Source organism: Phycicoccus sp. Root563 (assembly GCF_001427915.1).
GTDB lineage: Bacteria > Actinomycetota > Actinomycetes > Actinomycetales > Dermatophilaceae > Pedococcus.
This window is the reverse complement of the sequence record NZ_LMGM01000001.1, coordinates 2,821,728-2,878,862: the sequence shown is the minus strand read 5'-3', so window position 1 is coordinate 2,878,862 and position 57,135 is coordinate 2,821,728. Positions and strand designations below refer to the sequence as shown.

Sequence of the window (57,135 nt, the reverse complement as noted above, 5' to 3'; positions counted from 1 at the left end):
GAACCCGTACGCCTCCCCGGACCCTGCTGCGCAGAACCCGTATGCCGCGCCGCCGGCCGCCCCGAGCTACCCCACCCAGGGTGAGGTGGCCTCCCAGCACGGCGCCCCCGGCACGCCCCCGCCGCCTCCCGGCTACGGCCAGGCCGGCTACGGCGCGCCCGCCCCGGCCTACGGACAGGCTCCGTACGGAGGCGGACCCGCGTCCGGCTCCCTGAGCGGCAGCACGATCGCGCTCCTCGTCGTGTCCGGGTTGCTGACCATCGGTGGCTGCGGCATCGGCATCCCCGCCCTGGTCTTCGCGATCATCGCGGTGACCAAGAAGGACCAGCCCTCCGAGATGGGCAAGTGGACCAGGTGGGGCTGGATCGCCCTGGCCGTCACGGTCGTCCTCGTCGTGCTCGCCATCGCCGGCCTCGTCGGTATCGCTGCCGTGGGTGGGTCGACCAGTCCGTGACCGACGGACCGCTGATCGTCCAGAGCGACAAGACGCTCCTGCTCGAGGTCGACCACCCGCGCGCCGAGGAGGCGCGTCGGGCGATCGCCCCGTTCGCCGAGCTCGAGCGCGCCCCTGAGCACATCCACACCTACCGGGTCACGCCGCTGGGCCTGTGGAACGCCCGGGCCGCGGGGCACGACGCCGAGCAGGTCGTCAACGCGCTCATCACGTTCAGCCGGTATGCCGTGCCGCACGCCCTGCTCGTGGACGTCGCCGACACGATGGACCGGTACGGCCGCCTCACCCTCGAGAAGGACCCCGAGCACGGCCTGCTGCTGCGGACCACGGACCGCCCGGTGCTCGAGGAGGTGTTGCGGCACAAGAAGATCAAGCCGCTCATGGGTGAGCGCATCGACGCCGACCGCGTCCTGGTCCACCCGTCCGAGCGGGGCCACCTCAAGCAGGAGCTGCTCAAGGTCGGCTGGCCCGCCGAGGACGAGGCGGGGTACGTCGACGGCGAGGCCCACCGGATCGACCTGGACAACGCCGACTGGTCGATGCGGCCGTACCAGCAGCAGGCGGTCGACGGGTTCTGGCACGGCGGCTCCGGCGTGGTCGTCCTCCCGTGTGGCGCCGGCAAGACCCTCGTCGGCGCCGGGGCGATGGCCCAGGCCAAGGCCACCACGCTGATCCTCGTGACCAACACCGTCTCGGCCCGGCAGTGGCGCGACGAGCTGATCAAGCGCACCAGCCTCACCGAGGAGGAGATCGGCGAGTACTCCGGTGCCCGCAAGGAGATCCGCCCGGTCACCATCGCGACCTACCAGGTGCTCACGACCCGGCGGAAGGGCGTCTACACGCACCTCGACCTGCTCGACGCCCGCGACTGGGGCCTCATCGTCTACGACGAGGTGCACCTGCTCCCGGCCCCGATCTTCCGGATGACGGCCGACCTCCAGGCCCGCCGTCGCCTCGGCCTCACCGCCACGCTCGTGCGCGAGGACGGCCGCGAGGCCGACGTCTTCTCGCTCATCGGCCCGAAGCGCTACGACGCCCCGTGGAAGGACATCGAGGCGCAGGGCTACATCGCGCCGGCCGACTGCGTGGAGGTGCGGGTCACGCTCCCCGACAGCGAGCGCCTCGCGTATGCCGTTGCGGAGCCCGAGGACCGCTACCGCCTCGCCTCGTGCAGCCCGGTCAAGATCCCCGTGGTGGAGAAGATCGTCGCCCAGCACCGGGGCGAGCCCACGCTCGTCATCGGCCAGTACCTCGACCAGCTGGACGAGCTCTCCCAGCGCCTCGGGGCCGAGGTCATCACCGGCGCCACCTCGGTGGCCGAGCGCCAGAAGCTGTTCCAGGCCTTCCGCGTCGGTGAGATCGACCTGCTGGTCGTCTCCAAGGTCGCGAACTTCTCGATCGACCTGCCCGAGGCCAGCGTCGCCATCCAGGTGAGCGGCACCTTCGGGTCCCGGCAGGAGGAGGCCCAGCGCCTCGGCCGGGTGCTGCGTCCCAAGGGCGACGGCCGCACGGCGCACTTCTACTCGGTGGTCGCCCGCGACACCGTGGACGCCGAGTTCGCCGCGCACCGGCAGCGGTTCCTCGCCGAGCAGGGCTATGCCTACCGCATCGTCGACGCCGACGACCTGGGCGACGTCCCCGCCTGACCACGCCGTCCCGCCGAGGGGCGGGAATCGGCCGACTCACCAGCTGGTGAAGCGGCAGATCCCCACCCCTCAGCGCGGAAGGGGAGCTCTCCCCTCGAGGTGACCACACGTTCAGCGTCCGCTGGGTTCCGTTGTGCTGCAACAGAACTCGGCTCGACGCCATACCCACGTGGACGTGAGGCGGGGACCTCTCCCCATCGCCGGGGGCCATCCCCCGCTCCTACCTTCGGTTCTGCAGCCGGGCCGAGGTGGCCGGGCACCACTACCGAGGGGATCACCGCAATGCTCAGCACCGTCATGACCCGCAAGCCCGTCCGCTTCGCCGTCGCCTCCGTCGCCGGCCTGGGCCTCGCCGGGGGCATCGCCCTCGCCGCCGACGCCGCGACCGGCACCGTGAAGACGTCCGGCGCCAGCCTGTCCGTCCGCAAGGGCCCCGGCACCGGCTACGCCAAGGTCGGGACCGTGAAGAAGGGCGCCAAGGTCAACATCATCTGCCAGACCACGGGCAGCACGGTCAAGGGCACCTACGGCACCTCGAACATCTGGGACAAGATCGGCACCGGCCGGTTCGTCTCCGACGCCTACATCTACACCGGCTCCGACGGCCGCGTCGCCCCGAAGTGCGGCGGCTCCGCCCCGGCCCCGAGCACCCCGAGCGGGGTCATCGGCAACAACTACCCGTACAGCGGCCAGACGTCGGGCGTCGACCCCTGGAACTTCTACAAGGGCCAGTGCACGTCGTTCGCCGCGTTCCGCGCCCGCTCGGTCAAGCACGTCGGCTTCACCAACTCCTACAAGGGCCAGCACTGGGGCAACGCCAACCACTGGGACGACGCGGCCCGCGCCGCCGGTGTGACCGTGAGCAGCCGCCCGCACGTGGGTGACATCGCCCAGAGCGACGCCGGCAGCTTCGGCCACGTCGCCTACGTCGCGAAGGTCAACGCCAACGGCACGTTCGTCGTGGAGGAGTACAACTGGTCGCACCCGGAGCACTACGGCACCCGCACGGTCAGCCGCGGTTCGGCGCACGGCCAGTTCGACTCCTTCATCCGCTTCTGAGCCGACCCCTCCGGGGTGGTCACACCCCTGACCCGCACGAGCGCGGCGCCCTCCCTGCGACGGGAGGGCGCCGCCGCGTCGGCCACCCGCCGGGCTCAGAGCGCGTCGAGGACCTCGTGCGCGATCCGCGCCAGGGTGACGGCCCCCACCGGGCGGAAGGGGTGCAGCGGGTCGGGAGCCACCGACCCCGTCGGGCCGCCGAGCTCGGTGTGGGCCAGCGCGCTCATCACGACGTAGGCGTCCTCACGACTCACCCCGCGCTCGTCCACGAGCACCGAGAAGAGCGACTCGTAGGCCATGTCGATCGAGTCCTGGACGGGGTCGCCGAGACCGACGCAGACCAGCTCACGACCGGTGTCGACCCGCGGTGCGCGCAGCCGGGCGCCCAGCCCCTTGACGACGTCCACGGTCACCGTGACGCGGCCGGCCGCCTCGATGGCCACGAACGACGACTCCCCCCTGCTCATCACGGCGTGCAGGTCGCCGAGCGACAGCAGCGCCCCCGGCACCTGGACGGGCAGGTAGACCGTCGACCCCGGGGCGGCGTCGGTGAGATCCATGTTGCCGCCGGTGGGGTAGCTGGGCATGACCGTCGAGAGGTCGCCGTCGGCGGGGGCAACCATGACGCAGCCGACCATGGGAGCAGCGGGGCAGTCGAGGCCGTCGGTGAGCTGGACCCGCCCGTCGCGCAACGGGATCCGACGCACGAACCACTCCTCGCCCATCGGTCCCGCGAGCGCGCCCGCGCCCGGGATGTACACCGACCAGCCGAAGTCGCCGAAGGTGATGTCCTCGATGGTGACGGCGAGCGCGTCGCCGGGCTCCGCACCCTCGACGAACACCGGTCCGGTGACCGGGTTCAGGGGCGCCGTCACCTTGGCGAGGTCGCGCCACTGCTCCATCTGGGCGTATGCCGTGTCGTCGGTCTCGAAGGTGATGCGGTCACCGCCCCCGGCCGCGACCCGAAGCACCGACTCATCGGCGGCCGACAGCCCCGGCCGCCCCTGGTCTCTGGTCAGCAGGTGCTCGCTCATGCCCGTCCTCCCCTCGGGGCCTCGACGGACTGGTCCCGCGCCGCAGGCCCGTCCGCGGCGTGCTCGGGCAGGATGCCCCGGTCGTGCGTGGTGTACCACGCGAGGACGAGGCAGCCGATCGCCAGCCAGACGAGCCCGCCGATCTTGGCGGCCGCCTCGGCGTTCCACAGGACGTAGCCGATCACCGCGAAGCCCAGCACCGGGGAGACCCAGTGCAGGAACACGTTGCGCGAATGCTTCCGCACGCCGTACCAGGACACGACGGACACGTGCAGGAGCAGGAAGCTCGTGAGCGCGCCGAAGTTGACCAGCGACGAGATCAGGCCGACCTGTCCGACGAAGAACAGCCCGGTGACGAGGGTGAGGCCACCGACGAGCAGGATCGCGCGCTCGGGCACCCTGGTGCGGCTGTTGACGTGGGCAAGGAAGCCGGGCAGCCGCCCGTCACGGCTCATCGAGAACAGGAGCCGTGAGGTGGCGCTCTGGGCGGCGACGGCGTTGGCGATGCCGACGGCCAGGGCGTTCATGGCGAGGAAGGCGACCTGCCACCCGTGGCTGCTCACCTGTTCGACGATGCCGAAGAAGGCGTTGTTGACCTCGTCGTCGCCGAACTGCTGCGTGTCCGGCACGAGCATCGCCGCGAGCCAGGTCTGGGAGACGAAGAAGAACGCGACGAGGACGAGCCCGACCACCATGGCCAGGCCCGCCGCCTTGCGTCCGCCCTTGGCCTCCTCCGAGAGGGTCGCGATGCCGTCGAACCCGAGGAAGCTCAGCACCGCGATGGACAGCGCGGTCGCGACCAGGCCCGGGGTGAAGTCGCCGGAGTCGAAGAGCGGCGCCGTGGTGAACCGGGCACCGCTCGTCCCGCGGGCGATGGCGACCACGGCCATGACGACGAAGATCACGACGAAGAGCAGCTCGGCCGCGAGGAAGAGCCGGTTGACGATGGCCGTGAACGAGATGCCGATGTAGTTCACGCCGGTGTTGACGACGAGGAAGAGCACGATCCACAGCGCCTTCGGGATGTCGGGGAAGATCCCGGCCATCGACTCGGCGGCGAACACGTAGAGCAGGGTCGGGACGAGAAGGTAGTCGAGCAGGATCGTCCAGCCCGCGAGGAAGCCCAGCTTGGGGTTGAGCCCCCGACCGACGTACGAGTACACGGACCCGGCGATCGGGAAGGCGCGCGACATCTGCGCGTACGACATGGCGGTGAAGATCATCGCCACCAGGCCGATGAGGTAGACGAGGGGCACCATGCCCTTCGACTCGTTGTAGACCACGCCGAAGATCGCCCACGGCGCGATGGGCACCATGAAGACGAGCCCGTAGATGATCAGGTCCGTGGTGGACAGGGTGCGGTTCAGCTCTTGGCGGTAACCGAACTCGGCGAGCTCGGTGTCATGGGTGCTGCTCACGACGCTCCTCGGGGGAAGGGGTGGGACGTGGACGGGGGACGTGGACGGGGGACGGTGGGACGGGGGCCGGTGGTCGTGCTGTCTCAGTCGTGCTCGCGCAGGAAGGCGCCGACCACGGCGGTGAACCACTCGGGCTCCTCGACGTGCGGCATGTGGCTGGACTGCGCGAACACGTGCGAGCGGGCACCCGGGATGCGGTCGACGAAGGGCTGCCACACGATCGGCATCGCCTCGTCGTGCGCACCGCTGACCACGAGCGTCGGCGCGGTGATGCCCGGGAGGCGGTCGACCACGGTCCAGTCCTTGAGCGTGCCCACGACGTGGAACTCCGACGGCCCGTTCATGGTGTGGTAGACCGTCGGGTCGGCCTCGAGCTGGGCGAAGGACGCGAGCACCTCCGGCGGGTTGGGCACCACGCGGCAGACGTGGCGGTCGTAGAAGACCTTCATCGCGGCGGCATACTCCGGGCTGTCCGTGGTGCCGGCCTCCTCGTGCCGCAGCAGCGCCGCCTGGACCTCCTCGGGGAGCTCGGCGCGCAAGGTGGCCGCCGCCTCGAGCCAGAGGGCCATCGACGCGGGGCTGTCGCAGATGCTCAGGCTCGCGACACCGTGCGGGTCGGCGAGCAGCACCTCGCTGGCGAGCATGCCTCCCCACGACTGGCCGAGCAGGTGGAACCGGTCGCCGATGCCGAGGTGGTCCACGACGGCGCGCAGCTCCTCGATGAAGAGCTCCACGGTCCAGGAGGCGGGGTCTGCGTCGGGCAGGTGGGTGCTCAGGCCGCAGCCGAGCTGGTCGTAGTGGACGACCGCACGCCCGTCGCCGGCGAGCGCCGTCATCGCGAGGGTGTAGTCGTGCGCGACCCCGGGCCCCCCGTGCAGCACCACGAGGGGCGCCCGCGGCGCGTCGGGGCGCAGCGCGTCGAGGTCGCCCGTGACGCGGAACCACGTCTCGTGACCCCGGAAGGGCACCGTCCCGGTCCGGCTCGGCTCGGGTATGGCGCGGACGGCTGTCTGGTTCACAGGTCTCCTCGGCTGGTCCTGGGACGCCCCTGCGGGCGACCGCGACACTCAACCGCAGAAATGGTCTGGTGACAATACCTTTGATCGGGTGACGAGACGGGCGGCCGGACCCCGACCCGTAGACTCCCCGCGTGGACGAGGGCGCAGAGCTTCTGGGGGCCGCGGGCGGAGGGGGCGCGGCAGGGGGTCTCGACCCGCTCCGCGTGAGCATGACCGCCTCGCTCGCCGACCGGCTCGTCACCGCCATCGCCGTCGGCGCCTACTCCCCCGGGGAGCGCCTGCCCCCGGAGCGAGAGCTCGCCTCCTCGCTCGGAGTCTCCCGCGTGACCCTGCGCGAGGCGCTGCGCCAGGTCTCCGAGCTCGGCCTGGTCGAGGCCCGCCGGGGACGCGGCGGTGGCACGTTCGTGTCCACCGTCGACTGGAGCGAGGTGGCGCCGCAGGTGGCCCGTCGCACCCTCGAGGTCGAGCTGCCGCGGCTGCGCGACCTGTTCGACTTCCGTTGCCTCGTCGAGGGGATGATCGCGCGGACCGCCGCTGAGCGACGCACCGCCGAGGACGTCGCCGAGCTGAACGCGGCGCTGGCGGAGTTCGACCGGGTCGAGGGGATGATCGAGGCCAGGGCCGTCGACCACCGGATCCACGGGCTCATCACCGCGGCGGCCCGCAACCCGCACCTGAGCCTGCTGAGCGCTCGGCTGACCGCCGCGGCCACCCTCGGGTTCGGCGCCGAGCCCTACGCCCCGGAGTTCCTCGCCCAGGCCCGCTCCGAGCACGCCGAGCTGGTCCGCCACGTCGTCCTCGGCGACGCCGACGGGGCGGGGCGCTGCGCCCAGGCCCACTTCTCCCTGACCCTCGAGTCCATGCAAGCGGGGCTGCGCAAGGCCGTGGCCCGGTCCAGCTGAACCGGCCACGGCGGCAGGGCGACCGGGCGGACGACGCGCCCAGTCGGCATACAGGCAACTCCCAGACTCCACCCGGACACTGGGACCGTGACCAGCGTCGAACCCGAAGCCCGCCTGCTCGTCGTCGAGGACGAACCCAACATCCGCGAGCTGCTTGCGACCTCCCTGAGGTTCGCGGGCTTCGAGGTGCACGTGGCCGCCGACGGGGCGACCGCCCTCAACCTCGCCACCGCCCACGAGCCGGACCTGGTCGTCCTGGACGTGATGCTCCCGGACATGGACGGGTTCACCGTGACGCGCAAGCTGCGTGACACGGGCCGCCAGCTGCCGATCGTCTTCGTCACGGCGCGCGACTCCCTCGACGACAAGGTCAAGGGCCTCACGGTCGGGGGCGACGACTACGTCACCAAGCCGTTCAGCCTCGAGGAGGTCGTGGCCCGGATCCGCGCCGTGCTGCGGCGGACCCGTGGCGAGGTGGACGAGTCGTCGGCGCTGCGGTTCGAGGACCTCGAGCTCGACGAGGACTCGCACGAGGTCCGCCGCGGCACCCGCTCGATCGACGTGTCGCCCACCGAGTTCAAGCTCCTGCGCTACCTCATGCTCAACCCCAACCGCGTGCTGTCGAAGGCCCAGATCCTCGACCACGTGTGGGACTACGACTTCCGCGGTGAGAGCGGCATCGTGGAGTCCTACATCTCCTACCTGCGTCGCAAGATCGACACCGAGGGCCTGCCGCCGCTGATCCACACCAAGCGCGGGGTCGGGTACGTCCTGCGCAAGCCACCGGAGGCGTAGGTGGACCCGGCAGTCCAGCCCAGGCACCAGCGCGCGCTGGCCCGGGCGTCCCGCCGGCTGGAGGCGCTGCCGCTGCGGCTGCGCCTCATCGCCGTCATGCTCGTGCTGCTGCTCCTCGCCCTGACGCTCACGGCCTCCGCGACCGCTGTCCTCATGCGGCGCGACCTCGTGAGCCGGGTCGACCAGCAGCTGCGGCTCGCCGCCGACCCCGTCGCGAAACAGGCCTTCAACGACCTCGGCAGCGCGATCAGCGAGGGCATACCGAACGGCTACGCCTTCGTCGTGCTGCCCAACGACGGCCGCGCCCCCATCGCCGCCAACCCCATCGGCGAACCGATGCACCCCGCCGTCCCGTCGCTCACCGTCGACAGCCCCCAGGTCCGCACCGGCGACCCCTTCACCATCGCCTCGAAGGAGGGCGAGCTGAAGTGGCGGGCCATCGCGGGCACGCTGCGCGGCAGCGAGGCCGTGGTCGTCGTCGCCGTACCGCTGCGCACCGTCGACCGGACCGTGCACAAGCTCGTGCTGGTCGAGCTGCTCATCGGCATGGGCGTGCTCCTCGCCTGCGCCGCCGGCGGTTGGTATGCCGTGCACCGCGCCTTCCGCCCGCTGCGCCAGATCGAGGACACGGCGTCCGCCATCGCCGCGGGCGACCTGACGAGGCGCATCCCGACGCGGACGGCCAAGGACGAGGTGACCTCGCTCTCCCGCTCGCTCAACGTCATGCTCGCCCAGATCGAGCAGTCCTTCTCCCAGCGGGAGCAGTCCGAGGAGCGGATGCGGCAGTTCGTCGCGGACGCCTCGCACGAGCTGCGCACCCCTCTCGCCGCGGTCCGCGGCTACGCCGAGCTGTACCGGCAGGGTGCGGTCCGTGAACCGACCGACGTCGCGAGCGCCATGTCGCGCATCGAGGGCGAGGCCAGCCGGATGGGTGGGCTGGTCGAGGACCTGCTGATGCTGGCGCGCCTCGACGACCAGCGCCCCCTGAAGATGGACGACGTCGACCTCACGGTGCTGGCTGCCGACGCGGCCCAGGACGCGCGGGCCATCGACACGCACCGTCCCGTGACGGTCACCGGCCTCGACGGACCGATGGGCCCGACGGTGGTGCGCGGCGACGACTCGAAGCTGCGCCAGCTCCTGGCCAACCTGCTGTCCAACGCCCTGGGCCACACCCCGGCCGGCACCCCGATCGAGGTGGCGGTGGGTGTACGGCGCTCCGACGGCCTCGCCGTCGTCGAGGTCCGCGACCACGGCCCCGGTGTCGATCCCGACCAGGCCAAGAAGGTGTTCGAGCGGTTCTTCCGCGCGGACCCCTCGCGCGGGCGAGGCAGCGGTGGCGGCAACGGCCTCGGCCTGGCCATCGCCGCCGCGATCGTCGCCGGTCACGACGGCCGCATCGGTGTCGCCCAGACGCCCGGTGGCGGTGCCACGTTCGTGGTGCAGATGCCCACAGCAAACTCCCAGCCGGCGCCCAGTACTCCTTGACTTCGGGTGTGTTGACTGAGGTCACCAAGCCACACCAAGGAGTGCGAGAGCCATGACCCAGATCCACCAGGACACCCAGCCGGGCACGACCGGTGAGGGCGGCCAGCCTCCCCAGCAGCACGCTGGCTCGACCGGCCCCGTCTTCCAGGACTCCGGCACCCAGCCCGGCGAGCAGCTGCCGCTCGCCCCGATGCAGCAGCCGCCGATCGCCCCGGCCCAGGAGTCCCCCGCGCAGGCATCGACCCCGCAGCCGCCCACCGAGCCGTTCGCCCGGCCCGACGACACCGCCCCCGTCTGGTTCGGCCAGACGCAGTCGTTCTCCCGCGACAGCGCGACGCCCGGCGCCCCCGGTGGTTCCGGCGCCTTCGGGCCGTACGGCACCGGCGACCACACCGCATACCCCCCGACCGCACAGCCACCGGCTGGGCCGCCCCCTCCCGCGCACACACGGGATGGAGCAGAGCCTGCCCAGCCGGGCAATCGGCGCCGATGGACGGAACTCACCGCCGTCGCGGCGCTCGCCGCCCTCCTCGCGAGCGGCGGCACCTACGCCGCGGCCCAGCTCACCGACGGGACGCAGTCCTCCTCCACTGCGTCCTCGTCGACCCTGGGCCGCGGCGCAGACGCTGCGCCGGTGGTGCAGGCGGATGCGACGAACCCCAACTGGACGGCCACCGCGGCCGCGGTCTCCCCGAGCGTCGTCTCGATCACCGTGGCGTCGGGCTCGAGCGAGGGCCAGGGCTCGGGCGTGGTCATCGACGGCAAGGGCCACATCCTCACGAACAACCACGTCGTCGCCGGCGCCGGGCAGAACGCCAAGCTCACGGTGACCCTCAACGACGGCCGGACGTACTCCGCCACGGTCGCCGGGACCGACCCGACCACGGACCTGGCCGTCATCACCCTGACGAACCCGCCGAGCAACCTCACCCCCATCGCCATCGGCAACTCGGACGCCATCAAGGTCGGCGATCCGGTCATGGCGATCGGCAACCCGCTCGGGCTCGCCGGCACCGTGACCACCGGCATCGTCAGCGCCCTCAACCGCCCCGTGACCACCGCGGCAGAGGACGACAACAGCCAGCAGCAGAACCCGTTCGGCCAGGGCCAGGCGCCGCAGACGCAGACCGGCGGGAACGACGTCGTGACCAACGCCATCCAGACGTCCGCCGCCATCAACCCCGGCAACTCCGGCGGCGCCCTCGTCAACGCCTCCGGGCAGCTGGTGGGCATCAACTCGGCCATCGCCAGCCTCGGGTCGTCGAGCGGTTCCTCCCAGAGCGGCAGCATCGGCATCGGCTTCGCCATCCCGGCCAACGAGGCCAAGTCGATCGCCACCCAGCTCATCGACAAGGGCACCGCGGAGCACGCGTTCCTCGGCGTGAGCCTGGCCGACGGGACGGCCTCCGACGGCACCAGCCAGCGAGCCGGCGCCGAGGTGTCGGCGCTGACGGCGAACACGCCCGCCGCCCAGGCCGGCCTGCAGAAGGGTGACGTCGTCGTCGCGGTCGACGGTGAGCGGGTCGACTCGGCCCTCGCCCTGGTCGCCACCATCCGCGAGCGGGCCGTCGGCGACAAGGTCGCCCTCACGGTCCTGCGCGGTGGCAAGCAGCTCGACCTGACCGCCACCCTCGTGGCCAAGTCCGGCACGACGCAGTAACCGGGATCGCGTCCCGGCTTCGGGGGCGGGAGGGTGAGCGAGAGCTCCCCTACCGCCCCCGACCGCGTCAGGGGACGCAATTCGTTCGCCCGACGGACGCTGCGGTGGCATTGTGGACCCTTGTGTCTGCCTCCCCCGAGCTGAAGCGAGAGCAGGACCACCTCAGCACCGCTCGAGCGGCCCTGGCCCGGATGCGGGAGCAGACCCTCTCGCTCAAGGTGCAGGCCCACGACCCGATCTCGGCCGAGCACCTGGCGCGGACCCTGCACCTGCGCGCGGCGTCCCTGCAGGACGACCCGTCGACCACGTTGTTCTTCGGGCGGATCGACACGGACAGCGACGAACGCTGGTACGTCGGCCGTCGCCACGTCGCCGACGACCACGGCGACCCGCTCGTCATCGACTGGCGCGCCGGGATGTCGACCGCCTTCTACCGTGCCTCGCGCACCGAGCCGATGGGTGTGGTGCTGCGGCGACGGTTCGGCTTGGACCGTGGCGCGATCACCGCCTACGAGGACGAGCACCTGCAGGACCGCGCCGAGCACGAGGTGCGCAGCCAGATCCTCGCCGAGGAGATCGAGCGCCCCCGCGTCGGCCCGATGCGCGACATCGTCGCGACCATCCAGCCCGAGCAGGACGAGATCGTCCGCGCGGGAGCGGAGCAGACCATCTGCGTCCAGGGCGCCCCCGGCACGGGCAAGACCGCAGTCGGCCTGCACCGGGCGGCCTGGCTCCTCTACGCGTTCCGCGACAAGCTGGCCCGTTCCGGCGTCCTGGTCATCGGCCCCAACCGCGCGTTCCTCGAGCACATCGGCGCGGTGCTGCCCGCCCTCGGCGAGGTGGCGGTCGGCCACACGACGATCGAGGAGCTCGTCGCCTCCGTCCCGGTGCGCGGCACCGACTCCACGGCGACCGCGGTCCTCAAGGGCGACGCCCGGCTGGCGGAGGTGCTGCGGGCAGCGGTCTGGTCGCAGGTACAGCCTGCGACCGAGGCCCTCGTCGTCCCGCGCGGCGTCCGCAAGTGGCGCGTCCCGGCATACGAGGTCAACGAGATCCTCGCGGAGCTCCGCACCCGCGGGGTCCGTTACGACACAGCCCGCCAGATGCTGCCGCAGCGCCTGGCCCACGCCGTCCTGCTGCAGATGGAGCAGGCCGGCGACTCCCCCGACGACCGGGTGCAGGACACGGTGGCCCGCAGCCCGATCGTCAAGAAGTACGTCGCCTCCGTCTGGCCCGCGCTCGATGCCAAGGCGGTGCTGTTCTCGCTGCTCTCCGACCCGGGCGAGCTCGCGCGGCACGCGGCGGACCACCTCACCGAGGAGGAGCAGGCGTTGCTGGTGTGGGAGAAACCCCCACGCAGCAAGGGATCTGCCCGGTGGTCGCGACCCGACACCGTCCTGCTCGACGAGCTCACCGACCACATCTCCAGGACCCCGTCCCTCGGGCACGTCGTCCTCGACGAGGCGCAGGACCTGTCGCCGATGCAGCTGCGAGCGGTGGGGCGTCGCTGCTCGACGGGCGCCGCGACCGTGCTCGGCGACATCGCCCAGGGCACCACCCCGTGGGCCACGGACTCGTGGGAGTCCTCGCTCGCCCACCTCGGCAAGCCGGGGAGCCACATCGAGGTGCTCGACCGGGGTTTCCGTGTGCCCGCCAGCGTGATCGAGTATGCCGCGCAGCTCCTCCCGCACATGGCCGCCGGTCTCGGGGCGCCGGTGTCGGTGCGTGCAACCCGGGGCGTCTCGACGTCCTCGCGGTCGAGGCCGACGACCTCCTCGCCTCGGTCGCCCGGGTCGTCGGGAGCGAGGTCGAGGAGCCCGGCTCCATCGGCGTCATCGTGCCGGATGCCTGGGCCGACCGCGTGTCGAAGTCACTGCAGGACAAGGGAATCGAGCACGGAGTCCTCGGTCAGGACCACGGCGACATCGAGCACCAGGTCGACGTGGTGCCGGCCACGGTCGCCAAGGGGCTCGAGTTCGACCGGGTCGTCGTCCTCGAGCCGGCGGCGATCGCTGCGGCCGAGCCGGACGAGCGCACCGGCCTGCGGCGTCTCTACGTCGTCCTCACCAGAGCCGTGTCGGCCCTGACCGTCGTGCACGCCGAACCCCTCCCCTCTGCGCTGGACGGGACCTGACCCACCGCCGCGTCCGCCGCTCGTGCGGACCCGGCTCTGGGACACTCGACATCGTGCCTGCCCTCATCACCTGGTGGAAGCTCGACCTCGCCGAGATCGCCCCCGGCGCGCACGACGACGCGGTGATGGCCATCGGCACCGACCTCATGCGGCGCTGGACCGAACCGCACCGCGGCTACCACGACACCCGCCACCTGGTCGAGGTCATCTGGGCGCTGGAGGACCTCGAGGAGGGCGGGGAGACCACCTCGCGCGAGGGGGTGCTGGGCCGCCTCGCAGGCTGGTTCCACGACGCCGTCTACGACCCGTCGGCACCGGCCGGCGCGAACGAGGCCGACAGCGCCGACCTCGCCGTGCGCGACCTGCGTGCCCTCGGGCTGCCGTCCGACGACGTGGACACGGTCCGCGACCTCGTCCTCGCGACCGTCGGCCACGACCTGAGGGACGGTGGCCTCCCGGCGGCCTTCCACGACGCGGACCTGTGGATCCTCGGGTCCGGCGACGAACGCTACGACGACTACACGGCCCAGGTGCGGGCCGAGTATGCGGCCGTGCCCGACGACGCCTTCCGTGCGGGCCGCGCGGCGATCCTGCGCCCGTTCCTCGAGCGGGAGTCGATCTACGCGACGCAGACCGCCCGGCACCTGTGGGAGGAACGGGCGAGGAGCAACCTGGTGCGCGAGCTGGCCGTCCTCACCGGCAGCTGAGGCGCCCGTCAGTCGCGCAGGACGCCCTGAACGACCGGCCACCAGAACTGCGCCCCCGCACGGGCCCGGAACTCGGCCGCCTCCACCCACTCCGGATCGAGCGAGTCCGCCTCCCGCGCCACGAGGGCGGGCCCCGCGGCAGGCCAGTCGGCGGCATACAGCTGCAGGTAGCCGCCCTCCCTCGGCCAGCGTCCGGGGGTGACCGGTTCGAAGGCCTCGTGCCCCACCGGGACCAGCGTCGACGGGTCGAGATCGAGGCCGATCTCCTCGGCCACCTCACGGACCACGCACTCGACGACTGACTCGCCGTCCTCACGCGCCCCGCCGGGCGGTCCCCACTCACGTCGGCGGGGGCTCCACGTCACGGCGTAGCGGCCGTGGGCGTCGCGGAGCACGACCATGGCGGCGAAGACGGCCTCCTCGGGCGCCGGGTCCGGAGTGGTCGTCAGCACCACGTGCGACACCGACCCGTCCGTGAACACGACGTCGTCGAGGCGCACCGAACGGCTGGTCGCCCCACGGCTCATCGCGGCACCTCGTCCAGGTGCGCCACGAGCGGCCACCAGTGCCGGTCCGTCAGCGACTCCGCCGCCCGGTCGCGCCGGATCCACTGCCCCACGCCGGTGTCCAGCTCGACCCGGCCCAGCTCCGCGTGCCAGACGGCGAAGCAGGCCTTCGGCACCGGCCACGGGTAGTCGGCGTCTGGGTCGGGGACGGTGTTGCGCACGTAGCCGAGCAGCTGCGGTGCCACAGCGGTCTGCTCACCGACGACCACGTTGAGCAGCCGCCCCAGCGCATCGCGCGGGTCCAGGCTCCCGACGGGGGCCGACGGCAGGTCGAGCCCACCGGTGAGGCGTTCGAGGACGAGCAGGTCCGGACCGCGCAGGAGTGCGAGACGCACCACGACCGTGTTCGCCGGTGGCTCGGGCTGGCGTGACGTGATGATGTCGGCACGCGACCCGGGTGGCAGGCACAACGCCTCCGGAATCGAGCGAATCACCTTCTCGTACTTGCGTTTCTGGATCCGCAGACCGCTGCGCTGGAGGATGCGGACGATCTCCTTGCCGGGCACCTCCTGCGCACCCGCCGCCACGAGCGCGGCATACCGCTCCTCGGGCACGTCGTAGTGGTCACCCTCGAAGCCACGGCGCGGGATCCCTTGCGCGACAGCGAAGTCGTGCAGCTCGTCGTATGACGCGTCGCTGACCAGGTGGGACCAGAGCCGTCCGTGGGCCGGCCACGCGGGCGGGTCGATCCAGATGGTCACGACCCGACGCTACCCCGCGACGGGCAGGCCTGTGGAAAAGCCCGCGGGCGGTACGCGCGTTGCGCCTAGCCTCGCCGGACAGTGGTGCCACGGAGGCACCGACGACCCGTGAGGAGGACGGTCATGAGCGCACAGTTCCAGGTGGACACCGGCCAGATCCAGGCAGCGTCGGGCGACATCGCCCGCATCTCGAGCGAGATCGACGGCCAGGTGACCGCGATGATGGCCCGGCTCAACGGCCTGCAGGGCGCGTGGACCGGCACCGCGTCGGCACGGTTCCAGGCCCTCGTCACCGAGTGGCAGGGCACCCAGCGCCAGGTGCGTGCCTCGCTCGACTCGATCGGCGGCGTGCTGGCCGCCGCGGGCGTGCAGTACGCGGAGACGGAGGCGCAGACCCTGCGGATGTTCAGCTGACGCCGGCCGAGGTGTCCGGAGGGGGTGGATTGCGGTAATGGTCCACGCAGATCGGCCGATGCCTCCCTCCGGAGCCGGTCCTAGGGTGCGACCATGACGACGACTTCCGGCGGCGTGGTCTTCCGCAAGAGCCTGATCGCGTACCTCTACACGATCGTGGGGACGGTGCTGCTGGCCGGTTTCCTCGGCCTGGTCGCTGCGGGCCTGTCCGGAGGCGCCAAGACGTTCGTCACGCTGCTGGTCGTCGCCGTCCTGGTTCGTGGCGCGTACCGCGTCGCCTACCTGCACAGCGTCACCTGGACGGTGCTCCCCGAGGGGTTGCGGATCAGGGGCGGCATCCTCCCGTGGAAGGCCCTCGACTGGCACAACCCCTGGCCGGCGCTCTTCGAGTCCTCCTACCGACACGGGTTCTTCGGCTTCGTGCTCAACTACGGCACCTGCGTCGTCAGGCGCAGCGAGGGCGTGACGACGAACCAGACCGAGAACCGGATGCACGACGCCAAGCGGTTGAGCGGGATGATCAACACGGGCATCGCCAACCACAGAGCCCGGATGGTCCCCGTGGCGGCGCCGCCTCCACCGACGCCCACCGCGGCCGTGCGGCCGGACCCCGTGGCCGGACTCACCGACCTGGCACGGCTGCTCGCCAACGGGGACATCAGTCGGGCGGAGTACGACACCCTCAAGGCGCGCCTGATCAATCCCTGACCTGACCAGGCCGAGCTGCCCTGACCTGACGCGCGCGAGCGCTACTCCGTGGTGATGGCACGCAGCACGTCCAGGCGAGCGGCGCGACGTCCCGGCCACAGCGCCGCGAGCACGCCGACGACACCGGCCAGCACCACGAAGACCGCGAGCTGCAGCCCCGGGATGGCGAGCACGTCGATCCCGTCGTCGGCGAGGCTGCGCTGGAGGGCCCAGCCGGCGACGAGCCCGAGCACGACGCCGAGGACGGCCCCGAGCAGGGCGATCGCCACGGACTCCAGCCGCAGCATCGTCCGCAGCTGCCGCCGGCTCAGGCCGACGGCGCGCAGCAGCCCGATCTCCCTGGTGCGCTCGATCACCGACAGCGCCAGGGTGTTGATGATCCCGAGGATGGCGATGATCACGGCCAGGCCGAGCAACGCGTAGATGATGTAGAGGAGCTGGTCGATCGGCTTGCGCTGCTCGGCGGCGAACGCGTCCTGGTCCTTGAGCGTCACCGTCGGCACATCGGCGATGACCTTCTCGATCGCCGCCTCCACGGCCGCCGGGTTCGCGTGCTTGTCCCGCACCACGAACGCCACGCTGTCCTGGTTCGGGACGCCTGCCGCGTTGGCTGTGTCCAGGGTGATGAGGATGGAGTTGGGCACCGACGCTGACGTGACGAAGATGCCGCCGACCGTGTAGTCCGCCTGCTGGCCGGCGACCTCGCCCTTGACCGTGCTGCCGACCGAGAGCTTCTGCTGCTTGGCGCGGTTCTCGGAGACCAGGACCGACCGGTTCGTGAGCTTGTCGAGCGAGCCGGCGGCGAACTCGAGGGGAACCGCCTTGCCGAACGACCCCGGGTCGATCGCGGCCGCGAAGCCGCGGTCCCCGTCGAGCGACACCGGCAGGTAGCGCAGCGGGCTCACGGTGGCGACACCCGGGACCGCTGCGACGTCCTTGGTCACGGCCGGCGAGAACGGCTGGCCGACCGCGTTCGACACCACGTAGTCGGCGGCGAACGTCGAGCTGATCGACTTGTCGACACTGGCCTTGGCCGACGCACCGAACACGGACATCATCGCCACGAGGGTCAGGCCGATCATCAGCGCCGAGGCCGTGGCTGCGGTGCGGCGGGGGTTCCGGGTGGCGTTCTGCTCGGCCATCAGGCCGACCGACCCGAACAGCCGCCGGTAGACCCAGCCGAGCCCGGCGATGACCGGTCGCCCGATCACCGGCGAGGTGAGGATGGCGGCGAGGACGAGACCGAGCACACCGCCGCCCACCCAGTAGGCGCCGTTGTCGATCGTGGTGAACGACCCGAGCCAGGTGCAGACGAGACCGGCCACGAAGAACGCTGCGCCGACCCAGACGCGGCGGTGCAGGGTCGACTCGGGCATGGCCACGTCGTCGCGCATCGCGGCCACCGGCGGCATCGCACCGGCGCGGCGAGCGGGCAGGTAGGCGGCCAGCATCGTCACGACCATCCCGACGCCATACGCGATGAGGGCGGTGCTCGGCTGGAAGACGAGGGGGGACCCGCTGAGGTCGAGGCCGAACTGGGCGAACAGGGTCTGGATGCCGATCGCGAGCAGGAAGCCGCAGCCGAGCCCGACGGTCGACCCGAACAGGCCCACGACGAACGCCTCGAACAGCACCGACCGCGTCACCTGCCGACGACCCGCGCCGAGGGCCCGCAGCATGGCGAGCTCGCGACTGCGCTGCGCGACGAGGATCGAGAAGGTGTTGATGATGAGGAACGAGCCGACGAACAGGGCGATCCCGGCGAAGACCAGCAGGAAGATGTTGATGAAGCTCAGCGCCTTGTTGATGCCGGTCGCGGACTCCTTCGCGACCGCCTTGCCGGTGACCGCCTCGAACCCCGCAGGGAGCTTGGCCTGCACGGTCTTGGCGAGGTCCTCCGCGCTGGTGCCGTCGGTGGCCGTGACCCACGCATCGGTGAACTGGGCCTTGCCGCCGTAGTAGAGCTGCTGCGCCGTCGCGGTGTCGAAGAACGCCAGCGTCGCCCCGACGGTGCCGCCCTTGAACTCGGCGATGCCGACGAGCTTCGCGGTGACGATGGGCTGGGCGCCGCTGGTGACGAGCCGCACCGTGTCGCCCATGACGTACCCGGCGCGCTTGGCGGTGCCGGAGTCGAGCACGACCTCGCCGCTCCCCTTCGGCCAACGGCCCTGGGACAACGTGGCCGGCGGGTCACCGGCGGACGTCGGGGCGTCGTTGTAGCTCAGGCCGAGTCCGGGCGGGCCCCCGCCGCCGATGATCTTGCCCTTGCTGGAGATGACGAAGGTCGTCGGGTCGCTGACGTTCCCGTCGGCACGGGCCACCCCCGGCAGCCCCTTCAGCGAGTCGACGAGGGACGCCGGGACGGTCTTCGCCGTGGGACCGGAGTCGAAGTCGGAGCTCGCGCTCTCGGGCCTGACGACCACGTCGCCCACGGTGTTGACGATGCCGTCGAACGCCTTGCCCAGGGTGTCCGTGAAGATGAACGAGCCCGAGACGAACGAGACGCCGAGGATGATCGCGAAGGCACTCATGAACAGCCGCAGCTTGCGGCCGAGCAGGCTCTTCCAGCTGGCGCGCAGCACGGTCAGGCTCCCGAGGACACGGCCGGGGACTGCAGCCGGGTGTCGAGCTTCTTCATCCGCTCGAGGATCTTCTCGGCGGTGGGCTCGCGCATCTCGTCGACCACGACGCCGTCGGCGAGGAAGACGACGCGGTCGGTGTGGGCCGCGGCCACCGGGTCGTGGGTCACCATGACGATCGTCTGGCCGAACTCGTCGACACTGCGCCGCAGGAACCCCAGTACCTCGGCGCCCGACGTCGAGTCGAGGTTGCCGGTCGGTTCGTCGGCGAACACGATCTCGGGCTTGCTCACCAGCGCGCGGGCACAGGCGACGCGCTGCTGCTGACCGCCGGACAGCTCGTTGGGCCGGTGGGTGAGGCGGTCGCGCAGCCCCACCGTCTCGATGACCAGGTCGAACCACTGCGGGTCGGCCTTGCGCCCCGCGATCGCCAGCGGCAGGAGGATGTTCTCCTCGGCGTTGAGGGTCGGGATGAGGTTGAAGGACTGGAAGACGAACCCGACCCGGTCGCGCCGCAGGGTCGTCAGGGCCTTGTCCTTGAGCTGGGTGATGTCGACGTCCCCGATGTAGACCTCACCGGCCGTGGCCGCGTCGAGCCCCGCCGCGCAGTGCATCAGCGTCGACTTGCCCGACCCCGACGGCCCCATGATCGCCGTGAACTCCCCTGCGGCGATGTCGAGGCTCACGCCGTCGAGGGCGCGGACCTGGGCCTCGCCCTTGCCGTAGACCTTGCTCAGGTCGCGGACCCGGGCCGCCGGTGCGCGGGTCGACCCGTCGCTGGCCACACGGGTGGTGTCGGACGAGGGCGTGGCGGTCATCGGGGCTCCCGGGCTCATGGTGGTGGTTCTCACGGATGACAACGCTAGGGACACCCACAATGCTCCACCCTCGGGTGAGACCCCGAGCCGCCCCTGACCCGACCCTGAGCCGGACCGTCAGCAGCCCGGAGACAAACCACCCGCATCCCGTCCGCACCGGGACGAACCGTCAGCTGATGACGACGCGAGCCACCTGCTCGAGGTCCGGCGCGTCATACCGCTCGCCCCGCACGACCCCCATGTCCCAGCGCATGACGAGGCCGCGCCCCCGGACCTCGAGGGTCGCGAGGTTGTTGTCGAACCACGGTCCTTCGGTCATCGGCCAGTCGTAGGGCGCGTTGGGCACCTTCGGCGTGCGGCGCACCAGCAGCTTGAGCGGGCGGGCCAGGCCCTTACCCAGCATGGCCTGGGCGATGCGGGCCTGGCGCGGCAGGGGGTTGCGGATCGGGGAGCAGACCGCCTGGATGATCCGGCTCGAGCCGGCGGGGAGCTGACCCGGCTCGATCTCGGTGACGTAGGAGTTGTGCACGTCGCCCGAGAGGAAGGTGATCGTTCCCGGGGCCCGACCCCGCTTGCCCTCCGCGACCTCCACCACCATGGCGAGCACCTTGGCGAAGCCGTCCTGGAACGCCGCCCAGTGCTCGAGGTCGAGCGCGCGGCGCATCTTCTCGCCCCACGTCGCGACCCGCGGACCCCAGGCACCGGTGGCCATCGCCTCGTTGATCGCCTCGAGGTCGTGGATCCCCTGGGCCATGAGGAACGGCAGCGAGGTGCCGATGAACAGGTGGTCGACGTCGCCGCGCAGCTCACCGTCGAGCCAGGCCATCTCGTCGTCGTCGAGGATCGAGCGGCGGTCCGGCTCGAGCAGCCGGGCGGCGCGGCTGTCCACCACGACGAGCCTGGAGTCGCCGAGGTCGCGGGAGTAGCTCCAGCGGTAGGTCTCGGGATGCTTGTCGACGCGTTCGGCGAAGGTGTCGAGCACCTCGGTGAGGTCGAGCTCGCCCTCGGCTCCCGACTCCGCGTGCCGGGCGATGAGCTGCCACACCTCGTCGTCCGCGAGGCCCTCGGGACTGAGGTTGCCGACGTGCTGGTAGACCCAGTACGACGCGAGGCCGCCGACGATGCGGTCGTGCCACCACGGCTTGCGGTTCATCTCCCGGTGCCAGTCCTGCGAGGTGTTCCAGTCGTCGCGGATGTCGTGGTCGTCGAAGATCATCGCGCTCGGCAGCGTCGACAGCAGCCAGCGGTTGAGGGGGTCGGACCACGCGAGCCGGTAGAGGTGCGCGTACTCCACGTAGTCCTTGAGCTCCTCGCCCGGCGGCTCGTCGAGGCTGCGCCGGGCGGCGATGAACTCGCGCATCTCCTCCGAGGTCTCGTCGGCGTAGACCTGGTCGCCCAGGAAGACCACGAGGTGCGGCCAGTGAGCCGGGTCCGCGCCCCGGAGGTGGTGGGCGTAGGCACGCAGCGCGTCGACCCCGTTGCTCTTGTTGCCCTCGGCGTCGTGGGGCACGCTCGTGCGGCACGAGCCGAACGCCATCCGCGTCGGCTCGCTGCGGAGCAGCGTCGTGATCCGGCTGGCTGGGAGCGTGGCGGCGAGCGACCCCTCCGGCTCGGCCGTGGACGGCCAGACCTGGGACCCGTCGACGTCGACGGTGTACTCGCTCGTGGCCCCCGGCTCGAGGCCGTCGAGGACGACCAGGGCGTAGTGGTGGCCGTGCGCGGCGAACGTCGGCGCATCCCACGACCGGTCGAACGCCCGCACCGTCACTGTCGCCGCGTCCCGCGTCTGCACCCACACGGTCGCGCTCGTCTCCGCCACGTGGCGCAGCAGGGGGCCAAGCGTGAGCGGGGTCGCGTCGAGTTCGGGCACGCACCGTTTCTACACGCACCGACTGTGCCGTGGGTGGCAAACCCCTGGGCGGACGACCAGCCCCGCACGGTATGGCGCGGTATGGCGCCATACCGTGCCGTCGGGGCACCCGCGGCGCCCACGCCGCTGCGACATGTCGGCTCACGCCGAAGCGACATGTCGGCTCACGCCGAAGGGCGGCTCCCTCTCGGGGAACCGCCCTCCGTGTCGTGCTGGTGACTCGGTGAGGAGCTGGGCTCAGAAGCCCATGCCGCCCATCTCGTCGCCACCGGGAGCCGCAGCGGCAGCCTTCTCGGGCTTGTCCGCGATGACGGCCTCGGTGGTGAGGAACAGCGCAGCGATCGACGCGGCGTTCTGCAGCGCGGAACGCGTCACCTTCGCCGGGTCGATGATGCCCGCGGCGATGAGGTCGACGTACTCGCCGCTCGCAGCGTTGAGGCCCCAGCCCGCAGGCAGGTTGGAGACCTTCTCGGAGACGACGCCGCCCTCGAGGCCGGCGTTGATCGCGATCTGCTTGAGCGGAGCGGACGCGGCGACGCGGACGATGTTCGCGCCGGTGGCCTCGTCACCCTCGAGCTCGAGCTTCTCGAACGCGGCCTTGGTCGCCTGGAGCAGGGCCACGCCACCACCGGCGACGATCCCCTCCTCGACAGCAGCCTTGGCGTTGCGCACGGCGTCCTCGATGCGGTGCTTGCGCTCCTTGAGCTCGACCTCGGTCGCGGCACCGGCCTTGATGACTGCAACGCCGCCGGCCAGCTTGGCCAGGCGCTCCTGCAGCTTCTCGCGGTCGTAGTCGCTGTCCGACTTGTCGATCTCGGCGCGGATCTGGTTGACGCGACCCTGGATCTGGTCGGCGTCGCCCGAACCCTCGACGATCGTGGTCTCGTCCTTGGTGACGACGACCTTGCGCGCGCGGCCGAGCAGGTCGAGCTCCGCGGTGTCGAGCTTGAGGCCGACCTCCTCGGAGATGACCTGGCCACCGGTGAGGATCGCGATGTCGGCCAGCATGGCCTTGCGACGGTCGCCGAAGCCTGGGGCCTTGACGGCGACGGACTTGAAGGTGCCACGGATCTTGTTGACCACCAGGGTCGACAGCGCTTCGCCGTCGACGTCCTCGGCGATGATGAGCAGCGGCTTGCCGGACTGCATGACCTTCTCGAGGAGGGGCAGCAGGTCCTTGATGCCGGAGATCTTGGAGTTCACGACGAGGACGTAGGGGTCCTCGAGCACGGCCTCCATGCGCTCGGTGTCAGTCACGAAGTAGTGGCTGATGTAGCCCTTGTCGAAGCGCATGCCCTCGGTGAGCTCGAGCTCGAGGCCGAAGGTGTTGCTCTCCTCGACGGTGATGACGCCTTCCTTGCCGACCTTGTCCATGGCCTCGGCGATCATCTCGCCGATCAGGGGGTCAGCAGCGGAGATCGAGGCCGTCGAAGCGATCTGCTCCTTGGTCTCGACGTCCTTGGCCATCTCGAGCAGCTGGGCGGAGACGGCCTCGACGGCCTTCTCGATCCCGCGCTTGAGGGCCATCGGGTTGGCGCCTGCCGCGACGTTGCGCAGACCCTCCTTGACGAGGGCCTGGGCGAGGACGGTGGCGGTGGTGGTGCCGTCGCCAGCGACGTCGTCGGTCTTCTTGGCGACCTCCTTGACGAGCTCGGCACCGATCTTCTCGTACGGGTCGTCGAGCTCGATCTCCTTGGCGATGGACACGCCATCGTTGGTGATCGTGGGGGCGCCCCACTTCTTCTCGAGGACGACGTTGCGGCCCTTCGGGCCGAGGGTGACGCGGACGGCGTCGGCGAGGATGTTCATGCCCCGCTCGAGACCGCGACGTGCCTCTTCATCGAATGCGATGATCTTGGCCATTCGGGTGGTTCCTCCCACGCGAATCGTGTGTGGCGGCCTCGCCGTGCCCGCGACGGACGGCCCGGTTCCGGCGGCTCACGTCGCACACGTTCCCCGGACCTCACTTTGAGGCCATGATTGTCACTCTCATGGTGAGAGTGCTAACGCCATTATTGGCACTCTCCCCCCGAGAGTGCAAACGCCTCGACCCAGTCCCGGGACACCTCGACCACACCGGCCCCGCGAACCGCTCACAGTGACGGCGTGCGGTGGTCCGGACCCCGGGTCGGGAGCCGGATGGCGTCACTGCGATCACCGGCCGTCGCGCCCTCGATTCGCGTGGACGACGCAGCCGTCACCGTGAGCACGCACCGTCGGCGGACGGTGGCGGGAGGGGTATGGCGCGGGGCCGGGTCCTGGTGGGAGCCTGAGCCATGGCAGCGCCACCCGAGCCGTTCGAGGGCTCGAACTTCCAGGTCGAGATCGACGGACTCGTGAGCTCCTCGTTCTCCCGCGTCGAGCTGCCCCAGGCGGTGGTCGACGAGGTCGCCCATCGCTCCGGCACCGACAGGACGTCAGCCTCCCGCAAGGCCCCGGGGCTCTCGCACTACTCCCACCTCGTGCTCACGCGGGGCCTGACGAACGACCTGGAGCTCTGGCACTGGTGGACGTCCGCCCGTGACGGCGACCCGTCGGTCGACCGCGACGTCGCCGTGCGGCTGGTCGACGCGACGGGTTCGCTGGCGCTGACCTGGCGGTTCCGCAACGCGTTCCCCGTCGTCCACCGGCTCACCCCGCTCGACGCGTCGTCCAGCGACGTGGTGCTGGAGACGGTCGAGCTGGCCTTCGACGCGATGGACGCCGACGCCTGACCTCGAGGCACCTGCTCGACCCAGCAGAGGCTGCTGCCGTGGGCACAGGTTGCTCCCTGCCCGTACTGCAGCAACCTCTGCTAGCAGAGGTTGCTGCAGTCGAGGCGTGGGGCGTTGGGCGTGGGGACAGCGAGCGGACCGGAGTCAGCGGGTGAAGCGCAGGGTGACCACCTGGAACGGGCGCAGGGCGAGCCCCACGCCACCGTCGACGGCCTCGACGCCCGGAGTCGGCAGCGGGCGCTCGAGCAGGTCGACCGCCTCCACCCCACCGAACTCGAACCCTGCCAGCACGGTGGCCGAGCTCCGGGACCCCAGCGACTCGTAGAGCCGGACCACGACGTCACCCGACCCGTCGTCGGCCAGCTTGACCGCCTCGACGACGGCGGAGCCCTCCGACACGGTGACCAGCGGCTCGACCACGGCTCCCGAGCCGGGGACCGTCCGCAGGGGGAGGTTGATCCGGTACCCCTCGCGGATGGCGTCGGCGATCCCGGCGCCGGGGACGACGGCATACCGGAGGCGGTGGACCCCGAGGTCGGCGACCGGGTCGGGGCTCTGCGGGGCGCGGAGCAGGGAGAGCCGGACCTGCGTCGTGGTGCCGCCGCCGTCACGGTCGCGGCGGGTGACGTCGTGGCCGTAGGTCGAGTCGTTGACGACGGCCGCGCCGTACCCGGGCTCGCCCACGTGGACCCAGCGGTGCGCGCAGATCTCGAACTTGGCCGCGTCCCACGACGTGTTGGTGTGGGTCGGGCGCTGGACGTGGCCGAACTGCACCTCGGCGGTCGAGCGCTCCGTCGTCACGTCGAGGTCGAACCCGGCCTTGAGGATCTTCTCGCGCTCGCGCCAGTCCACCTCGGTGTCGACGTCGACCCGGGCCTCGCCCGGCGTCAGGGTCACGAGCTGGGTGACGGTGGACTCCCCGAAGTGCCGCACGACACGGACCCCACCGTCCACGGCCGAGAGCGACGAGGCGTCCGTGAGGTCGGTCCAGGTCCGCCGGTAGTAGGCGTCGACGTCCCAGGCGTCGAAGTCGACAGGGGTGTCGGGGTGCAGCTGGAGCAGGTTGCCGGCGGCACCGGGGGCCAGCGCCTCCCGGCCGGTGGTCGTGTCGACCACGGAGGTGAGCAGCCCCCGCGCGTCGACGACCGCGCGGACGAGCCCGTTGGACAGCACCCACCCGTCACCCTCGGCGGCGACCTCCACCTCAGCCAGGTCAGCGGCGCGTGGGCCGCCACCGAGCGCGGCGACTCCCCCGCGCGGGTGCGGGCTCGCGTTGAACGCCACGTCGACATCGCCGTCCCCGGCCAGGGCCGCCTGGGCCCCTTCGATGATCGCGGTGAGCTCCCCAGCCACGGCCTCGTAGTTGGCGACCGCCTCGCGGTGCACCCACCCGATCGAGGAGCCGGGGAGGATGTCGTGGAACTGCTGCAGCAGCACCACCTTCCAGATCCGGTCCAGCTCCTCCAACGGGTATGCCGCGCCGGTGCGGACGGTGGCGGTGCTCGCCCAGAGCTCGGCCTCGCGCAGCAGGTGCTCGCTGCGACGGTTGCCCTGCTTGGTCTTCGCCTGCGACGTGTACGTGCCGCGGTGCATCTCGAGGTAGAGCTCACCGACCCAGACCGGCGCGTGGGGGTACTCCGCTTGGGCCTGCTCGAAGAACGCATCCGGCCGCTCGATCTCGACCCGCGCCGAGCCGTCCAGGTCCTTCAGCCGTGCAGCCCGCGCGAGCATCTCGCGGGTGGGGCCGCCACCACCGTCGCCCCAGCCGAACGGCAGCAGCGAGCGGGTCACGTCGCCCTTGTCGGAGAAGTTGCGGGCGGCGTGCGCCACCTCGGCGCCGGAGACCTCCGAGCCGTAGGTGTCGGCCGGCGGGAAGTGCGTGAAGATCCGCGTGCCGTCCAGCCCCTCCCAGCGGAACGAGTGGTGCGGGAAGCGGTTCGTCGTGTTCCAGGAGATCTTCTGGGTGAGGAACCACTGCGACGCCGAGAGCGCGATGAGCTGCGGCAGCGCGGCGGTGTACCCGAACGAGTCCGGCAGCCACACCTCGCGCGTCTCGATGCCGAACTCGTCGAGGAAGAAGCGCTTCCCGTGGTTGAGCTGGCGCGCCAGCGCCTCGCCGCCGGGCATGTTCGTGTCGGACTCGACCCACATCCCGCCGACGGGGACGAACCGGCCCTCACGGACGCGCTCGACCACCCCGGCCCACACCTCCGGCCGGTGGTCGCGCAGCCACGCGAACTGCTGGGCCGACGACATCGCGTAGACCAGCTCGGGGTGCTCGTCCATGAGTGCGAGGACGTTCGAGCTGGTGCGGGCGACCTTGCGGACGGTCTCGCGCACCGGCCACAACCAGGCCGAGTCGATGTGGGCGTGGCCCACGGCCGAGATGCGGTGGGCACTGGCGCGGGCCGGGTCGGCCAGGACCCCGGCGAGCTGCGCCCTCGCGGCCGAGGCGGACCCGCTGATGTCGGAGGTGTCGAGGACGTCGAACGCCCGGTCGATCGCGCGCAGCAGCTGCCACTGGCGCGGGTCGCTCCCGGGCAGCTCGGAGGCGAGCTGACCCAGCACCTCGAGGTCCTGCTGGAGCTCCCAGACCTCCTGCTCGAAGACGGCGAGCTCGGCGCGCACGACGGAGTACAGCGGTTCGCTCCCGGCCGTCTCCTTCTCGCCGAGCGGGGACGGAGTGAAGTCGAACCCGCCCCCACCCAGCAGCAGCGGGTTGGAGGCCGACTCGACGAACAGCTCGACCTCCTCACCACCCTTCGCCTCGTCGGTGACGCGCACCCACTGGTTGCGCGGGTTGAGCCCCTTCACCGGGGTGCCGTCGGCCCGGTAGACGAGGCCCTCGACGTGGAACCCGGTGCGCAGCGGGTCGAACCCCAGGTCGAGCCTCAGGTCGACCGGTCGCCCCGCGTGCGTGTCGGGCACGGTCGCCCGCACCCGCCACCAGGTGGTGCCCCAGGGCGGCCCCCAGCGGTCGTTCACCTGCGCGGCGGCATACGGGGCGGCGAGGCCCTCCTCGACCGGGACGGGCTCGCCGGGCGCGTCCCAGCGGCCCAGGTCGACCGGTACCGGGGCCGACCACACGGCGCCCTCGATCCGCTGCAGGGTCCGGCGGAGACGTCCTTCGATGAGGCGACGGTCGTCGTGCATGGTGCTCCTTCTCGTGGGGGCGAGTGGTTCCGACAGGTATGGCGCGGGGTCCAGCGGGCGGGACGGGGCGGGCGGGGGCGGTCGTCAGGCGGCGATGGCGACGACGGTGCGGTCGGTGAGCTCGAGGAGGTGGTGGCCCTCGTGGCCTCCGACGATGGCACGGCGACCACGGACCGGCGACCGGCGACCATCCGGGCAGACGAGCATCGTGCCGTCGGCATCGATCGCCACGAGTTCGTCACCGACCCGCAGGAGCAGCGGCGCGTCCGGGCCGGCCGAGACCGCTGTGCGGCCCGCGAGCATCCCGCCGAGCACGTCGCCGTCCTCGCATGCCACCCACGTCGTGGGCGATCCGGGGGCCGCGTCGTGACCGGGACGGTGGAAGTCGCTGCCCCCCCAACGGCAGCGGGCTCCCGGCAGCGATCCACCAGGCCAACGGGCCGCCGTCGGTGCGGTCGGTCCACGACGAGTGCCAGACCTCCGCCGCCGGGGCGGGCGAGGTCGGCGCGCCACCGGCTGAGGCGGGCGGAGGGTGCCGCCAGGCGCAGTCCCCGGACACCGGGTGGTTGACCGACAGCAGCCCGCCGCGGCTCGTCACGTCGGCCGCCCACTCCCCGCCCGGGCGCCGGAAGTCGACCCAGCCGATGTCGCCGAACGCGTTCGCGTGGCCGTCGGCCGTGGTCACCTCCTGGCCGGGCAGCAGCTCGATCCCGTGGCGCGCACCCGCCTCGGCCAGGAACGGGTGGTGGCTCGTGGTGTTGTGGTCGGTGACCCAGAGGAAGTCCAGGCCCCGACCGGCAGTCAGCGCCGCGAGCTCGTCGATCGTGAGCGCACCGTCGGAGTGGACCGTGTGGGCGTGGCAGTCCCCGGCCCGCCAGGTGAGGCCGTCCACCGCCGGGAGGTCACGCCGCGGCCGACGAGGTGGGACGGGAGACCGGGGGCCGGACCACGCGCCCGGGGAGTCGACCACCGCAGAGCCCACCACCGCAGAGTCGACCACCGAGGAGTCGACCACCGTGGCGTCGGTGTCGACGACGACCTGCCACGGGAGGCCCTGGGCCGGCAGGCGGTGGAGGCCGAGGACGACCTGCCACTCCCCTGTCGGCAGACCCCGGTCGAGGTAGCCCGGTGTGCTGGAGCCGGGACCGATCTCCACGACGCTGCGCGCGCCGCCGGACCAGCCGCGCCAGCCCTGCGGGTCGACGAGACCGAGGTCGAGCACGCCGCCCGCGCCGTGGGACCGGTCGAAGTCGAGGGTCACGCGCACCCCCGCGGTCGACGCGGACACCTCGAACGGCAGGTACTGCCAGACGGACCCGGCGCGGTCGTCCGGGGTCCAGGTCCCGGCGTGACGGATCACGACCCGATCAGCTCGCCGTCCCCGTCGGCGCGGTAGAGCAGGGCCCGGCCGGGCGCCGGGGCGAGGTCGATGGTGTCGCCGAGTCCGGGCTCCTCGGACTCCGGGACGACCGCGCGGACCGCCTGCTCCCCGGCGTCCACCGTCACGAGCACGTTGACCCCGAGGTTCTCGACGGCACTGACCGTGCCACGCATTCCGGAAACCTTCGGGTGGCTGGCCTCACCCCGCCCGGGAACCCCCTCACGATCCCCGGGTGAGGCAAGGACGTACTCGGGGCGCACGCCGTACACGACCTTGTCGCCCTCACCGACCGCGAAGCCGTCGGGGACGGGAAGGGTGAACCCACCGAGGTCGAGGCGTCCGTCGACCACCTGGGCGTCGAGCAGGTTCATCGGGGTGGCGCCGATGAAGTTGGCCACGAACGTGTTGGCTGGACGCTGGAACACCTCGCGCGGCGTCCCGATCTGGCGGATCCGCCCCGACTCCATGACCGCCATCCGGTCGGCCATCGCCAGGGCCTCCGCCTGGTCGTGGGTGACGAAGACGGTGGTGACGCCGAGCGACTTCTGCAGCTGCTTGAGGAAGGTGCGCGCCTCGAGCCGCAGGCGCGCATCGAGGTTGGACAGGGGCTCGTCGAAGAGGAACACCTGCGGGTGGCAGGCGATGGCGCGGGCCAGGGCCACCCGCTGCTGCTGGCCGCCCGACAGCTGTGCCGGACGGCGCTGCATCAACGCACCCAGGCTCAGCCCCTCGGCGGTCTCGCGCGCCCGTGACTCGCGTTCGGCCTTGGCGACCTTCTGGATCCGCAGCGGGTAGGCGACGTTGTCGGTCACCGTCATGTGGGGGAAGAGGGCGTAGTCCTGGAAGACCATCGCGACGTCCCGGTCCCCCGGATCGAGCCGCGTGACGTCGCGGTCGCCGATCCGGACCGATCCCTCGGTCGCTGCCTCGAGCCCCGCGAGCGTGCGCAGCAAGGTGGTCTTGCCGCAGCCCGACGGCCCGAGCAGCGCGAAGAACTCGCCGTCGCCGATCTCGACGTCCACGCCGTCGACGCCACGCACGCCGCCGGGGTACTCCTTGACCAGTCCGGTCAGTGTCACTGAGGCCATCAGCCCTTGATTCCTCCTTGGAAGGCGAACCCGTAGCGGCGGTTCACGACGAGGTACAGCACGACGACGGGCACGGAGTACACGAGCGCGAACGTCGAGATGAGGGAGAAGTTCGGCTGGCCGCCTGCGTCGTAGAACGTGTACATCACCACTGCCGCAGGCTGTTTCGCCGGAGCGGACAGCAGGACGTACGGGACGAGGAAGTTGCCCCAGACCTGGACCAGCGCCCAGACCCCCACCGTCGCCATACCGGGGCGGATCACGGGCAGGACGATGTGGCGCAGGATCTGACCGGGTGAGGCGCCGAAGACGCGGGCCGACTCCTCGTAGGACTTCGGGATGGAGTCGACGAAGTCCTTGAGCATGAAGACCGCCGCCGGCAGCAGGCCGCCCGACAGCACGAGCACCACCCCGAACTGCCGGTCGATGATCCCCAGCTGGAACAGCATGAGGAAGATCGGCACCATCGCTGCCGTCCCCGTGACGATGGAGCTGAGGAGCAGGAGGGCGTACAGGAGCTGGTCGCGTCCCGGGATGCGCACCCGCGAGAGGGCGTATGCCGCCAGCGCCGCGAGGACGATCACCAGCACCGAGGAGCCGATCGCCAGGACGAGCGAGTTGCGGATGGACGGCCACGTCTGGGGGTTCGCGAAGAGCTTGTCGAAGTTGCCGAACGTGAACCCGGACAGGGTCGCCCGGTACGACGGGGTCGGCGAGAACGGCGTCAGCACCAGCCACAGCAGGGGCAGCGCGAAGAACACCACGAGGACGCACAGACCTGCGTAGCCGAGGGACCGGGCCGCGATGGTCCGCGCCGGGTTGGCGGCGGGACGGGCCGAGGGGGCGTGGGTCGCCGTCGCGGCGCTCATGCGGTCGCCTCCTTGTCGCTGCCGTTGCGCAGCAACCGGATGTAGACCACGGCGATGACGAGGTTGGCCAGCAGGAGCAGCAACGAGATCGCCGAGCCGTAGCCGAGGTGGCCGCCGATGATGGCCTCCTTGTAGATGTAGACCGGGAGGATCTCGGACTCGTTGTCGGGACCGCCCCCGGTGAGCAGGTAGGGCGAGAAGTCGTTGAAGGTCCACAGCGTGATGAGCAGCGTGTTGGTCAGGACGTGCCGCTTCACGGTCGGGAGCACCACGTCCCGCAGCTGCTGCCAGGGCCTGGCTCCCGCCATCCGCGCCACCTCGAGGTGCGAGCGCGGGACGGTGTTGAGCGCGGCCGAGTAGAGCAGCATCGAGAAGGCCGTGCCACGCCAGATGTTGAAGATGATGATGACGGCCATCGGGTGGTCCAGCGCCCACGCCATGTCGGTCGTGCCGAGCAGGGCGTTGAGGGTGCCGTCGCGCCGGTCGAGCAACGCCTGCCAGAGGAAGGCGACCACCGAGCCCGGCAGGATCCAGGCGAGCAGGACCAGGACGTTGAGCGTGTTGCGGATGGCCGGCCGGGTGGTCCGGAAGAACCACGCGAGCAGGAAGCCGAGGACGTTCTGCCCCACGACCGCGGAGAACCCGACGTAGAGCAGGGTGAGGTACAGCGACTTGGTGAACGCCGGGTCCCCGAGCGCCGTGACGTAGTTGCCGAGCCCGACGAAGGTGGGTGCCTTGGCGCCGGAACCGCTGAGGCTGTAGTCGAGCAGGCCGAGGTAGATGGTCCACGCCGCCGGGAAGACGAGGAACACCCCGACGAGGACGAGCGCGGGCGCGACGAACGCCATCGCCCGGCCACGGCCGAGCCCGACGACGTCGCTGTCAGCTCCCGGAGACGTGGTCGGCACCGACGGCCTTCTGGAGGGCGGACTGGTAGGTGGCTGCGGCCTCGTCGGGCGACTTCCCGCTCACCACCGCTGCGGTCGCCTCCTGGATGGCCAGCGAGACCTCGTTGTACTTCTCGTCGGAGGGCCGGTAGGTCGTGATCGGCAGGACCTCCTTGGAGATGAAGCTCAGCAGCGGGTCGTCGGTCAGCGTCTGGGCGTTGACGTCGGCGCGCGCAGAGATGCGGATCTGGGCCTTGGACAGTGCCGTCTGCATCTGCGCCGAGGACATCCACGCCATCAGCTCCCAGGCCTGCTGGGGGTACTTGGTCTTCGGGTTGAGCATCCAGCCGGCGCCACCGGAGACGCTGACGAAGTCCTGGCCGTTCACGCCCTTGCCCGGCGCCATCGCCGGGATCTTGGCCCACCCGACGACGTCGTTGCGCTTCGGCATGGCCGTGGTCGCGCAGTCGGTGGTGCTGGGGCAGATGACCGAGCGCCAGAAGTAGTCGCCCTCGGCGAGGATGCCGATCTTGTCCTTGCTGAAGTCGGCGAACGACTGGTCGCGTCCGGCCTTGTCCTGCTGCACCTTCGGGTCCCCCAGGCCACCTCCGTAGATCGACGTGTAGAAGCCGAGGACGTCCTTCACGCCGGCGGTCGCGCCCTGCCACTTCGCACCGGAGTCGTCGTAGAGCGGCTGACCCGTGCCGGCCAGCAGCGGGAGGAACCCCTGGGCGGTCGTGGCCTCACCCATCGGGACACCGGCGTTGATCTGGATCGGGGTGACCCCGGAGAGCTTCTTCAGCGCCTGGCCGGCGCTGAGGATGTCGGCCCACGACTTCGGCTGCCAGTCGGTGGGCAGGCCGGCCTTGGCGAAGAGGGTCTTGTTGAAGTACAGCACCCGGCCGTCGGTGCCGTTGGGGATGCCGTAGAGCTGGTCCTTGAAGGTGAGGTTCTGCTGGACCGCCTTGGAGATCTGGGTCCACCCGTCCCACTTCTTGGCCGTGTCGCCGACGACGGTGTCGAGCGGCTGGACGTACCCGGCGCTGGCCAGCTCGCCCAGCCAGATGCCGTCGGCGGCGAACACGTCGGCGCCGCTGCCGGTCTTGAGGTTGAGCTCGAGCTTGGTCTTGTACTGCTCGTCCTCGACGCCGGACCCGTTGAACGTCACCTTCGCCGTGACGCCCTTGGCCTTCTGCGCCGCGACGAACCCGGGGATCACGCTGTCGGTGATCCACGCGGCCTCGGCGGCGTTCTTGCCGCCGACGACGTCGTTCGCGCTGATGGTCAGCGTGACGACCTTGGCGTCGGCGTTCGCCTTGGGGTCTGCGGTGGTGCTGTTGTCCTTGGCGCCCACGCACCCGGACAGGACGAGGGACAGGGCGGTACCGCTGGTCAGCAGCACGGCACGGCGGGAGAGACGCATCGGGGGACCTCCGGGCTCGGACGTCGGCACGGGCCAGGGGGCTGTCTGCACCGACTGCAGGTCCTCGTTGACCTGCGTCAGCAACCCTTCCACAGTGGGACGAAACGGTCCACGCTGACAATCTCGTGCTTTGTCAGGTCAAATGGTGACGAACGACCGCGACAGCCAGCCACGGCCCCCGACCACGACCACCCTCGGTCGGACGACTACGACTGCACCAGGGTGCGCAGGGTGGCGTCGGCCTCCGACGACACCGGGTCGTCCAGGTCGCCGACGAACACGACCTGCGCCTCGCGCGCCGGGTTGGACTCGAGCTCGGCGAGGACGGTCCGCAGGGCGGCGAGGTTGGGGTGGTCCATCGACGTGCAGGCCTCCGCCGGGGCCAGCGTCTCGACGGCCGCCTCGACCTGCGCCCTGGACAGGTCATAGGTCTGGGTGCCGTGGGCGTGGCCGACGATCTTCGCGAGCACGACGGCGGGCAGGCCGTGCGTCCCTCCGGGTCCGTTCACGTGCGGGAACTCCCGCTCCGGCGAGCTCGACGCCGGACTGATCCCCACGCCGTACGCGACCGGGGCCACCCACCCCTCGATGGTCGCGGCGAGCGCGTCCTTGATGGCGGCGATTCCCTCGGGGGTGCTCCAGTCGTTGCTCATCGCCCCATCCTGACAGCCGACGGGAAGGCATCGGGGTAGGACCGCAGGTCGACCGTGCCGTTGTCCACCGAGGTCGCGGCGAGGACGGCGTGCGCGACGGCCCGCGTCACGCAGTCACCGGCCGCCACCATGAGCGCGTGCAGGGACGGGAGGTCGGGCGCTGGGCGCTCCCCCGTCGAGAGGGTGAAGAGCGTGTCACCGTCGAGCAGGGTGTGGACCGGGTGGATCGCCCGCGCGAGCCCGTCGTGGCCCAACCCGCTGACCTTCTGGCACTGGGCCTTCGTGAGGACGGCGTCCGTCGCGATGACGCCGATCGTCGTGGCCGTGCCGGGCCGGACGGGCTGCCCCTGGTGTGCCGCGGCAGCACGTTCCCGGGCCGCGTCCAGCTCCGACGCTGCCGGCGCCCCGACGTCGGCGAACTCCCCGTCGAGCCCGAAGCGGGTCGCGAAGAGCTCCCCGGTCCGGTCGTCGACGGCCGTACCGATCGCGTTCACCACCACCAGGGCGGCCACGGTGGTGCCGTCCGCGAGCACGGCGCTGGCCGAGCCGACGCCGCCCTTGAGGCCCCCGACCCTGGCACCGGTACCGGCCCCGACACAGCCCTGGACGACCGCCCCAGCGGTTGCCGCGTCGAAGGCCGCAGCCCCGTCGACGGCACCGGGGGCGTTCCCGAACTCGCCACCCCGCCCGAGGTCGAACAGCACCGCACCCGGCACGATCGGCACCACCTGCCCCGGCGCCCCCATCGGCCACCCGACACCGGCGTCATACAGGCGTCGGACGACTCCGTCCGCGGCGGCGAGGCCGAAGGCGCTCCCACCGGTGAGCACGACGGCGTTGACGCGGTCGACGAGGTTGCGCGGGTCGAGCAGGTCGGTCTCGCGCGTGCCCGGGGCCCCGCCGCGGACGTCGACGCCACCGACCGCCCCGGCACCGGGAGCCAGGACGACGGTCGTGCCGGTGAGCCAGCCGGGCTCGGTGCGCGTGGCGTGGCCGACCCGCATTCCCGGGACGTCGGTGAGGGAGTTGGTCGGGCCGGGTCGCACGGGCTCAGTCCTCGGAGGCGTCGACGACGCAGAACCGGTTGCCGTCCGGGTCCTGCAGGACGACGAAGTCGTGCGGCTCGTCGGGGTAGGGCCAGTCCTCGACCCGGCGGGCACCGAGGGCGACCAGGCGTTCCACCTCGGCGCCCTGGTCGCGGGCGTAGAGGTCGAGGTGGATCTCGGGGAACTGGGGCGGGTCGGCACCCACGCCGTCGAGGGAGAGGTTGGGGCCGGACCGACCCTCACGAGGTCGCAGGATGACCCAGTCGGGCTCGGGCTCGTCCCGCGGTTCGTAGTCCAGTGCGGGCGCCCAGAAGCCATCGCCCGGGCGACGTCGGCGACGTGCACGACGATCGACCCGATCCTCAGCCCCTCTCTCACGACAGCTCCAGGTGGTGGGCGGCGTCGTGGGCGACGAACCCCACCCGCTCGACCATCGGCCGGGTGAACTTCCCCGCCGTCATCCGGACCTCGGTCAGGCCCTGTGCCCGGGACCAGTCGACGGCAGCGCGCAGGAGGAACTCCCCCACGCTCAGGCCCCGGTGCGTCGGACGGACGAAGAAGGTGTCGACGAGCAGGACGCCTGCCGCGTCGCTGCGCCCCGGCCACGGCAGGGCCGGCACGACAGCCGCCTGCAGGTAGCCCGCGTGCTGGTCGCCGACCTCGGCGATCCACGCCGGGCGGATGCGGACCTGGGCCGACCAGGCCCGGGCGAACCGGTCGAGGAAGCCCGGCTCGGGGGTGCCGCCCCGGTGCAGCGCGCACTGCAGCGTCAGGCCGGCCACGACCAGGGCGTCGTCAGGTCCCGCGGGGCGCGTGCGCACGTCGGTCACGGCGGCAGTCAAGCACGCGGAGACGGTATGGCGCGCGCAGAGCCGCGCAGGCGCCATACCGTCCTCCCCTGCCGCCCTGCCCCGCAAAGCGGGTGTCGTTCGGCAAACCCGGCACAAATAACACCCGGTTCGCCGAGCGACACCCGCTTTGCGCGGGCGGCGAGGGTCCGCGGACACAGCGACGCCCGTCCAGTCGATTCTGGACGGGCGTGACTGTGTCTGGGGGACCGGCTACAGCTGGATGCCGAGCCGTCGGGCGCTGCGGGCGCGCTGGCGCGAGGCGCGCAGTCGGCGCAGGCGCTTGATGAGCATGGGGTCCGCCTCGAGGGCGGCCTGAGAGTCGATGAGGGCGTTGAGCACCTGGTAGTAGCGGGTGGCGCTCATGTCGAAGAGCTCCTTGATGGCCTGCTCCTTGGCCCCGGCGTACTTCCACCACTGCCGCTCGAAGGCGATGATCTCGCGATCGCGCTCGCTCAGCCCTGCGGCGGCGCTGACGTGATCCTGCTCGTGTGCGGCGTTCACTCTCGACCCTTCGTGACGGTGCCTTGCAGGGGCAACTATACGGAGGGAATCACACGCTTGTCATTCTGTTCGGCGAGCCGTGCCCGACGACTTTCCGTGCTCGGTCACACCTGTCACACGCACCCCACAGATGCTCCACCGAGCCTCCCGCCGGGCCCGGGACGAGCTCAGGCCATGGTGTCGAGGATGGCGCTGATGTCGTCCTCGGAGGTCTTGGGGTTGACGATCGCGAACCGCGTCAGCGTCTCCCCGTCGTGCGACGTGGGCACCACGAACGCGAACTGCTCCTCGAGCAGGCGGTCCGACCATCGCTGGTAGTCCGACGGCGTCCAGCCGATCCGGCGGAACACCACGACCGACAGGTCGGGCTCGCGCAGGACCTCGACGTAGTCACGGCGACCGATCTCCTCCGCGGCGAACCGGGTCACCGCCAGGGTCCGCTCGACGGCCTCGGTGTAGGCCTTGGTGCCGTGCGTGGCGAGGCTGAACCAGAACGGCAGCCCACGGGCGCGACGGGTGAGGCCGACCGAGTAGTCGGTCGGGTTCCAGTCGGCGGCCTCGGTGAGGACGTCGAGGTAGGACGCGTGCTGGGTGTGCGCGGCCCGGGCCAGGGCGGGCTCGCGGTAGAGCAGGGCGCAGCAGTCGAAAGGGGCGAAGAGCCACTTGTGGGGGTCGACGATGAACGAGTCCGCGTGCTCGATCCCCTCGTAGAGGTGGCGCACCGAGGGCGCGGCGAGGCCGGCGCCGCCGTACGCACCGTCGACGTGGAACCAGATCCCGAACTCCCGACAGACCGCGGCGACGGACTCGAGGTCGTCGACGATCCCGAAGTTGGTCGTGCCCGACGTGGCGACCACGGCGAAGAACGTCTCGGGCCCGTGCTCGAGGAGCACCTCGCGCAGCGCCGGCCCGGTGAGCCGGCCCATGTCGTCGACCTCCACCCCGACGAACTCGGCATCCATCACGTCGCACGCCGACTGGATCGAGGAGTGCGCGCCGTGCGTCGCCGCGACGCGCCACGGCCTGGAGCCATCGCCACGGCGTCCCTGCTGGGTGGCCTCCATCCGGGCGGTGTGACGGGCCGCCACCAGCGCGGAGAGGTTGCCGATCGTGCCGCCGGGCACGAACACGCCGCCGGCGCTGTCGGGGAGGCCGACGAGGTCGGCGATCCAGCGCAGCGCCTGGTTCTCGGCGTACACGGCGCCGGCTCCCTCGAGCCAGGAGCCGCCGTAGATCGACGAGGCCCCGACGACGAGGTCGAACATGGCCGAGGCCTCGGTGGGCGCGCACGGGATGAAGGACAGGTAGCGCGGGTGGTCGGTGGAGATGCACGCCGGGGCGAGGTCCTCCTCGAACAGCTTGAGCGCGGCGAGGCCGCCGATGCCGTCCGGGGTGATCGTCATCCCGGCGGCCGCGTCGAGCTCGGCGAGCGTCCGTGGCCCGTCGAGGGGGACCGGGTCGAGCTTCAACCGGTCGGCGGAGTAGGCGAGGATCGCATCGCCGAGGATCTCTAGCTGCTGGTCGCTGTAGCCGTGCACGCGGCGAGTCTAGGGCCGGGCGGACCCCAGCAGCTCGGCCCTCAGGCCGACCGCGTCGTCGACGACCGCGTGCGGGCCGGTGGCCTCCAGCTCCGAGCGCATCCCAGCACCCCAGGTGACCGCGAGCGCCCCCATGCCGGCCGCCCTCGCCGCCTCGACGTCCACGGTGGCGTCACCGATGTACACGCAGTCGGAGGGGGCCGCGCCGAGGCGCTGCGCGGCATACAGCAGGGGCGCCGGGTCGGGCTTGTGCAGCGGGGTGGCCTCCTGGCCGGCGAGCACATCGATCTTCTCGGCGAGACCCACGGCACGCAGGCCGAGCTCGACGGTCTCGGCCTTCTTCGAGGACACCACCCCGGTGCGGGCCCCGGCGGCGTGGAGGTCGTCGAGCAGCTCGGGGATGCCGTCGACGGTCTGGATCAGCTCGTCGTGGTTGGCGAGGTTCCAGGTGCGGTAGACGTCGGTGAGCTCGGCCCCGCGACCCGGGTAGCGCTCCTCGAGCACCGGCTGGAGCGGGCGCCCGATCCACGAGCGCACCTCGTCGTCGTGCGCGGACTCACCGAGCACGGACGTCAGGGCGTGGCGGTAGGAGGCGACGATGAGCGGGATGGTGTCGGCCAGGGTGCCGTCGAAGTCGAACAGCACGACGGGCCAGCGCAGCGAGGTCACCCGGACAGCCTAGGCAGGCCGCGACGGCGCGGTTCGCGCGGTGCGACTCCCGCGGTGCAGCTCGAGCCGTGGGGTCGAGCAGTCGGCTCAGCAGTCGGTGTCGAGCATGTCCTCCACCGCGGCCTTCTCGGCGCTGTCCACGTCGAGGTCCCAGTAGTACTTCACGTTGATCCACTCGCGGACGTACTCGCACTTCCACGTCGCGCTCGTCGGCTGCCACTCGGCCGGGTCGCGGTCACCCTTGCTGCGGTTGCTCGAGGCGGACACCGCGATGAGCTGGGGTCGGACGAGGTCGTTGGCGAAGTTCTTGCGATCCGTCGACGTCCACCCGCTCGCGCCCGAACCCCACGCCTCGGCCAACGGCACGACGTGGTCGATGTCGAACGTCGAGGCATCGGTCGTCTTCACGCCGTCGTAGACGCTGGTCCAGGAACCACTGGTCGCCTTGCACGCCGAGTCGGTCACCACCCCGGAGCCGTCGCGCTTGAGGACGGTCTCGCGGGTGTCGCAGGTCCCGCTGATGGTGATCCAGTGCGTGAAGAGCGTGCGGTCGCACCCCGCGTTGTCCTCGGGCGCCACGGTCAGGGTGGCGAGCTGGTCACGGGAGTCAGCGACGGTCGGGGCCGGCGGCGGGAGGGCGGAGGCGGCGGAGGCCGCGACGGGGAGCGCGGCGAGGGCGAGGGTGGCCGCGGCGGCAGCGCGCAGGAGGGAGGAGGGGGAGGTCATGACCAGCGAGACTGACCCGAACCCGTTGCGCCGTGGGCAACTCCGCGGCCAACACGCGGTCCGGATTCGGTGCGGGTTCGGCAAGGCCCGGGTCAACTGTGCCGGTGTGCGACGGCAGGGATACGTTTCTGGGTATGCCGCCCGCAGCCCTTCCCGAGCTCGTCCACCCCTCGTGGGCGAAGGCTCTCGAGCCGGTGGCCGGCACCGTGGCCTCGATGGGCGAGTTCCTCCGGGCCGAGGTGGCTGCGGGACGCGGGTACCTGCCGCCCGGGGACCGCGTGCTCAGGGCGTTCGAGCAGCCGCTGGACGCCGTCCGCGTGCTCATCGTGGGGCAGGACCCCTACCCGACCCCCGGTCACGCCGTGGGGCTGTCGTTCTCGGTGGCCGCGGACGTCCAGCCGGTGCCCCGGAGCCTGGCCAACATCTACCAGGAGCTCGGCACCGACCTCGGCCTGCCGCGACCCAGCACCGGTGACCTGTCGCCGTGGGCCGACCGCGGCGTGCTGCTGCTCAACCGCGTGCTGACCGTCCACCCCGGCAAGCCGGCGAGCCACCGCGGCAAGGGCTGGGAGACCGTGACGGCGCAGGCCATCTCGGCCCTCGTCGACCGCGGTGGCCCCCTCGTCGCGATCCTCTGGGGTCGCGACGCCCGCAACCTCGTGCCGCACCTCGGGGACGTCCCGTCCGTCGAGAGCGCGCACCCCTCACCCCTGTCGGCCCACTCGGGGTTCTTCGGCTCGCGCCCGTTCAGCCGCGCCAACGAGCTCCTGGCCCAGCAGGGCGCCGACCCGATCGACTGGAGCCTGCCGTGACCGACCCGACCGCCGAGCACACCACCGACGCGGCCACCGAGCTGCCCGGCAACGAGACCCACCTGCCCGAGAGCGGCGGCAAGGTCTGGCACCGCTACGTGGCAATCGGCGACTCGTTCACCGAGGGCATGTCCGACGCCGACCCCTCCCGCGACAACAGCTACGTGGGCTGGGCCGACCGGCTCGCCGAGCACCTCGCCGGGATCGCGCACCGGTCGGGTGGGGAGTTCGCCTACGCCAACCTCGCCGTGCGCGGCCGGCTCCTCGCCGACGTCATCGGACCCCAGCTGGAGGCCGCGCTCGGGCTGCAGCCCGACCTGGTCTCCATGGTGGGTGGCGGCAACGACATCCTGCGCCCGAAGGCCGACCTCGACGCGATCGCCGACCGGCTGGAGACCGCGGTGGTGCGCCTGCGCGCCGCCGGGAGCGACGTCCTGCTCGCGACCCCGACCGACCCGTCCGGCGCTCCCCTGCTCCGCCACCTGCGCGGCCGGCACGCGATCCACTCGGCCAACATCTTCAGCATCGCCCAGCAGCACGGCTGCTACGTCATCAACCAGTGGGGGATGGACGCGCTCAAGGACTTCCGGTTGTGGGCCGACGACCGGATCCACATGACCACCGAGGGCCACCGCCGCGTCGCGCTCAACGCCCTGTCCGCGCTCGGCCACGACACCGACCGCGCCGACTGGAGCACTCCGCTGCCCCCGCTCCCGCCGGTGGGCCGCCGGGAGGCGACGGCCGCCAACGCCGCCTGGGCCAGGACGCACCTCGCCCCCTGGGTCCAGCGCCGGCTGCGCGGCGAGTCCTCCGGCGACACCGTGACCGCGAAGCGATCCGAGCTCACCCCGGTCGAGCCGACCCAGCGCCATACCTGACCTCCCGCCCGCGCCCCCCGTCTGCCCCCGCTCCGCCACCCCCCACCCCCCGTCTGCAGCAACCTCTGCTAGCAGACGTTGCTGCCGAGGGGGTAGGTGGCAACCTGCCCGCAGGGCAGGAACGTCTGCTGGGTCAGGGGCGCTCACTGCTGGGTCAGGGGCGCTCACTGCTGGGTCAGGGGCGCTCACCTCGGCGATGCAGGTAGTAGGACGTCCTACTACTACCCTTGCCCCATGCCTGCGACCCGTCTGATGCCCTCCGAGGAGGGCCAGGACCTCATCGACCTGACCCGCGAGATCTGCGCCAAGGAGCTCGCGCCCGTCGTCGACGAGGCCGAGCGGGCGGCCGCCACGACCCCGCAGCTCCCCCTCGAGGCGTTCCGGGTGCTGGGGCGGGCGGGCCTGCTCTCGCTGCCCTACCCCGAGGAGTTCGGCGGCGCCTCGCAGCCGTATGAGGTGTACCTGCAGGTCGTGGAGGAGATCGCCTCGGTCTGGATGAGCGTCGCCGTCGGCGTCTCGGTGCACGGCCTCACCTGCTACCCCGTGGCGACCTTCGGCAGCGACGAGCAGAAGGAGCGCCTGCTGCCCGACATGCTGTCCGGCGACCAGCTCGGGGCGTACTGCCTCTCCGAGCGCAGCGCCGGCTCCGACGTCGCCGCCATGACGACCAGGGCCGTCGCGGACGACGAGACCGACCCGACGTCCTACCGGCTCAAGGGCACCAAGGCGTGGATCTCGCACGCCGGCCACGCCGACTTCTACACGTCGTTCGTCCGCACCTCCGACGACGGCGGTCGCGGGCTGTCCTGCTTCGTCGTCCCCGGCGATGCCGCGGGGATCGCGTTCGGCACCCCCGAGAAGAAGATGGGCCTCCACTGCGACACCGTCAGCGAGGTGCACTTCGAGGGGGTCGACGTCGCGGCCGACCGCCTGGTCGGCGAACGCGGTCAGGGCATGGCCATCGCGCTCTCCGCCCTTGACTCCGGTCGGCTCGGGATCGCAGCTGCCGCAACAGGACTCGCGCAGGCCGCCCTCGACAGAGCCGTCGACTACGCCAAGGACCGCCAGCAGTTCGGGCGCCCCATCGGCGACAACCAGGGCCTCGCGTTCCTGCTCGCCGACATGGAGGCGGCGGTCACCTCGGCGCGCGCCTCCTACCTCCACGCGGCCCGCCTCCGCGACGCCGGACGGCCGTTCAGCAAGGAGGCGGCGGTCGCCAAGCTCATCTGCACCGACAACGCCATGCGTGTCACGACCGACGCCGTGCAGGTGCTCGGTGGTGCCGGGTACACCCAGGACTTCCCGCTCGAGCGCTACATGCGCGAGGCCAAGGTGACCCAGATCTTCGAGGGCACCAACCAGATCCAGCGGCTCGTCATCAGCCGCCAGCTGCTCCGCGGCTGATCCCGCCCCATACCGACCTCCCCACCGAAAGGCCGAAAACCCTTGCAGATCAACGACTCCACCGTCGCCCTCGTCACCGGCGGCGCCTCCGGTCTGGGCGGCGCGACCGTCCGCCGCCTGCACGCCGAGGGTGCAGCCGTCGTCATCGTCGACCTCCCCTCCTCACCCGGCCAGGCCCTCGCCGAAGAGCTGGGTGACATGGCCGTGTTCGTCCCGGCGGACGTGCGCGACGAAGCCCAGGTCCAGGCCGCCATCGACGCCGCCGCCGAGCTCGGGACCCTTCGGATCGTCGTCAACTGCGCCGGTGTCGCCACCCCCGGTCGCGTTGTCGGCAAGCGCGGCCCGCTCGGCCTCGAGGACTTCGCGAACGTCGTCAACATCAACCTCATCGGCACCTTCAACGTCCTGCGCCTGTCCGCCGCCGCGATGCTCGCGAACGAGCCGCAGGACGGCGACCGCGGCGTGGTCGTCATGACGGCGTCCATCGCCGCCTACGACGGCCAGATCGGCCAGGCCGCGTATGCCGCGAGCAAGGGTGGGGTCGTCGGCCTCACCCTGAGCGCCGCCCGCGACCTCGCGGACAAGGCCATCCGCGTCGTCACCGTCGCTCCGGGGACCTTCGAGACGCCGATGCTCGCCGGCCTGCCCGGCGAGGTGAAGGAGCTCCTGGAGAAGCAGGTGCCGCACCCGTCCCGTCTCGGCAAGCCCGAGGAGTACGCCAACCTCGTCGCCCACATCGTCGACAACTCGATGCTCAACGGCGAGGTCATCCGGCTCGACGGCGCCCTGCGGATGCCCCCGCGCTGACCGGTTCACACCCGGCGCGCGAGCGCCAGACGCTGACGCTCCCCCGCCGAGTGCCTGCACTCAGCGGGGCAGCGCGCGTTCCTCGGTGATGCTGTTGCCGCCGTCGACGACGAGCACCTGGCCGGTCGTGTACCCGGCGCCGGGGCTCACGAGGTAGGCGATCGCCGCGGCGACCTCGTCCGCGGTCCCCGAGCGCCCGCCCGGCGTGACCAGCCCCTCGGCGGCCTCGTCGTCGGTCTGGGAGCCCGTGGCGATCCAACCCGGGGCGACCGCGTTGACGGTGACGCCGTGCACGGCCTCGTCCACGGCGAGCGCCCTGGTGAGGCCGACCAGCCCGGCCTTGGCCGCGGCATACGCGACCTCACCGCGCATGCCCATGACGGCACCGGTGACGCTCGCGACCATCACCACCCGCCCCGAGCCGCTGACCCGCAGGTGCGGCAGGGCCGCCCGGGTCACGAGGAACGCGGTGTCGAGGTTGCGGCGCAGCGACTCCGACCAGCGGTCGGGCGTCGTCGCGGTGAGGTCTCCCTCGAGGTAGTCGGGCTGGCTGGTGGACACCATGCCTGCGTTGTTGACGAGGACGTCGAGCCGGCCACCCCACTCCGCCGCCGCGTCGACGAGGTCGGCGACGACCTCGGGATCGGTGAGGTCGCCCACGAGGCCGAGCGCCTCGAGCCCCGAGTCCTCCAGCTCCCGGGCCCGGTCCTCGACCCGGTTCGTCGTCGCCGCGAGGACGACGCCCGCGCCCAGCGCACCGAGGTGGCGGGCCGTCGCGAACCCGATCCCGTTGGGGCTCCCCGCCCCGGTGACGAGGGCCGTGCGTCCGGACAGGTCGAGGGACGGAGGAAGCACCATGCCGGCAGTCTGCCGCACGGGGCCCCGTCGACGCCGGGCCCACCGGCCCGTCAGGGCATGAATCGACCCGGCCAACTCATACTTGGCCGGGTCAGCACCTGTCTAACAGCGCCGGCCGCACCGGCAGGTCACCGACACGCGACGGTCATGTGAACAGTGGCGGACCTCACGGGTGCGGCCGGACGCAGCCGTCCGACCGCACCCCTCGGACGAGGGTGTCAGACGGAAGGCGTCAGACGGAGGTGGCGAACGCGTTCTCGAGGATGTCGAGTCCCTCGGAGAGCAGGTCGTCGCCAGAGGACAGCGGCGGCAGGAACCGGAAGACGTTGCCGAAGGTGCCACAGGTCAGGGTCACGAGGCCCTCGGCGTGGCAGGCCTTGTTGATCCGCCCGGTGAGGTCTGCGTCGGGGGTCTTCTTGTCCAGGTCGCTGACGAGCTCGACGGCGAGCATGGCGCCGCGGCCGCGGATGTCGCCGATGACGCCGTACTTGTCGGCGAGCGCCTCGAGACGGGGACGGAACATCGCCTCGACGGCCTTGGCCCGACCGCGCAGGTCCTCCTCCTTCATCGTCTCGATGGAGGCGAGGGCAGCCGCACAGGCGACGGGGTTGCCGCCGTACGTGCCACCGAGGCCACCGACGTGGATGGCGTCCATGACGTCCGCGCGCCCCGTCAGCGCCGCGAGCGGCATACCGCCGGCTATGCCCTTGGCGGTGGTGATGAGGTCGGGGACCACGTCCTCGTGCTCGGACGCGAACCAGTCACCGGTGCGGCAGAACCCGGTCTGCACCTCATCGGCGATGAAGAGGATGCCGTTCTCGGTGCACCAGTCGGAGACCTTCTTGACGAACCCGGGGGCGGGCACGATGAACCCGCCCTCGCCCTGGATCGGCTCGAGGATGACGGCGGCGGTGTTGTCCTCGCCGACCTGCGCGTGGACGTCGGCGACGAACGCCTCGAACGCCTCGTCGGCGCAGGCATCGGGGCCGGTAGGCCAGCGGTAGGGGTAGGCCATCTGCACCCGGTAGATCTCGCTCGCGAACGGCCCGAAGCGGTGCTTGTAGGGCATGTTCTTCGCGGTCAGGCCCATCGTGAGGTTGGTCCGGCCGTGGTACGCGTGGTCGAACGCGACGACCCCCTGCCGCCCGGTGAAGTGGCGGGCCACCTTGACGGCGTTCTCGACGGCCTCGGAGCCGGAGTTGAACAGCGCCGAACGCTTCTCGTGGGTGCCCGGGGTGAGCTCGGACAGCGCCTCCGCGACGAGGATGTACTCCTCGTAGGGGGTGACCATGAAGCAGGTGTGCGTGAAGTCGTTGATCTGTGCCGTCACCGCGTCGATGACGCGCTGGTTGCCGTTGCCCACCGTCGTCACGGCGATGCCCGAGCCGAAGTCGATGAGCTGGTTGCCGTCGACGTCGCGCAGGATGCCGCCGGCCGCCTGCTCGATGTAGACGGGGAGGCCGGTGCCGACCCCGGCGGAGACTGCAGCGGTCTTGCGCTGCTGGAGGGCCTGGGACTTCGGGCCGGGGATGCTGGTGGCGAGGACGCGCTTCTGCTCGAGCATGGGCCGAGCATACGACCGGCTCGCGGTCGCCGACAGCGCGGCCACCCGCCCCGTCGGGAAGGGGCCCAGCCGCCCCTATGCCGCGTGCCGGCCGGCGCTCGTGACCCCGGCGGCGCGCTGGGTCAGGACCGCCTCGAGAAGGTCGGGCCGGTTGGTGATCACCCCGTCGACGCCGCGGTCGAGCGCGGCGTCCATCGCTGCCGTTCCGTCGACCGTCCAGGTGAGGACCTGCAGCCCCCACCGGTGTGCCTGCGCGACGTAGTCCGCGTCGAAGGTGGCGTAGGCGGGGTTCACCTGGTCGACCCAGCGCGACAGGGCAGGGAGGTCCGCGACCGCAGGGGTGCCCAGCAACCCGACCGGGACCTCCGGCTGGAGCACGTGGTACCGGCGCAGGGAGGTCGCGTCGAAGGACTGCACGACCAGGCGCCTGGTCCGCAGGGCTGTCGTGAGGTACCCGGGGAACTGCTTCCACGTGCGCGTCACCTGCGCCTCGATCCCGGGGTAGAGCGAGGGTGACTTGAGCTCGATGAGGATGCCCGAGCGCGAGTAGCGGACCAGCTTGACCAGCTCGGCGAGGGTGGGGACCCGCTGCCCCGCATAGCGGGAGGACTTCCACGACCCGGCGTCCAGCGTCCTGATCTCGGCCAGGGTGAAGTCGGCGACCCGCCACGGCGACCTGGTCGGGTAGCGCTGCTCGACGTTGGTCGTCCTGGCCAGCGTGGTGTCGTGCATGAGGACCAGTCCGCCGTCCTTGGAGCGCTGGACGTCGCTCTCGACGAGGTCGGCACCCTGTCGCACCGCGAGGGCGAACGAGGCGAGGGTGTTCTCGGGCGCGACGGCGCTCGAACCCCGGTGGCCGACCGTCAGCGGCCGGGCGGCGCTGGCGGGGACCGCCCCAGCCGCCGTGGCTGTCGCCGCTCCTGCGGTCCCGGCACCCGCGCTCAGCGCGGCGGCCGCCACGAGGGTCGCGGCGCCTGCAGAGACCACGAGACGGAGGGAGCGCACGGCGACGACGGTAGCCCGCGGAAGTGCTGCGTATGCGGCGAATCGGGCAGTTCGGTCGAACGGCCCACGCGGGCGGGGACGGGCAGCACACCCGCTCCGGGTGACGCCGCGCCACACCGGCCCTAGGTTGGGCTGCATGGCAGCCAAGGCGACGTCCCCCGCGATCGAGCTGGAGGTCGGCGACCGGGACGTGCGCATCTCCAACCCCGACCGGGTGTACTTCCCGGAGCGCGGCGAGACCAAGCTCGACCTCGTCAAGTACTACCTGGCGGTGGGCGACGGCATCGTCAACGCCCTGCGGGAGCGGCCGTGCATGATGCACCGGTTCCCCGAGGGGGTGGCCGGCGAGAAGGTGCACCAGAAGCGGGTGCCGCACGGGGCCCCGCCGTGGCTGGAGACGGTGCGGGTGAAGTTCCCGCGGTACAACCGCACGGCCGACGAGCTGTGCGTCACCGAGCTGGCCCACGTGATCTGGGCGGTGCAGATGTCGACGGTCGAGTTCCACCCGTGGAACAGCCGCCGCGGGCACGTGGAGCGGCCCGACGAGTGGCGGATCGACCTCGACCCGGGACCGGAGTGCCCGTGGGACCGGGTTCAGCGGGTGACCCACGTCGTCCAGGAGGTGCTCGACGAGCTCGGGGCGGTGGGCTGGCCCAAGACGAGCGGGGGCTCGGGACTGCACGTGTACGTGCGGATCGACCCCCAGTGGGGGTTCAAGGACGTCCGCAGGGCCGCACTCGCCTTCGCCCGGGAGGTGGAGCGCCGCGCCCCTGAGGACGTGACGACGACCTGGTGGCGCAAGGACCGCGACCCGGCGGCGCTGTTCGTGGACTACAACCAGAACGCCCGCGACCACACCATCGCCAGCGCCTACTCCGTGCGCGGCAACCCCCGCGGCACGGTGTCCACCCCGATCCGCTGGGACGAGGTCGACGACGTCACGCCGGACGACTTCACCATCGCGACCGTTCCTGCCCGCTACGCCGAGCTCGGCGACCTGCACGCCGGGATCGACGACGCGGTCTTCGGGATCGACCAGCTCGTGGAGTGGGCCGAGCGGGACGAACGAGATGGCGCCCAGGACCCGCCCGAGACCGCAGACGCGGACTGAAACACTCGCCATACCCGCACTTGCGGTCCTAGAGTGGCCCGTATGCCGCAGCTACGGATCAAGGACGCCGCCACCTTCCTCGGGGTGAGCGACGACACCGTCCGGCGCTGGGTCGACAGCGGCGCGCTCGCCTCCGAGGCCGACGACGCCGGGCGCAAGGTGGTGGACGGCTACCAGGTCGCCCTCCTCGCCCGCGACCAGGCCCACACCGCCACCGATCCCTCGACCGTCGGGCGGTCCGCCCGCAACCGCTTCGTCGGACTGGTCACCGACATCAAGACCGACCCGGTGATGGCGCAGGTGGAGCTGCAGTGCGGCCCGTTCCGCGTCGTCTCCCTCATGAGCAGCGAGGCCGTCCGCGACCTCGGCCTCGAGCTCGGGTCGGTCGCCATCGCCGTCGTGAAGTCCACCACCGTCATCGTCGAGACCCCGCAGGGAGCATCATGATCGGCCCCGCCCGCCTCGCCCTCCTCGCCACCGCCCTGACGCTCGCCCTCGGCACGGCCGCCTGCGGGAGCAGCTCGGGCGACGCCGCCGGCGGGTCCGGCTCCGCGGGAACGAGCTCGAGCTCGTCGTCCAGCGGGCTGTCGGGCGAGATCACCGTGTTCGCGGCAGCGTCCCTGAAGAAGACCTTCACCCAGATCGGCACCGACCTCGAGAAGGCGAACCCGGGCGCCACGGTGAAGTTCAGCTTCGCCGGCTCCTCCGACCTCGTCGCGCAGATCCAGCAGGGCGCCCCGGCGGACGCCTTCGCCTCGGCCGACACCAAGAACATGGACAAGGTGACCGCCGAGTCGCTCACCGCCGCAGCCCCCGTCGTCTTCGCCTCCAACACCCTCGAGATCGCCGTCCCGCCGGGCAACCCGGCGAAGATCGCCTCGTTCGCCGACCTCGCGAAGTCCGGGGTCAAGGTCGTCGTGTGCGCACCGGCCGTCCCGTGCGGCTCGGCCGCCGCCAAGGTCGAGGCGTCGGCCGGTGTCGACCTCACGCCCGTGAGCGAGGAGCAGTCCGTCACCGACGTGCTCGGCAAGGTCACCGCCGGTGAGGCCGACGCGGGCCTCGTCTACGTCACCGACGTCAAGGGGGCGGGCGACACGGTCCAGGGGATCACCTTCCCCGAGTCGTCGGCCGCCGTGAACTCCTACCCGATCGCGGCCCTCAAGGCCTCGAAGAACACCGCGCTGGCCGATGCCTTCGTCAAGGCCGTCACCGGAGCCGGTGGTCAGCAGGTCCTCGCCGACGCCGGGTTCGCCAAGGCACCGTGACCCGCTTCCGACGTCCAGGCCGCCCAGCACCCCGACTGGGACTGCCCGGCTGGGTGTTCGTCCCGGCCGCCGTGGGCGCCCTCTTCGTCGTGCTGCCCCTGCTGGCGATGCTCACCCGCGTGGACTGGACCCAGTTCCCCGAGCTCGTGACGTCGGAGTCGTCCCGGGCGGCGCTGCTCCTCAGTCTGCGGACCTCTGCTGCCAGCACGTTGCTGTGCGTCGTGTTCGGCGTACCGATGGCGGTCGTGCTGGCGCGCACCGAGTTCCGTGGGCAGTCGGTGCTGCGGTCGCTCGTGCTGCTGCCGTTGGTGCTGCCGCCGGTGGTGGGAGGCATCGCCCTGCTCTACACGTTCGGCCGCCGGGGTCTGCTCGGCAACACCATCGAGGTCCTCGGCCTGCAGATCGCCTTCTCCACGACGGCCGTCGTCCTCGCCCAGACCTTCGTGGCGCTGCCCTTCCTCGTCGTGAGCCTGGAGGGGGCCTTGCGAACAGGAGGGCAGCGCTACGAGGAGGTCGCCGCCACGCTGGGTGCCCGGCCGACGACGGTGTTCCTCCGCGTCACGCTGCCGCTGGTCCTCCCCGGCCTCGCCTCCGGGGCGGTCCTCGCGTTCGCCCGCGCCCTCGGGGAGTTCGGCGCGACCATCACGTTCGCGGGCAGCCTGCAGGGCGTGACGCGCACGCTCCCGCTCGAGATCTACCTCCAGCGGGAGACCGACCCCCAGGCGGCGGTGGCGCTCTCGCTGGTGCTCGTCGTCGTGGCCACCGTCGTCATCACCGTGACGCGTCGATCCCGGACCGCCCTGTGACGCTCGAAGCGACCCTGCGCATCCCCGGACGCGATGTCGACCTCCACCTCCACGTCGAGCAGGGACGCACTCTCGCGCTGCTGGGGGCCAACGGAGCCGGCAAGTCCACCGCGCTCTCCTCCATCGCCGGCCTCCTCCACCCCGACAGCGGGGAGATCCGACTGGGCGACCGGATCCTGTTCTCCTCCAACGGATCCGGCACCTGGGTGCCCCCGCACGCCCGCGGCGTGGCCCTGCTGGCCCAAGAGGCACGGCTCTTCCCCCACCTGGACGTGACCGACAACGTCGCCTTCGGTCCGCGCAGTGCCGGTATGCCGCGTGGCGAGGCGCGAGAGCGGGCCGCCCACTGGCTGTGGGAGGTCGACGCGTCGGAGCTCGCCCGGCGGCGCCCGGCGGAGCTGTCCGGCGGCCAGGCGCAACGGGTGGCGATCGCCCGGGCCCTGGCCACGGAGCCCGAGCTCCTCCTGCTCGACGAACCCCTCTCGGCCCTGGACGTCGAGGCCGCCCCCGCGATCCGCCAGCTGCTGCGGCGGGTGCTGCGCGACCGCACGACCGTGGTGGTGACGCACGACATCCTCGACGCGGTGCTGCTGGCCGACGACGTGGCCGTGCTCGAGTCAGGTCGGGTCGTCGAGCAGGGACCGACGACGCGGGTGCTCTCGCGCCCCACCAGCGCGTTCGCCGCCCGGATCGCCGGACTCAACCTCGTGCGCGGGACCAGCGCCGGCACCGAGACCACGCCCGCCGTCAGCACCCCCGAGGGCCTGCGGGTCGAGGGTCTGGCCGAGGAGTCGCTCGTGGCCGGGGAGCCGGCCGTCGCCGTCTTCAGCCCGAGCTCGGTCGGGGTGTACCGCGAGGCTCCGCACGGCAGCCCGCGCAACACGGTGCGCGCCACGGTGACCGACCTCGAACCCCACGGCCACCAGGTGCGGGTCCACACGGCCCACGTCTCCGCGGACGTCACGCCGGCCGCGGTCGCCGAGCTCGACCTGGCCGTCGGTGCCGAGGTCGTCCTCACCGTGAAGGCGAGCGAGGTCGCCGTCTACGCCGCCTGAGCGAGCCGCGCGCCGACCGCCCCTGACGTCCCCCATGATCGTGGGATGGACGTGACGCGTGGGCGCCGATGCCCCCGGTGGGTGCCGGCGCTGGTGCTCCTGGCCACGGTGGGCCAGCTCGCGCTGGCGACCTTCGCGACCGGGCTGGCGCAGTTCGAGGGCAAGGCGTTCGGCGCGCGCCTGGTCGCCTACCCCGTGCTCATGCTGCTCGTGCCCCTGGCGTGGTGGGCGACCCACCGCCGAGGAGACACGCCGACGCCGTGGGGCGCTTTCGCCCTCGTCATGGCACCGTTCCTCATCGACGTCAGCGGCAACACGCTCGATCTCTACGACTCGGTCGACTGGTGGGACGACGCGAACCACTTCGTCAACTGGTCCCTGCTCTGCGGCGGCTTGGGACTCCTTGTCCTGCAACGGATCGCCGAAACCTGGGTGCGCACGCTGCTGGTGACCGGACTGGGCGCGGTGCTCGCCATCGCGTGGGAGGTGGCCGAGTGGTGGACCTTCATCCGGCACGGCACCGAGCTGGGCACCGCCTACACGGACACGCTCGGCGACGAGGTCCTGGGGACTGCGGGGGCCCTGGTGGCAGGCCTCCTGCTGTCGCGCCGTGCCGGGTCGGTCACCCCCGGCCCGGTCACCCCCGGACCGGGAGCTCCTGAAGGACCCAGCGGTTCCCGTCGGGGTCGCTGAAGTTCACGAAGCGCCCCCACGCGAGCTCCTCGACCGGGGTGCACTCGATCTCGCGCTCCACGAGGTACGCGTGAGCGTCGTCCGCGTTCGCGACGACGACCTGGATGTACTGCGCCTGACCCTCGGGGAGCATCCCGAGCCCCTTGCCGAAGCAGAAGGAGCATGCCGATCCCGGCGGCGTGACCTGGACGAAGCGCAGGTCCTCGTGGGGAGAGCCGTCCTGCTCGGCGACCCAGCCGACCCGGGCGTAGAAGTCCTTCGCGCGGTCGACGTCCGACACGGAGATGGGGATGAGCTCGATCTTGAAGTCCATGGTGCTGCCTCTCGTCCGGGAACCTGCGACAGCCCCAGCCTAGGAAGACAACAGGTCAGTTCCTGACCGCTTTCCCGAGGCGGAGGATGACGGTCACGCAGGCGCCGGGGCCCCACCGGGGCGGCTGGGGTTGCGCCGGTGCAGCTCGTCGATGATCGCCTGCTCGCGCGCCATCACCGCCAGGACCTCGTCGTCACCGACAGCCACCGGACCGGCGGCACGCAGGAGGTCCTCGAGGTGGGCCAGCTCCGAGAGGAGCTCGCGGACGCTCGGCTCGGTGGCCGCGTCGTCAGGCTCGCCCACGACCTCGTCCACACCCCCGCGCTGGGCGACGGGAACCGCCAGGGACAGGGGTTCGACCGGTCTCACCGACTCCAGGAAATCGGTCATCGGCGGCCTCCTTGCTCGCGACGAATGGAAGGCTCCGACTGCTTGAAGCCCCATGATCATGAGTCGGTTTGTCCGTACTTGTCAACGCGAACCGGTCAGGTCCGGCGTCAGCGGCGCCCGTAGCCGCGACGGACGGAACGAGCCACACGCACCGCCCTGCGGGCGACGCGGCGCCCCCAGGAGGCGCGCGACCTCGGCTCGGCCTTTTCCTTGGCCGGGGCGTCACGGCGCAGGCTGAGGTTCCCCTTGGTGGTGCGGTAGGCCGTGAGCCCCGCCGCGGCGACAGGTGGCGACATGGCCGACACCTCCGCGTCCCCGGCCTCGACCCTCCGCAGGGAGCGCCACCCCAGCACCTCGGTCTCCGTCCGGACATCGAGGACAGCCCGACCCCGGGTGCCGGCCAGTCGCAGCATCCGGTCGAGCGGCACGTGCGCGACCCCGGTGAAGACCAGCTCTCGCCGGCCACCGGCGCCTGCCTCCCCCGTCACGACCCCTCCCGGGACCGTGACCGCGAAGTCGTCGTCACCGTCGCGGCGCCCCACGACCAGCAGGACCGACGCACGCTGGACCTCGTCGGTGACGTCGAGGTCGAGGCTGGGATCGTCCAGGCTCTCCCTCGGCACCCAGCGCAGGCGCCCGCCCTCCTCCGCGAACTCCACCGGCTGGCCGTCTCGGTGGAGCAGCTCGACCCGCAGCCCGATCTCGACCTCCTCCTGACCCCAGCTCACCTGCTCTGCCACGGCACGGGTGGTGATCGCCTGCTCGGTCCGCGCCAGGGCCATGAGCGCCTCGGTGGCACCAGCCCGCAGCAGGTGGACCCGGACTCGGGCCGAGAAGTGCAGCTCCCGGTCGGCGTCGGGCGGGTACCGCTGGTCGACCAGGGCCCGGGCCGCCCACACCACCTCCGCTCTGTACTCCGGCGGGTACTCGAGCATCGGCGCCCGGGCGACGATGGGCAGCAGCTTCCGCTCGAGCCAGTGCGCCTTGATCCTGTCCCGGCGCGGGCCAGGCGGCACGTGCTCCTCCACGAGGTCGAGCACCCTGTTGAGCGCCACCTCGACGTACTCGTGCGGGTCCTTGAGGTCCAAGGACGCGTGCGCGGTCCCCTCGCGACGGGTCCAGTAGTAGAACGGGTGGTCGGCGTAGATCGAGATCCGTTCGGCCGCGAAGTAGGCAGCCATCGTGAACAGGTGGTCCTCCAGCCGGACCTTGCCCTCCGGGAAGCGAATACCGTTCTTGCGCAACATCTCTCGCCGGTAGAGCTTGTGCGGCGTGAGGAGCCGGACGATCGGCGAGTTCTCGAACGTCGCGTCCGGCTCGTTGCGCGTGAACATGAAGCGCCCGATGCTGCGCCCCACGCCCACCTCGCGGGCGACCACGACGTCACTGTGGTGCTGCCGAGCGAAGGCACAGGCCGTCGCCAGGCCGTCCCGACCGAGGAAGTCGTCGTGGTCGACGAACGTGACGTACTCGCCCGTGGCTAGCTCCAGACCTACGTTCCGGGGCGTGCCCGGCCAGCCCGAGTTGGGTATGTGGCGCACGACCCAGTTGGGCCGCTGCGCGGCCAGCACGTCCAGGACCTCCCCCGTGCCGTCGGTCGAACCGTCGTCCACGACCACGACCTCGAAGTGCTCCTGCGGCATGGACTGGCCGTCGAGCGAGCGCACGAGCTCATGGAGGGTTTCGCCGGTGTTGTACGCCGCCACGACCACGGTCACCGCGCACAGGTCCCCCGACGCGGGAGCTTGCGCAGGTGCGGAGCGAGGTGACAGGTCCGGACACATCATGACGAACGTACCGCCGTGGCGCTGAGAAATTCCTGACCGCATTTCCCACCCATCCGTTCGTGGATACGCTCCGAATGTGAGGTGGGTCACTCCAGTGACGGACGCCTTCGCCCGGGCTGAGGACCCGCCCAGCGCGGCAGCAACCAGCGAGTCGCGCCCAGCAAAGGAGACCCTCATGTCCGATGCCACACGGCGTACGTTCCTGGCTGCAGCCGGGACGGGCGCCGCTGCTGCCGCTGCGGCGGTCGCAGCAGCCCCGGGAGCCAGCGCGGCCCCCGCAACCGTCACTGCCGCGGGCTCCGCCGCGGCGCCCACCGGGCCCCGGCTCGTCGCGTACGTCGACGACCCCAGGTCCGGCCGGCTCACCGTCATGTACGGCGAGCACGAGGTCACCATCCAGGACGCCGACCTGGTCCGCCGCCTGACCCGAGCAGCAGGGAAGTGACCCATGTCCTCTCACCGTGAAGCCCCAGAGGTCTCGAAGGACCCGGTCGCCGACAACACCGACGTCTACGCCTTCGTCAGCCCGGACCGACCCGATTCGGTCACGCTGATCGCCAACTTCATCCCGTTCCAGAGCCCGCAGGGGGGTCCGAACTTCTACGAGTTCGGCGACGAGGTCCTCTACGAGATCCACGTGAGCAACCGGGGCGACGCCCGACCCGACGTGACCTACCAGTTCCGGTTCACCACCAAGGTGCGCAACAAGAACACCTTCCTCTACAACGTCGGCCCGATCGGCTCGATCACCGACCCCAACTGGAACCGCCCGCAGTACTACTCCGTCACCCGCGTCGCGCGTGGCGACCGACCGCGCCTGCTGGCCAGCAACCTCACCTGCCCACCGGTCAACATCGGCCCGCGCTCGACGCCGAACTACGCACGGTTCACCGACCAGGCCGTGCACCCGATCCAGGGTGGACGCAAGGTGTTCGCCGGGCAGCGCTCGGACGGCTTCCACGTCGACCTGGGCAGCATCTTCGACCTGGGCACCCTGCGCCCCTTCCAGATGGCGCACCTCATCCCGTCCGCGGCTGCGGCGGGAGTGAACGGCACCCAGGGACTCAACGTGCACAGCATCGCCATCCAGGTCCCCATCCGCGACCTGACCCGGTACCGCGACAAGCCCACGGACCCGATGGCGTCGCGGTCGGTCATCGGGGTGTGGGCCACTGCGAGCCGCCAGCGTTCGCGGGTGTGGGACGACGACGAGGGCAAGTACACCTGGCACGGTTCGTGGAACCAGGTGTCGCGTCTCGGCAACCCCCTGTTCAACGAGGTCATCACGCCGATGGCCAAGAAGGACACGTGGAACGCCAAGGCACCCAAGGACGACAAGGACTTCGCCCAGTACGTCGCGAAGCCCGAGCTCGCCGGGCTGCTGCCGGTGCTCTACCCGGGCGTCTTCCCGAACCTCGCGAAGTACACCAAGGACCGCGCGGACCTGCTCGCGATCCTGCTGACCGGCATCCCGAAGGGGGTGGTCCCCGGCTTCCAGAACTTCACCGGGACCACCCAGGCGGACATGCTGCGACTCAACGTCGCGATCCCGCCGACCAAGAACCCCAACCCGATCGGCCTGGTCGCGGGTGACGCTGCCGGCTTCCCGAACGGGCGACGGCTGGTCGACGACGTCGTGGCGATCGAGCTGCGGGCGGTGGCGGGTGCGACCATCCCGCTGGTCGACCCGAGTTACACCCCCGACGGTGCCGCGAGCGCCCTCACGGACGGGACGAGCAACACGAACCTGCCGTTCCTCGACTCGTTCCCGTACCTCGGCAACCCTGCCGGTGGCTACCAGACCAAGCCCGGCCAGCCGGCGGCCTGACCCACCTCCCCAGCCCTGCCCGGGCGACAGGCTCCTGTCGCCCGGGCAGGCTCCACCCCTGGAGTCCCCATGCAGAACCTCGAGAACCCGTATGCCGGCCAAGGCCCGGTCCTGCTCGACATCGGCGGTGACGTCGGCGCACTCGTCGTCGCCATGCCCGCCGAGGCCGAGGGACTCGAGGTCGAGATCCGGCCCGCCGGAACCACCGCCAGTGCGCACGGGGACCACAGCCACCCCCACGCTCACGACCACGCTCACGACCACGACCACGACCACGACCACGGTGCGGCCCACCACCCGCACGTCGGGGTGGTGGCTCGGCCCGGTGCGGACGGGCCGGCCCACACCCTCGTCTACCCCGAGGTGACACAGGGCACCTACGAGCTCGTCCCCATACCCGGCGACACGGTGGTGATGACCGCGGAGGTGACCGGCGGGGTCGTCACCTACACGTCGTGGCCCGAGCCCGCAGGGGACGCGTAGGGGGGACGGCGCGCGCAGGGTCCTGTTGAACCGCATCGTCGCAGGTCAGCGGGTCTGCGGGGCCTTGCGGGCACCGGTGACGAGGACTACCTTCGCAGGGAGTCAAGAAGCGGCCCGCCCACACCCAGGCAGGTCCGCTGACGGAGGCCGGATGTCGCTCGTACACAACCATGTCGCACTCCCCGCCCTCGCCTTCGACTACGACGTCGTGACGGCCCGCTGGACGTGGGACCCAGCCCTGCGGGAGCTGCACGGCCTGCGCTCCTCGGAGGAGCCCAGCACCGACCGCCTCCTCGCCCACATGCACAAGGACGACCGGGTCGTCATGATCAGCCGCTTCCAGCACCACCTCGAGCACGAGGGGCCGTACAGCTGCTCGTACCGGATGAAGGACGCGTCGGGGCACCAGCGGAGGCTGGTCTTCGTCGGTGAGAGCGAAGCGGTCGGCGGGGCGGTGACCCGGCTCAGCGGGTTCGTCGTCGACATCACGGAGCCGGCACGCCAGATCGGCCGCGATGCCGTCGCAGCCTCGACGACCCACCACTCCACGGTCGAGCAGGCCAAGGGGGCCCTGATGCTGGCCTACAACGTGGACGACGCGGGGG

The 57,135-nt window shown here is 71.5% G+C and carries 56 protein-coding genes (2 of these 56 running past the window's edge); 26 read left to right on the top strand and 30 right to left on the bottom strand.

The genetic code is table 11. From position 1 onward, the window contains the following. From ASD62_RS13750 to ASD62_RS19835, 3 genes are all read left to right on the top strand, one after another. Nucleotides 1-454, top strand: partial view of a hypothetical protein gene (locus tag ASD62_RS13750; RefSeq protein ID WP_056916438.1) — the 3' portion only. The gene continues 242 nt to the left of window position 1, outside the view; only the last 454 of its 696 coding nucleotides appear in the window; its start codon lies beyond the left edge, outside the window; its stop codon occupies nt 452-454. Beyond that, a complete protein-coding gene (locus ASD62_RS13745) occupies nt 451-2,100 on the top strand; it encodes a DNA repair helicase XPB (RefSeq protein ID WP_056916437.1) in 1,650 nt (549 codons plus the stop codon). The genes ASD62_RS13750 and ASD62_RS13745 overlap by 4 nt, the downstream gene beginning before the upstream one ends. A 282-nt stretch (nt 2,101-2,382) precedes the next feature. After that, on the top strand, nt 2,383-3,159 hold the full coding sequence (locus tag ASD62_RS19835; RefSeq protein WP_082553295.1) for a CHAP domain-containing protein: 777 nt from the start codon (nt 2,383-2,385) through the stop codon (nt 3,157-3,159). Nucleotides 3,160-3,254: 95 nt separating this feature from the next. Here the strand turns inward: ASD62_RS19835 and ASD62_RS13735 are convergent, their stop codons facing one another. From ASD62_RS13735 to ASD62_RS13725, 3 genes are all read right to left on the bottom strand, one after another. Beyond that, nucleotides 3,255-4,193 (bottom strand): acetamidase/formamidase family protein, encoded by a 939-nt coding sequence (locus tag ASD62_RS13735; protein WP_056916436.1) that lies wholly within the window; start codon nt 4,191-4,193, stop codon nt 3,255-3,257. Beyond that, on the bottom strand, nt 4,190-5,611 hold the full coding sequence (locus tag ASD62_RS13730; protein ID WP_056916435.1) for an APC family permease: 1,422 nt from the start codon (nt 5,609-5,611) through the stop codon (nt 4,190-4,192). The genes ASD62_RS13735 and ASD62_RS13730 overlap by 4 nt, the downstream gene beginning before the upstream one ends. Nucleotides 5,612-5,694: 83 nt before the next feature. Next, complete coding sequence (locus ASD62_RS13725; protein ID WP_056916434.1) at nt 5,695-6,630, bottom strand: proline iminopeptidase-family hydrolase; 936 nt, start codon at nt 6,628-6,630, stop codon at nt 5,695-5,697. 131 nt (nt 6,631-6,761) lie between these two features. Between ASD62_RS13725 and ASD62_RS13720 the strand changes: the two genes are divergently transcribed. The 6 genes from ASD62_RS13720 (at nt 6,762) to ASD62_RS13695 (ending at nt 14,316) form a co-directional block, all read left to right on the top strand. Continuing rightward, nucleotides 6,762-7,532: a FadR/GntR family transcriptional regulator gene (locus tag ASD62_RS13720; protein ID WP_157581472.1), complete on the top strand. Its 771-nt coding sequence runs from the start codon at nt 6,762-6,764 to the stop codon at nt 7,530-7,532. Between the two features lie 87 nt (nt 7,533-7,619). Then, nucleotides 7,620-8,327: a response regulator transcription factor gene (locus ASD62_RS13715; protein ID WP_056916432.1), complete on the top strand. Its 708-nt coding sequence runs from the start codon at nt 7,620-7,622 to the stop codon at nt 8,325-8,327. Then, nucleotides 8,328-9,815, top strand: coding sequence for a HAMP domain-containing sensor histidine kinase (locus ASD62_RS13710; protein ID WP_235529234.1), 1,488 nt, complete (start codon nt 8,328-8,330; stop codon nt 9,813-9,815). A gap of 52 nt (nt 9,816-9,867) precedes the next feature. After that, nucleotides 9,868-11,475 (top strand): trypsin-like peptidase domain-containing protein, encoded by a 1,608-nt coding sequence (locus ASD62_RS13705; protein ID WP_235530706.1) that lies wholly within the window; start codon nt 9,868-9,870, stop codon nt 11,473-11,475. Between the two features lie 122 nt (nt 11,476-11,597). After that, nucleotides 11,598-13,562 carry an AAA family ATPase gene (locus ASD62_RS13700; RefSeq protein ID WP_235530705.1) on the top strand — a complete coding sequence of 655 codons (1,965 nt, stop codon included), beginning with the start codon at nt 11,598-11,600 and terminating at the stop codon, nt 13,560-13,562. A 100-nt stretch (nt 13,563-13,662) separates the two neighbouring features. Beyond that, a complete protein-coding gene (locus tag ASD62_RS13695; protein ID WP_056916431.1) occupies nt 13,663-14,316 on the top strand; it encodes a hypothetical protein in 654 nt (217 codons plus the stop codon). A gap of 8 nt (nt 14,317-14,324) precedes the next feature. Here the strand turns inward: ASD62_RS13695 and ASD62_RS13690 are convergent, their stop codons facing one another. Both ASD62_RS13690 and ASD62_RS19830 read right to left on the bottom strand, forming a co-directional pair. Next, complete coding sequence (locus ASD62_RS13690; protein WP_056916430.1) at nt 14,325-14,843, bottom strand: NUDIX hydrolase; 519 nt, start codon at nt 14,841-14,843, stop codon at nt 14,325-14,327. Further along, entirely contained in the window at nt 14,840-15,583 is a 744-nt protein-coding gene (locus ASD62_RS19830; protein WP_082580820.1) for a DUF4031 domain-containing protein, read from the bottom strand. The genes ASD62_RS13690 and ASD62_RS19830 overlap by 4 nt, the downstream gene beginning before the upstream one ends. A 123-nt stretch (nt 15,584-15,706) precedes the next feature. On the opposite strand from ASD62_RS19830, the gene ASD62_RS13680 reads away from it, so the two are divergent. Together ASD62_RS13680 and ASD62_RS13675 are read left to right on the top strand one after the other, a co-directional pair. Beyond that, nucleotides 15,707-15,997 carry a WXG100 family type VII secretion target gene (locus ASD62_RS13680; RefSeq protein WP_056916429.1) on the top strand — a complete coding sequence of 97 codons (291 nt, stop codon included), beginning with the start codon at nt 15,707-15,709 and terminating at the stop codon, nt 15,995-15,997. Nucleotides 15,998-16,090: 93 nt separating this feature from the next. Beyond that, a complete protein-coding gene (locus tag ASD62_RS13675; RefSeq protein WP_056916428.1) occupies nt 16,091-16,705 on the top strand; it encodes an SHOCT domain-containing protein in 615 nt (204 codons plus the stop codon). Nucleotides 16,706-16,746: 41 nt separating this feature from the next. On the opposite strand, the gene ASD62_RS13670 is transcribed toward ASD62_RS13675, so the two are convergent. The 4 genes from ASD62_RS13670 to groL all read right to left on the bottom strand — a co-directional run bounded on the left by ASD62_RS13670 (nt 16,747) and on the right by groL (nt 23,835). Then, nucleotides 16,747-19,287, bottom strand: a complete 2,541-nt coding sequence (locus ASD62_RS13670; protein WP_056916427.1) for an ABC transporter permease — start codon at nt 19,285-19,287, stop codon at nt 16,747-16,749. 2 nt (nt 19,288-19,289) lie between these two features. Continuing rightward, nucleotides 19,290-20,102 carry an ABC transporter ATP-binding protein gene (locus tag ASD62_RS13665; protein WP_082553294.1) on the bottom strand — a complete coding sequence of 271 codons (813 nt, stop codon included), beginning with the start codon at nt 20,100-20,102 and terminating at the stop codon, nt 19,290-19,292. Nucleotides 20,103-20,271: 169 nt separating this feature from the next. Further along, nucleotides 20,272-21,972 (bottom strand): alkaline phosphatase D family protein, encoded by a 1,701-nt coding sequence (locus ASD62_RS13660; RefSeq protein ID WP_235530704.1) that lies wholly within the window; start codon nt 21,970-21,972, stop codon nt 20,272-20,274. 237 nt (nt 21,973-22,209) lie between these two features. Further along, entirely contained in the window at nt 22,210-23,835 is a 1,626-nt protein-coding gene (gene groL, locus ASD62_RS13655) for a chaperonin GroEL (protein ID WP_056916426.1), read from the bottom strand. A gap of 413 nt (nt 23,836-24,248) precedes the next feature. On the opposite strand from groL, the gene ASD62_RS13650 reads away from it, so the two are divergent. Next, nucleotides 24,249-24,686, top strand: coding sequence for a phage tail protein (locus tag ASD62_RS13650; protein ID WP_056916425.1), 438 nt, complete (start codon nt 24,249-24,251; stop codon nt 24,684-24,686). A gap of 144 nt (nt 24,687-24,830) precedes the next feature. On the opposite strand, the gene ASD62_RS13645 is transcribed toward ASD62_RS13650, so the two are convergent. From ASD62_RS13645 to ASD62_RS13580, 15 genes are all read right to left on the bottom strand, one after another. Continuing rightward, nucleotides 24,831-27,839, bottom strand: coding sequence for a glycoside hydrolase family 38 C-terminal domain-containing protein (locus tag ASD62_RS13645; protein ID WP_056916424.1), 3,009 nt, complete (start codon nt 27,837-27,839; stop codon nt 24,831-24,833). Between the two features lie 84 nt (nt 27,840-27,923). Further along, entirely contained in the window at nt 27,924-28,070 is a 147-nt protein-coding gene (locus tag ASD62_RS20165; RefSeq protein WP_157581471.1) for a hypothetical protein, read from the bottom strand. 7 nt (nt 28,071-28,077) lie between these two features. Continuing rightward, a complete protein-coding gene (locus tag ASD62_RS13640; RefSeq protein ID WP_157581470.1) occupies nt 28,078-29,199 on the bottom strand; it encodes a CehA/McbA family metallohydrolase in 1,122 nt (373 codons plus the stop codon). Further along, entirely contained in the window at nt 29,196-30,308 is a 1,113-nt protein-coding gene (locus ASD62_RS13635; protein ID WP_056916423.1) for an ABC transporter ATP-binding protein, read from the bottom strand. The genes ASD62_RS13640 and ASD62_RS13635 overlap by 4 nt, the downstream gene beginning before the upstream one ends. Then, entirely contained in the window at nt 30,308-31,177 is an 870-nt protein-coding gene (locus ASD62_RS13630; protein WP_082580819.1) for a carbohydrate ABC transporter permease, read from the bottom strand. The genes ASD62_RS13635 and ASD62_RS13630 overlap by 1 nt, the downstream gene beginning before the upstream one ends. Further along, nucleotides 31,174-32,085, bottom strand: a complete 912-nt coding sequence (locus tag ASD62_RS13625) for a carbohydrate ABC transporter permease (protein WP_056916422.1) — start codon at nt 32,083-32,085, stop codon at nt 31,174-31,176. The genes ASD62_RS13630 and ASD62_RS13625 overlap by 4 nt, the downstream gene beginning before the upstream one ends. Then, nucleotides 32,060-33,580, bottom strand: a complete 1,521-nt coding sequence (locus ASD62_RS13620; protein ID WP_235530703.1) for an extracellular solute-binding protein — start codon at nt 33,578-33,580, stop codon at nt 32,060-32,062. The genes ASD62_RS13625 and ASD62_RS13620 overlap by 26 nt, the downstream gene beginning before the upstream one ends. Before the next feature lie 113 nt (nt 33,581-33,693). After that, nucleotides 33,694-34,140, bottom strand: coding sequence for a hypothetical protein (locus ASD62_RS13615; protein ID WP_056916421.1), 447 nt, complete (start codon nt 34,138-34,140; stop codon nt 33,694-33,696). Beyond that, on the bottom strand, nt 34,137-35,186 hold the full coding sequence (locus tag ASD62_RS13610) for a P1 family peptidase (RefSeq protein ID WP_082580818.1): 1,050 nt from the start codon (nt 35,184-35,186) through the stop codon (nt 34,137-34,139). Before ASD62_RS13610 ends, ASD62_RS13615 begins: the two co-directional genes overlap by 4 nt. 4 nt (nt 35,187-35,190) lie before the next feature. Then, on the bottom strand, nt 35,191-35,442 hold the full coding sequence (locus tag ASD62_RS13605; RefSeq protein ID WP_369818820.1) for a VOC family protein: 252 nt from the start codon (nt 35,440-35,442) through the stop codon (nt 35,191-35,193). A gap of 118 nt (nt 35,443-35,560) precedes the next feature. Further along, nucleotides 35,561-36,016, bottom strand: a complete 456-nt coding sequence (locus ASD62_RS13600) for a GNAT family N-acetyltransferase (protein WP_056916420.1) — start codon at nt 36,014-36,016, stop codon at nt 35,561-35,563. 231 nt (nt 36,017-36,247) lie between these two features. Then, complete coding sequence (locus ASD62_RS13595; RefSeq protein WP_200947831.1) at nt 36,248-36,538, bottom strand: DUF3263 domain-containing protein; 291 nt, start codon at nt 36,536-36,538, stop codon at nt 36,248-36,250. Nucleotides 36,539-36,705: 167 nt separating this feature from the next. Continuing rightward, complete coding sequence (locus ASD62_RS13590) at nt 36,706-38,076, bottom strand: pyridoxal-dependent decarboxylase (RefSeq protein WP_056916418.1); 1,371 nt, start codon at nt 38,074-38,076, stop codon at nt 36,706-36,708. 9 nt (nt 38,077-38,085) lie between these two features. Next, on the bottom strand, nt 38,086-38,745 hold the full coding sequence (locus ASD62_RS13585) for an HAD family hydrolase (protein ID WP_056916417.1): 660 nt from the start codon (nt 38,743-38,745) through the stop codon (nt 38,086-38,088). 87 nt (nt 38,746-38,832) lie between these two features. Then, nucleotides 38,833-39,471: an HNH endonuclease family protein gene (locus ASD62_RS13580; protein ID WP_056916416.1), complete on the bottom strand. Its 639-nt coding sequence runs from the start codon at nt 39,469-39,471 to the stop codon at nt 38,833-38,835. 134 nt (nt 39,472-39,605) lie between these two features. Here ASD62_RS13580 and ASD62_RS13575 point away from each other — a divergent pair, with 134 nt between their 5' ends. The 4 genes from ASD62_RS13575 to ASD62_RS13560 all read left to right on the top strand — a co-directional run bounded on the left by ASD62_RS13575 (nt 39,606) and on the right by ASD62_RS13560 (nt 43,372). Next, nucleotides 39,606-40,283, top strand: a complete 678-nt coding sequence (locus ASD62_RS13575) for a uracil-DNA glycosylase (RefSeq protein WP_056916415.1) — start codon at nt 39,606-39,608, stop codon at nt 40,281-40,283. Continuing rightward, nucleotides 40,280-41,161, top strand: a complete 882-nt coding sequence (locus tag ASD62_RS13570; protein ID WP_082553291.1) for an SGNH/GDSL hydrolase family protein — start codon at nt 40,280-40,282, stop codon at nt 41,159-41,161. Before ASD62_RS13575 ends, ASD62_RS13570 begins: the two co-directional genes overlap by 4 nt. Nucleotides 41,162-41,395: 234 nt before the next feature. Further along, nucleotides 41,396-42,565 carry an acyl-CoA dehydrogenase family protein gene (locus tag ASD62_RS13565; protein WP_056916414.1) on the top strand — a complete coding sequence of 390 codons (1,170 nt, stop codon included), beginning with the start codon at nt 41,396-41,398 and terminating at the stop codon, nt 42,563-42,565. A gap of 42 nt (nt 42,566-42,607) precedes the next feature. Beyond that, entirely contained in the window at nt 42,608-43,372 is a 765-nt protein-coding gene (locus tag ASD62_RS13560; protein WP_056916413.1) for a 3-hydroxyacyl-CoA dehydrogenase, read from the top strand. A gap of 60 nt (nt 43,373-43,432) precedes the next feature. Here the strand turns inward: ASD62_RS13560 and ASD62_RS13555 are convergent, their stop codons facing one another. The 3 genes from ASD62_RS13555 to ASD62_RS13545 form a co-directional block, all read right to left on the bottom strand. After that, nucleotides 43,433-44,230 carry an SDR family NAD(P)-dependent oxidoreductase gene (locus tag ASD62_RS13555; protein ID WP_056916412.1) on the bottom strand — a complete coding sequence of 266 codons (798 nt, stop codon included), beginning with the start codon at nt 44,228-44,230 and terminating at the stop codon, nt 43,433-43,435. A 232-nt stretch (nt 44,231-44,462) separates the two neighbouring features. After that, nucleotides 44,463-45,794: a 4-aminobutyrate--2-oxoglutarate transaminase gene (gene gabT / locus ASD62_RS13550; protein WP_056917391.1), complete on the bottom strand. Its 1,332-nt coding sequence runs from the start codon at nt 45,792-45,794 to the stop codon at nt 44,463-44,465. 75 nt (nt 45,795-45,869) lie between these two features. Beyond that, the gene (locus ASD62_RS13545) at nt 45,870-46,799 is read right to left on the bottom strand and encodes a glycerophosphodiester phosphodiesterase family protein (RefSeq protein ID WP_200956890.1); all 930 of its coding nucleotides are present in this window, start codon (nt 46,797-46,799) and stop codon (nt 45,870-45,872) included. 136 nt (nt 46,800-46,935) lie between these two features. Here ASD62_RS13545 and ligD point away from each other — a divergent pair, with 136 nt between their 5' ends. From ligD to ASD62_RS13515, 6 genes are read left to right on the top strand one after another with little or no spacing between them, the layout of a single operon-like run. After that, nucleotides 46,936-47,910, top strand: coding sequence for a non-homologous end-joining DNA ligase (gene ligD, locus ASD62_RS13540; protein ID WP_056916411.1), 975 nt, complete (start codon nt 46,936-46,938; stop codon nt 47,908-47,910). 42 nt (nt 47,911-47,952) lie between these two features. Further along, nucleotides 47,953-48,357, top strand: coding sequence for a molybdopterin-binding protein (locus tag ASD62_RS13535; protein ID WP_056916410.1), 405 nt, complete (start codon nt 47,953-47,955; stop codon nt 48,355-48,357). After that, a complete protein-coding gene (modA, locus tag ASD62_RS13530; RefSeq protein ID WP_056916409.1) occupies nt 48,354-49,175 on the top strand; it encodes a molybdate ABC transporter substrate-binding protein in 822 nt (273 codons plus the stop codon). Before ASD62_RS13535 ends, modA begins: the two co-directional genes overlap by 4 nt. Next, complete coding sequence (locus tag ASD62_RS13525; protein ID WP_056916408.1) at nt 49,172-49,981, top strand: ABC transporter permease; 810 nt, start codon at nt 49,172-49,174, stop codon at nt 49,979-49,981. The genes modA and ASD62_RS13525 overlap by 4 nt, the downstream gene beginning before the upstream one ends. Further along, nucleotides 49,978-51,036 (top strand): sulfate/molybdate ABC transporter ATP-binding protein, encoded by a 1,059-nt coding sequence (locus tag ASD62_RS13520; RefSeq protein WP_056916407.1) that lies wholly within the window; start codon nt 49,978-49,980, stop codon nt 51,034-51,036. The genes ASD62_RS13525 and ASD62_RS13520 overlap by 4 nt, the downstream gene beginning before the upstream one ends. A 45-nt stretch (nt 51,037-51,081) precedes the next feature. Beyond that, nucleotides 51,082-51,729: a hypothetical protein gene (locus ASD62_RS13515; protein ID WP_200956889.1), complete on the top strand. Its 648-nt coding sequence runs from the start codon at nt 51,082-51,084 to the stop codon at nt 51,727-51,729. On the opposite strand, the gene ASD62_RS13510 is transcribed toward ASD62_RS13515, so the two are convergent. The 3 genes from ASD62_RS13510 to ASD62_RS13500 form a co-directional block, all read right to left on the bottom strand. Continuing rightward, complete coding sequence (locus ASD62_RS13510) at nt 51,674-52,042, bottom strand: VOC family protein (RefSeq protein ID WP_056916406.1); 369 nt, start codon at nt 52,040-52,042, stop codon at nt 51,674-51,676. The two genes, ASD62_RS13515 and ASD62_RS13510, sit on opposite strands and share 56 nt — an antisense overlap. 93 nt (nt 52,043-52,135) lie before the next feature. Continuing rightward, nucleotides 52,136-52,432 carry a hypothetical protein gene (locus tag ASD62_RS13505; RefSeq protein ID WP_056916405.1) on the bottom strand — a complete coding sequence of 99 codons (297 nt, stop codon included), beginning with the start codon at nt 52,430-52,432 and terminating at the stop codon, nt 52,136-52,138. Nucleotides 52,433-52,539: 107 nt separating this feature from the next. After that, nucleotides 52,540-54,150, bottom strand: a complete 1,611-nt coding sequence (locus ASD62_RS13500) for a glycosyltransferase family A protein (protein ID WP_056916404.1) — start codon at nt 54,148-54,150, stop codon at nt 52,540-52,542. Between the two features lie 244 nt (nt 54,151-54,394). On the opposite strand from ASD62_RS13500, the gene ASD62_RS20340 reads away from it, so the two are divergent. The 4 genes from ASD62_RS20340 to ASD62_RS13480 form a co-directional block, all read left to right on the top strand. Next, nucleotides 54,395-54,664 (top strand): hypothetical protein, encoded by a 270-nt coding sequence (locus ASD62_RS20340; protein ID WP_056916403.1) that lies wholly within the window; start codon nt 54,395-54,397, stop codon nt 54,662-54,664. Between the two features lie 3 nt (nt 54,665-54,667). After that, the gene (locus ASD62_RS13490) at nt 54,668-56,047 is read left to right on the top strand and encodes a DUF4331 domain-containing protein (protein WP_056916402.1); all 1,380 of its coding nucleotides are present in this window, start codon (nt 54,668-54,670) and stop codon (nt 56,045-56,047) included. 69 nt (nt 56,048-56,116) lie between these two features. After that, entirely contained in the window at nt 56,117-56,530 is a 414-nt protein-coding gene (locus tag ASD62_RS13485) for a hypothetical protein (protein WP_056916401.1), read from the top strand. A gap of 151 nt (nt 56,531-56,681) precedes the next feature. Further along, nucleotides 56,682-57,135, top strand: partial view of a PAS and ANTAR domain-containing protein gene (locus tag ASD62_RS13480; protein ID WP_056916400.1) — the 5' portion only. 164 nt of this gene lie beyond the right edge of the window; only the first 454 of its 618 coding nucleotides appear in the window; the start codon lies at nt 56,682-56,684; its stop codon lies beyond the right edge, outside the window.

What these genes read in the sequence shown, in the direction of transcription:
- ASD62_RS20340 (WP_056916403.1), top strand. Translation starts at nt 54,395, where the DNA reads ATGTCCGATGCCACACGGCGTACGTTCCTGGCTGCAGCCGGGACGGGC.
- ASD62_RS13575 (WP_056916415.1), top strand. Translation starts at nt 39,606, where the DNA reads ATGCCGCCCGCAGCCCTTCCCGAGCTCGTCCACCCCTCGTGGGCGAAG.
- ASD62_RS13650 (WP_056916425.1), top strand. Translation starts at nt 24,249, where the DNA reads ATGGCAGCGCCACCCGAGCCGTTCGAGGGCTCGAACTTCCAGGTCGAG.
- gabT (WP_056917391.1), bottom strand. Translation starts at nt 45,794, where the DNA reads ATGCTCGAGCAGAAGCGCGTCCTCGCCACCAGCATCCCCGGCCCGAAG.
- ASD62_RS13630 (WP_082580819.1), bottom strand. Translation starts at nt 31,177, where the DNA reads ATGAGCGCCGCGACGGCGACCCACGCCCCCTCGGCCCGTCCCGCCGCC.
- ASD62_RS13645 (WP_056916424.1), bottom strand. Translation starts at nt 27,839, where the DNA reads ATGCACGACGACCGTCGCCTCATCGAAGGACGTCTCCGCCGGACCCTG.
- groL (WP_056916426.1), bottom strand. Translation starts at nt 23,835, where the DNA reads ATGGCCAAGATCATCGCATTCGATGAAGAGGCACGTCGCGGTCTCGAG.
- ASD62_RS13635 (WP_056916423.1), bottom strand. Translation starts at nt 30,308, where the DNA reads ATGGCCTCAGTGACACTGACCGGACTGGTCAAGGAGTACCCCGGCGGC.
- ASD62_RS13665 (WP_082553294.1), bottom strand. Translation starts at nt 20,102, where the DNA reads ATGACCGCCACGCCCTCGTCCGACACCACCCGTGTGGCCAGCGACGGG.
- ASD62_RS13680 (WP_056916429.1), top strand. Translation starts at nt 15,707, where the DNA reads ATGAGCGCACAGTTCCAGGTGGACACCGGCCAGATCCAGGCAGCGTCG.
- ASD62_RS13490 (WP_056916402.1), top strand. Translation starts at nt 54,668, where the DNA reads ATGTCCTCTCACCGTGAAGCCCCAGAGGTCTCGAAGGACCCGGTCGCC.
- ASD62_RS13555 (WP_056916412.1), bottom strand. Translation starts at nt 44,230, where the DNA reads ATGGTGCTTCCTCCGTCCCTCGACCTGTCCGGACGCACGGCCCTCGTC.
- ASD62_RS19835 (WP_082553295.1), top strand. Translation starts at nt 2,383, where the DNA reads ATGCTCAGCACCGTCATGACCCGCAAGCCCGTCCGCTTCGCCGTCGCC.
- ASD62_RS13515 (WP_200956889.1), top strand. Translation starts at nt 51,082, where the DNA reads ATGGACGTGACGCGTGGGCGCCGATGCCCCCGGTGGGTGCCGGCGCTG.
- ligD (WP_056916411.1), top strand. Translation starts at nt 46,936, where the DNA reads ATGGCAGCCAAGGCGACGTCCCCCGCGATCGAGCTGGAGGTCGGCGAC.
- ASD62_RS13735 (WP_056916436.1), bottom strand. Translation starts at nt 4,193, where the DNA reads ATGAGCGAGCACCTGCTGACCAGAGACCAGGGGCGGCCGGGGCTGTCG.
- ASD62_RS13535 (WP_056916410.1), top strand. Translation starts at nt 47,953, where the DNA reads ATGCCGCAGCTACGGATCAAGGACGCCGCCACCTTCCTCGGGGTGAGC.
- ASD62_RS13675 (WP_056916428.1), top strand. Translation starts at nt 16,091, where the DNA reads ATGACGACGACTTCCGGCGGCGTGGTCTTCCGCAAGAGCCTGATCGCG.
- modA (WP_056916409.1), top strand. Translation starts at nt 48,354, where the DNA reads ATGATCGGCCCCGCCCGCCTCGCCCTCCTCGCCACCGCCCTGACGCTC.
- ASD62_RS13505 (WP_056916405.1), bottom strand. Translation starts at nt 52,432, where the DNA reads ATGACCGATTTCCTGGAGTCGGTGAGACCGGTCGAACCCCTGTCCCTG.
- ASD62_RS13690 (WP_056916430.1), bottom strand. Translation starts at nt 14,843, where the DNA reads ATGAGCCGTGGGGCGACCAGCCGTTCGGTGCGCCTCGACGACGTCGTG.
- ASD62_RS13565 (WP_056916414.1), top strand. Translation starts at nt 41,396, where the DNA reads ATGCCTGCGACCCGTCTGATGCCCTCCGAGGAGGGCCAGGACCTCATC.
- ASD62_RS13485 (WP_056916401.1), top strand. Translation starts at nt 56,117, where the DNA reads ATGCAGAACCTCGAGAACCCGTATGCCGGCCAAGGCCCGGTCCTGCTC.
- ASD62_RS13705 (WP_235530706.1), top strand. Translation starts at nt 9,868, where the DNA reads ATGACCCAGATCCACCAGGACACCCAGCCGGGCACGACCGGTGAGGGC.
- ASD62_RS13510 (WP_056916406.1), bottom strand. Translation starts at nt 52,042, where the DNA reads ATGGACTTCAAGATCGAGCTCATCCCCATCTCCGTGTCGGACGTCGAC.
- ASD62_RS13615 (WP_056916421.1), bottom strand. Translation starts at nt 34,140, where the DNA reads ATGAGCAACGACTGGAGCACCCCCGAGGGAATCGCCGCCATCAAGGAC.
- ASD62_RS13580 (WP_056916416.1), bottom strand. Translation starts at nt 39,471, where the DNA reads ATGACCTCCCCCTCCTCCCTCCTGCGCGCTGCCGCCGCGGCCACCCTC.